This is a genomic window from Streptomyces sp. 796.1, assembly GCF_047525675.1.
Taxonomy (GTDB): Bacteria; Actinomycetota; Actinomycetes; order Streptomycetales; family Streptomycetaceae; genus Streptomyces.
Genome location: NZ_JBLIWA010000002.1, coordinates 32,720 through 73,722, shown reverse-complemented (window position 1 = coordinate 73,722; position 41,003 = coordinate 32,720). Strand labels below are relative to the sequence as shown.

The window sequence follows — 41,003 nt, the reverse complement described above, 5'->3', positions numbered from 1 at the left end:
GCCAGCCCCAGCGGCGCCAGGCGGGACGTCCCCGTGCGCACCACCCTCGCGCCCGGCAGGCCGGCAACCAGCCCCGTGGCCGGGGCAGCGGCCGGGTCAGCGGTCGGGCGAGCCGCCAGCCCGGCCCGCAGCGGCCGGGCCCCGGTGCCGTGCGGCTCCGGGGCGGTGGGCGGGCGGTTCACGGGGTGCAGCTCTGGACGAAGGACGCGGCGATCGCGGGGGAGGCCGCCCAGTGCAGGTGGAGGTACGAGGCGTGCACCCGGTCCCGTACGAAGCCCTCCACGCGTCGGGCCGGCTGCACCACGCCCCAGGCGGGCAGCGCCGGGGAGGCCGGGCCGGTGGCGGCGTCGGGCGCCGCGCCCGGTTCGCCGCCCGCCTCCGGCGTGATGACCGTGCGGTGGAACTCGTGGCCGCGCACCCGGGCGCCCACCGGCAGCAGCGCACTGGGCGCCAGGGCGACCGCCTCCCGGTACCCCAGGGTCAGCCGGCCCGACATGCGGGCGTCGGCCGGCAGCACGCCGCACATCGGCAGGGGCGCCCCGGCCGCGCCGTCCGACCCCGCGGCGGGGCCGGGGTCGAGCGAACGGGCCAGGTAGAGCAGGCCGGCGCACTCGGCGGCGATCGGCGCCCCGGAGGCCGCGAGGGCGGCGACGGCGGCGCGCAGCGGCGCGTTGGCGGACAGTTCGGCCGCGTAGACCTCGGGGAACCCGCCGCCGATGACCAACCCGCGGGTGCCCGCGGGCAGCTCCGCATCGCGCAGCGGGTCGAAGGTGACGACCTCGGCGCCGGCCGCGGTCAGCAGCTCGGCGTGTTCCGCGTACGAGAAGGTGAACGCCGAGCCGCCGGCGACGGCGACCACCGGCCGCGCCCCGGCCCCCGGCGCTTCCCGGCCCGCGTCCCTACCGGTGGGCACGCCCTGCGCCGCGCCGTGCGCTCCGTGGCGCGCGGCGGACGCCCCGTACGCCGGACCGGCCGCCCCGTCCCCGTCTCTCCGACCGGCCGCTCCGTGGTCCGCACCGGGCGCCACGGCCTCCGCGCCCGACGGCCGCCCGGCCGCCCCGGCCCCTGCCGCCACCGCGGTCCCGAGCCCCGCCCCGTACAGCGCATCCGCCGGGTCCCAGGCCCCGCCGGGCAGGGCCGGTGCCGAGCGGGCCAGTGCCAGCAGGCCGGGCAGGTCGCAGCCGGCGCGCACCCGGTCGGCCAACTCCGCCACCGCGGCCACCGCGTCCGCCCGCCGCTCGGCCACCGGCACCAGGCCCAGGTGGCGGCTCGGAGTGTGCACGGCCTCGGCCCGGCGCAGCACGCCGAAGACCGGCACGCCGACCTCGGTCAGCGCCTCGCGCAGCAACTCCTCGTGCCGGTCGGAGCCGACCTTGTTGAGGACCACGCCAGCGAGCCGCACCTCCGGGTCCCAGGCGGCGAAGCCGTGCACCAGGGCCGCCACCGAGCGCGACTGCGACGAGGCGTCCACGACCAGTACCACCGGCGCCCGCAACACCTTGGCGACCTGCGCCGTCGAGGCCAACTCGCCCTGCCCCGCGGCCCCGTCGTACAGCCCCATCACCCCTTCGACCACGGCCAGGTCGGCGTCCCGCGCGCCGTGCGCGAACAGCCCGGGCAGCAGATCCGGGCCGCACAGGTAGGCGTCCAGATTGCGGCCGGGGCGGCCGGTGGCCAGGGCGTGGTAGCCGGGGTCGATGTAGTCGGGGCCCACCTTGTGCGGCGAGACGGCCAGGCCGCTCGCGGCGAACGCGGCCATCAGGCCGGTCGCCACGGTCGTCTTGCCGCTGCCGGAGGCGGGCGCCGCGATCACCAGACGGGGCACGGCGGTCGCAAGGGTCACCACTCGATGCCCCGCTGGCCCTTCTGCCCCGTGTCCATCGGGTGCTTGACCTTGGACATGTCGGTGACCAGGTCGGCGAAGTCGATCAGCGGCTGCGGCGCGTTGCGGCCGGTGATCACCACGTGCTGGGTGCCGGGCCGGTCCCGCAGCGCGGCCACCACCTCGTCGGTGTCCACCCAGCCCCAGTGCATCGGGTACGCGAACTCGTCCAGCACGTACAGCCGGTAGGTCTCCGCCGCCAGGTCGCGCTTGACCTGCTCCCAGCCCTCGCGCGCCGCCTCCTCGCTGGAGGCCAGGTCGCGCTGGACCCACGACCAGCCCTCGCCCATCTTGTGCCAGGCGACGGAGCCGCCCTCGCCGGAGTCGCCGAGCACCCGCAGCGCCCGCTCCTCGCCGACCTTCCACTTCGCCGACTTCACGAACTGGAACACCCCGACCGGCCAGCCCTGGTTCCAGGCCCGCAGCGCGAGCCCGAAGGCGGCCGTCGACTTGCCCTTGCCGACACCGGTGTGCACGAACACCAGCGGCCGGTTGCGGCGCTGACGCGTGGTGAGCCCGTCGTCGGGCACCACCGAAGGCTTTCCCTGTGGCATTACGCAACCCTCTCCGTGCTGTCGATCCGCTGCCCCGCCCGGGCGCCCCGCTGGCGCTGCCGGTGTGCCGCGGCCGTGTGTTCCCCGCGGGCCGACCCGCCGTCCCGGGCCGCGCGGGCCCCGCGGACCAGCGCCGTCACGCTGTCGGCGCGCAATTCGTCCAGCGTCACCGCGGGGCCGCGCAACACCCGGGCGAGCTGCGCCGCGAGTCCGAGGCGCACCAGCCCCGACTCGCAGTCCACGACCACCGACGCCACCCCGTCGGCCGCGAGCAGCCCCGCCGCCCGGGCGGCCTCGGCCACCGGCTCCTTGCCGCCGGTGGCCCGGCCGTCGGTCACCACCACGAGCAGCGGCCGGCGCGAGGGGTCGCGCAGCCGCTCCACGCGCAGCGTCTCGCGGGCCGTGAGCAGCCCCGCGGCCAGCGGCGTACGGCCCCCGGTGGGCAGCTTCTCCAACCGGGCCGCCGCCGCGTCCACCGACGAGGTGGGCGGCAGCGCGAGGGTGGCGCCGCGGCCCCGGAAGGTGACCAGACCGACCTTGTCGCGCCGCTGGTAGGCGTCGAGCAGCAGCGACAGGACGGCGCCCTTGACGGCGCCCATCCGCTGCCGCGCGGCCATCGACCCGGAGGCGTCCACCACGAACAGCACCAGGTTGCCCTCACGGCCCTCGCGGACCGCCTCCCGCAGATCGTCGCGGCGCAGCAGCAGCCCGCTCCCGGTACGGCCCCGCGCGCGTTGGTGCGGCGCCGCCGCCCGTACCGTCGCGGCCAGGTGCAGCTTGGTCAGCACCCCCTGCGGGCGGCGCGAGCCCGTCGTACGGCCGTGCGCGGTGCGGGCCCGCGAGCGCCGCCCCGCCGCGCCCTCGCCGAGCCCCGGTACGTCCAACATGCGCGCGGTGAACGGCTCGCCGGCCGGCACCGCCGGCCGCTCCGGCGCGCCGCCGCGCGCGTCGGCACCCGCCCCGTCGCCGCCCTCGCCCGCGGCGGGCGCGGGTTCGGCCGACTCCTGCGGGCCGTCGCCGTCCGTGCGCTGCTCCGGCACGGGCTGCTCGGCGGGCTGGTCAGGCGCGGTGCCCCGCCCGCCGCCGTCTCCCTGCGGCGGCCCGTCCTGCGGCGGCTCGCCGCCCCCGGGGCCGTCCGGGCCCGGGTCGGGGTCCGGGTCCTCGTCCGGCTCGCCGGTGGACTGCTCGGCCGGCGCGGGCGGTTCGGGCTGGTAGGCGTCGAGCACCTCGTCCAGCTTCTCCTCGTCCAAACCCGGCGCGTCGAACGGGTTACGGCGCCGCCGGTGCGGCAGCGCGAGCAGCGCGGCCTGCCGTACGTCCGCGGTGGTCACCTCGGTCCGCCCGGCCCAGGCGGCCAGCGCCGTCGCCGTACGCGCCGTCACGATGTCCGCGCGCATCCCGTCCACCTCGAACGCCGCGCACACGGCGGCGATCTGGCGCAGCGACCCGTCGTCGAGCACCACGGCGGGCAGCAGCGCACGGGCCGCCGCGATCCGCGCGCGTAGTTCTTCCTCGCTGTCGGCCCAGCGGGCGGCGAACGCGGCCGGGTCCTCCTCGAAGGCCAGCCGGCGCCGGACCACCTCCACCCGCTCGTCCGGCTCGCGCGAGGCCGCGACCTCCACCGTCAGCCCGAACCGGTCGAGCAACTGCGGGCGCAGCTCGCCCTCTTCCGGGTTCATGGTGCCGACCAGCAGGAAACGCGCCGCGTGCCGTACGGAGACGCCCTCGCGCTCCACGTACGAGGAGCCCATCGCCGCGGCGTCCAGCAACAGGTCGATCAGGTGGTCGTGGAGCAGGTTGACCTCGTCCACGTACAGGATGCCGCGGTGGGCCGCGGCGAGCAGGCCGGGTTCGAAGGACTTCACGCCGTCCGCGAGGGCCCGCTCGATGTCCAGCGCGCCCACCAACCGGTCCTCGGACGCGCCGACCGGCAGCTCCACCAGGCGCGAGGGCCGGCCGACCCCGGCGCCCACCTCGTGCGGGCCGTCCGGGCAGCCCGGGTCGGGCGCGCCGGGATCGCAGGAGAACCGGCAGCCGGGGACGGTGTCGATGGCGGGCAGCAGCGAGGCGATGCCGCGCACCATGGTGGACTTCGCGGTGCCCTTCTCGCCGCGCACCAACACCCCGCCGATCGCCGGCGACACGGCGTTGAGCAGCAGTCCGAGCCGCATGTCGGCCATGCCGACGACGGCGGTGAACGGGTAGCTGGCCGAGGTCATCAGCTAGTGCTCCTTTCACGGGGTTCACGGGGCCCATGGAGTCCATGGGATTCACGGGGTTCGTGAGGCTTGCTGGGCTCCCCGGGCTCCCCGGGTTCGCTGGGGTCACGAGGTTCACCGGGTGCACCCGAAACGCCCAGCGCGCCCGGTACGCCGGGTTCAGCCGGGGGATGCGTGGCCTGCGGAGGACTCGCCGCGCGGTGCGGAGGGCCCGCGGCGGCCCGGTCCGGCGATACGGGCCCGTCGGGCGATGCGGCCCGGGGAGTTACCGCCCCGTCAGGCGCCACGGCCTGGGGCGGTACGGCGCCGTCAGGCGCCACGGTCTCGGGCGGCGCGCCCCCGTCGTACGCGGCGGCCTCAACGGTCCCAGCAGCCTCAGCGACTTCAGCAACCCCGTCCGGCGCATCGGGCAGCGCCGGCGCGCCCGGGGGGACGAACGGCAGTCGGGCCGGCGGGCCCTGCTCGATGAGACGCAGCAGCGCGTCGGTGTCCGCGTGTTCCTCGATCAGATCGCCCAGCCGGTCGAGCTGTTCCTCGCGCAGCGCCCCGAAGCAGGTGTCGGGCGCCGGCACGAACCGCCGGCCGGCCGCCGCCGCGACCTCGCGCAGGAAGGCCCGCCGGAAGCCGTCGCTCTCCAGCGACCCGTGCCAGTGCGTGCCCCACACGGGGCCGACCCGGCAGCCGTCGAGGAACGGCGCGCCGCCGCGCACGTCGGCCACGCCGTGGTGGATCTCGTAGCCTTCCACGCGCTCGCCGAGCGCCGTGCCGACCGGCCGGGCGAGCGTCTTCTCGCGCGCGAAGCGCACCCGTACCGGCAGCAGCCCGAGCCCCGCGACGGTGCCGGCGCGCGACTCGACCTCGTCCTCGATCGACTCGCCGAGCACCTGGAAGCCGCCGCAGATGCCGAGCACCGGCCGGCCCTCGGCGGCGCGCGCGGCCAGCGCGTCGGCGAGCCCGCGCTCGCGCAGCCAGGCGAGGGCGCGCACGGTGCCCCGGGTACCGGGCACCACGACCAGGTCGGCGTCGGCCAACTCCGCGGGCCGGTCCACGAACCTGACGACCACCCCGGGCTCGGCCGCCAGCGCGTCCACGTCCGTGAAGTTCGACATCAGCGGCACCGCGCACACCGCCACCCGCAGCACGTCGGCGCCGACCGGGGGCGCCACCGGCGCCTCGCGCACCGCCCCGCGCAGCGAGACCCGCAGCCCGTCCTCCTCGTCGATGCCGAGCCCGGGCGCGTACGGCAGCACGCCGAAGGTGCGGCGCCCGGTGAGGCCGTGCAGCATGTCCAGGCCGGGTTCGAGGAGGGACACGTCGCCGCGGAACTTGTTGACCAGGTAGCCGGCGACCAGTGCCTGGTCCTCGCGGGCGAGCAGCGCCGTGGTGCCGAAGAACTGCGCGAACACCCCGCCCCGGTCGATGTCGCCGACCACCACGACCGGCAGGTGGGCGGCGCGGGCGACGCCCATGTTGACGATGTCGGTGCGGCGCAGGTTGATCTCGGCCGGGCTGCCGGCGCCCTCGCAGATCACCGCGTCGTAGCTGCGCCGCAGCTCCGTGAGGCAGTCCAGGACCGGGGCCAGGAGTTGCTGCCGCCCGCCGGGCATCGGCCCGGGGTCGCCCGCGTCGGCCGCCGGCCCGCGGTCCCCGAAGAAGCCGCGGGCGCTGAGCTCGCCCACCGGCTTGCCGAGCAGCACGACCTGGCTTGAGCGGTCGCTGCCCGGCTTGAGCAGCACCGGGTTCATCAGCGCGGTCGGCTCGACGCGGGCGGCCTGGGCCTGCATCGCCTGGGCCCGGCCGATCTCGGCGCCCTCGCGGGTGACGAAGGAGTTGAGGGACATGTTCTGCCCCTTGAACGGTGCGACGCGTACTCCGCGGCGTACCAGCCAGCGGCAGATGCCCGCCGTGACCACGCTCTTGCCGGCGTCCGACGTCGTCCCCGCGACCAGCAGCCCGCCACCCATGTGCCCGGCCCCCCTCATCGATCCCCCCTGTGGTTGCCCGCGGTGGCGGCGCCGTACGCGAGCCTGCCTGCGACGCTCGCCGCCAGCGCCAGCGCGCTGACCCGGCGCGAGAGCCGCACCGCGCGCTCGATGTCGGCGACCTCGACGGGCCGGTGCTCGGCGCCCAGCACCGGACGGTGCTCCACGCGGCCTGCGTAGGCGAGGGTGCCGCCGAGCCGCACGCCGAGCGCGCCGGCGAACGCGGCTTCCACGGGGCCGGCGTTGGGGCTCGGATGGCTGCCCGCGTCGCGGCGTACGGTGCGCCAGGCGCGGCCGGGGGCGGGCCCGGCGAGCACCGCGAGCGCGGCGGTGAGCCGGGCACCTGGCCAGCCGACCAGGTCGTCCAGGCGTGCGGACGCCCAGCCGAACCGCAGGTAGCGCGGCGAGCGGTGGCCCACCATCGCATCCAGGGTGTTCACCGCACGGAAGCCGAGCAGCCCGGGGACGCCGCCGACCGCGCCCCACACCAGGGCGCCCACCACCGCGTCGGAGGTGTTCTCGGCGACGGACTCCACGACGGCCCGGGCGATCTGCTGGGCGTCCAGGGCCTGCGGATCGCGCCCGCACAGCCGGGGCAGCGCGGCCCTGGCCGCGTCGAGGTCCCCGGCGGTCAGCGCGGCGCCGATGGTGCGCGCCTCCCGGCCGAGCGTGGTGCCGCCGAGTACGGCCCAGGTGGCGAGCGCGGTCAGCGCGGCCTCGCGCGCGCGGGCGGGCGAGGAGATGCGGGCGAGGGGGTACGGCGCCCGCGGGGCGGCGCTGACCGGGCGGCCGGTGCTCGGGCGCGGCGCAGCAGCCTGGCGCACCGTCGTGGCCCGGCTGGCAGGGACGACGGGGGAGACCGGGGAGGCCGGTACGGGCCTGCCCGCCGGTGCGGTCGACAGGGTGTGCGGAGCCGCCGGGCGGGTGCCGGCCGGGCCGCGCGCCGCCCGGGTCAGCAGTGCGCCGACGAGCGCGGCACCGCCCGCACACACGGCGGTGTGCAGAGCACCGTGCCCGCGGTGATCGCGCCACAGCCGTCGCTCCACGGCGCCGGCGGCACGTCCGAAGGCGGCCACCGGGTGGCCCCGCTGGGGGTCGCCCAGGGCGCGGTCGCCCAGGAAGCCGATGACGGCGCCGTACGCGTACGCAAGGGGGTCGGTACGCATCGGTCAGCCCGCCGTCGTGCCTCGGCGGGGGAGCGGTGCGGGCCGGCACGCCGACCGGTGTGGGCGGCGGCGGGCCGCACGGGCGGCAGGGGGCGCTGGACGGCGGCAGGCCATGGTGGTGTGTCCTCACTCAGGGTCCGCGCCCTGGCTCGACGTGATCGGCGGCGAGAGTCTCCTGGCTCCCGGATCGACGCCGCACCCCGGCCTTCCAGCCCGCGGTGTACGAGCCGTGGCCATGCGCTGGGGGAGCGCTCCCCGGTGACAGTGGCGGGACCGCGCCGGACTCGCACCGGCTTCCTCTCCTGTCGCCGTTTGGCCCCGGAAGTCCACCACGCCCCGGGAACGGCCGTCAACTCGCGGTTGACCTGCACAGAGGCCCGCCGGGCGGGGCGCGACACGGTTCGGTCGCACCCTGCCCGGCGGGCTGGGTGTGGTGGGGCGCGGCCCGACCGCAGCCCATCCGCCGCGGCCCCTGCGGATGTGGACCGGCGGTCGATCGGGCGGAAGCGGTCAGCCGGTTGGGCCAGGTGGCCGGCTGGACAGGGGGCGGGTGGTGCGGCCGTGGCCGTTCGCCGGTGCCGGCCGCGGGAGACCGCGGGGCGGCACCGGCGCTCAGGCCACGATCAGGTGGATGCCGTACCCCACCGCCGCCGCACACAGCGCGAAGCACAGGTAGGCACCGGAGCGGGCCAGCGCGCTGGTACCCGTCGTACCCACGGTGCTCGCCGTACCCACGGTGCTCGCCGTGCCCGCGGCGCCGGTGGCGCCCGGGGCGTCTTCGGCCGGCTTGGCCGAGGTGCCGACGATGCCGAGCGTGAACACGCCCACCAGGGCGACGGTCACCACCAGGCTCACGCCGAAGACCTCGCCGAGTGCGGCCCAGTCGATGTTCATGGCGCTGATTCCTTCGATCGTCTGCGGTGTCTGCGGTGTCTGCGGTGTCTGCGGTGATCTGTGATCGTCCGTGGAGCCCGGGTCGTACGTCGCCCAAGGCGTCCGCTTGACGGGGGCGGCGCGGGCGCCGCCCCCGTCGGCTAGGCCGGAGCGGCGGGCGCAGCCGTCGCCGGTGCCGGGGCGGCTGCCGGGGTCAGGCCGGGGGCGGGTGCCAGCGCGCCGTCCTGCTCGGCGGCGAGCGCGTCGACCAGCGCTGACGCGTCCGCAGGGGCGGATGGCGCGTCGGGTGCGGGCTCGGCGGCAGCCTCGGCGTTGGACTCCGCGGCCGACTGGTCGCCGGGGGCGGGCTGCGCGAGCGCCGCGCCGGTGGGCGGCGGTGCCACGCTGCGCACCGCGGCGGTCACCACGCCGATCGGCTCGGCGTCCAGGTCGGCGGGGTGCGCGGCGGGGACCGCGGCGACCGGGGCGGGGGCGCCGGCCGTGTCCGGGCCGGAGACCTCGTTGACGTTGGTGTGGTCGACGGGCTTGCGGCGCGAGGCCAGCCAGATGGCGCCACAGGCGATGACGGCCAGGACGGCGACCGTGGCCACGCCCCAGTCGCCCTGGTCGGCCAGGAGTGCGGCGGCACCCGCGACGATCCCGGCGGCCGGCAGGGTGAGCCCCCAGGCGATGACCATGCGGCCGGCGGTGGACCAGCGCACCACACCGCCCTTGCGGCCGAGCCCCGAGCCCATCACGGAGCCGGAGCAGACCTGCGTGGTGGAGAGCGCGAAGCCCAGGTGCGAGGAGGCCAGGATGACGGTCGCGGCACCGGTCTGGGCGGCGAAGCCCTGCGGCGGCTGGATGTCGGTGAGGCCCTTGCCCATGGTGCGGATGATGCGCCAGCCACCGAGGTAGGTACCGGCCGCGATGGCGAGGCCAGCGGAGGCGATCACCCAGGTCGGCGGGTCCGAGGCGGGCGCGAGCGCGCCACCAGTGACCAGGGCCAGGGTGATGACGCCCATCGTCTTCTGCGCGTCGTTGGTGCCGTGCGCCAGCGAGACCAGGGCGGCGGACGCGATCTGCCCGGCGCGGTAGCCCTTGGCGGTGTCCTGCGGATCTCGGTTACGGGCGATGCGGTAGGTGAGCCGGGTGGCGACCAGCGCGGCGATGCCGGCCACCAGCGGGGCGGCGACCGCCGGGATGAGGACCTTCATGACGACCGCGTCGCCGTTGACCCCGTCCATGCCGACGGAGACCAAGGTGGCGCCGATGAGGCCGCCGAACAGTGCGTGCGAGGAACTGGAGGGGAGACCGGCGAGCCAGGTCAGCAGGTTCCAGACGATCGCGCCGACCAACCCGGCGAAGATCACTTCTGGCCGGATGCCGGCCCCCTCGTCGATGATCCCGCCGGAGATGGTCTTGGCCACCTCGACCGAGAGGAATGCGCCAACGAGATTCAGTACCGCGGACATGGCCACTGCGGTCTTGGGCCGCAGTGCCCCTGTCGAGATGGTGGTGGCCATGGCGTTGGCCGTGTCGTGGAACCCGTTCGTGAAGTCGAACACCAAGGCCGTGATGATCACGATCCCGATGAGAAGCGTGATGTGTTCCATTCACCCAGGCAATCGTTCAGGGGAGCAACGTCCCGCTGAAAGTAGGTACGAAGAGTGAACAAAAAGTGAACTGAGTGGGGCTTGAGGGTGACGCGACTCGACGGGTGTGGCGATGACCCTCGGAATCCCGTCCGCCGCTTCAGTAAACCTGCAGGTCAGGGGCGTCTCGATGGAGGGCGGGCGGCTCGCTATCTGGTGTACACATTACGGCCATTTAATATCCCCATGGGATTTACGTGGGCCTGTCATGGGCGAGTGCAACGGCACCACCCTCGGTGACGGTCGCCGGGTGGTGCCCGCCGCCCGGCAACCGCCCCATGCGGCGCGACGCGGGGCCGCCGCCCCGCAGCCGCATCCCGTCCGCCCCGCGCTTCCGCCGCACGGCTCCCTGCGCGTGAACGCGCGAAGAGCCCACCCGCCGGCGCCCACCGCCCCGCGCCCGCCCGCCGGTCCCCGCGGCCTGCCCCCCGATCGCGGCGCTTGGGGCATGGCTGGTTCTCGGCCCCCTACGCGCCTCGGTACCGCACGCGTGGGCGTGGTGGCGCGACGCGGGTACGCGCACGCGCGAGCGCGGGGCGGAGCGCGGCTGGGGGTGCGGCGCGCGGTCGTCGTGGCCGGGTGGCGTGTGTGTCCGCCGGGCGTACGGGCCCCGGACCTCCACCCTGGACGCGACCCGGATGCGACCCGGCGGCACCCGCCCGTCCGCGGGCCTGGTGCGGCCGGTCCGTACGCGGCTCACCGCCCCCGCCCGCAGCGTCCCCCGTACGCGGCCCCCCCCGCGGGCCGGACCGGGCCGGGGCGGCGCCGACCCGCCGCAGCCTCCCGCACCGGTGCCGCGCCCACCGGCCCCGCGCCGGCGGCGTCCTCGCGCGCACGCGGGTACGTGCAGGAGGGGTGGGCAGGCGGGGTACGCGCAGGGCAGCCGGGTCGTACGAGGGGCCTCCGGCCCGGGCGTGGACCTGACAGGATCGGGCGCGGAGGTGGTCGCATGGGGCGGCGTCGGCAATCGGAGTGGCGGGCGGACCGGCAAGGGGAGCGGGCCGAGCACGACGCGCCGGACGCGGAGGCAGCGGCTCCGGACGACGGAGCGGAACGCGCGTGCGGCGCGGGCCCCATGGCCTCCGGGACCCCCGGAACCGACCACGACGACGACCCGGACCCGCCGGAGTTGGCGACGCTGCCACCGGCCGACGCCGCGCGGCTCCGCCGGGCGTGGCGCGAGGTGGTGGAGACCGCGCGCAGGACCACCGACGAGGGCCTGGTCGTCGGCACGTCGGGCAACGTCTCGGTCCGAGTGGGCGACACGGTGCTGGTCACCCCGAGCGGCCTGCCGTACGACACGCTCGGGCCGGCGGACCTGGTCGGCGTCGACCTCGACGGGCGGCAGCGCATCGGCCACCGCAGCCCCACCAGCGAACTCCCCATGCACCTGGCGATCTACCGGGCCACCGACGCCCGCGCGGTCGTGCACACCCACGCCGTGCACGCCACGGCCGTCTCCACGCTGGTCACCGAGGTGCCGGCGATCCACTACATGGCGGGGGCGCTCGGCGGTCCGGCCCGGGTCGCCCCGTACGCCCTGTACGGCAGCGACGAACTGGCCCGCCACATGCTCACCGCCCTCCGCGACCGCACCGGCTGCCTGCTGCGCAACCACGGCACGATCACCTACGGCAGCAGCCTGCGGCAGGCGTACGACCGCACCGCGCAACTGGAGTGGATGTGCCGGGTCTGGCTGACCGCATCCGCCGTCCCCGGCCACACCCCCACCCTGCTCGACGCCGCCCAACTCGACGAAGCCGCCACCCGCCTGCGCACGTACGGCCAACCAGCGCCCGCGGACGGCTAACCCGCGCCCACGGACGGCTAACCCGCGCCCACGGACGGCTAACCCGCGCCCACGGACGGGCTCCCGGCCGGGGCGGCCCGAACCGGCCGGCCCTCCTGCACGGAGCGCTCCGCCCCACCCTCCGTCTCGTGCCCGCCCGGCCGCGGCACCTCCGGCCCCGTCGTCCGCCTGCGCACCGCCGCCCGCTCGTCACCCGCGGACCGGCCAACCCGCTGACCAGCCCCCACCGACGTGGCCCGAACCGGCCGACAACCCCAACGTGGAGCACCCGACCCCACCCTCGTGGCCGGCGCCGCCGCCGGGCCCGGCGCCCGGGCGCCCACTCCCTCACCCATCGGCCCGCGCCCGCTGGCCGGTCCCGTCTCGGCCGCCCACACTGGGGAGGATGCGTCTGCGTACAGCGGCGGCCGTGGCCGCCACCACCGCGCTGGGTGCCGGGGCGGCCGTCTGGGCCGGTCGGTGCGCGAGCGGCGTCGCCCTCACCCCGGGCCGGCCGCTGCCCGGCGAGCCCAAGCTCACCGTGCACTCCACCGCCGCCGGCCAGGTCACCCTGACCCGCACCCTTGCCTCCCAACGCCCCGGCACCTACGGGCTGACCGGCGACGGCTGCCACGCCGCCGTCGGGCCCGTCGTCGAGGGCGCCCCGCACCCCGCCGACTGCGTCGTACGCCGTCTGGAGACGGTCACCCGCGGCACCCTGGCACCCGGCACCCGCGTCTGGCTCACGCCACAGGTGTACGAGGGCGACCCGGGCCGGGCGTTCGGCCTCTCCTACGAGGACGTCGAGGTGGACGGCGAGATCGGGCCGCTCCCCGCCTGGTACGTGCCGGCCGTCCGGGACACCTGGGTCATCACCGCACACGGCATCGGCGCCACCCGCGAGCACCCGCTGGTGGTCCTGGACTTCCTGCACCGCAAGCAACTGCCGGTGCTGAACCTCTCCTACCGCGGGGACGCGGGCGCCCCGCCGTCCCCCGACGGCGTCAGCCACCTCGGCTACGCCGAATGGCGCGACCTCGACGCCGGCGTGCGCTACGCGGCGCAGCGCGGCGCCCGCCGGATCGTGCTCTTCGGCTGGTCGACCGGGGCCGCGATGGCCCTGCACACCGCAGCCCACTCGCCGCTGCGCCACCTGATCAGTGGCCTGATCCTGGACTCCCCGGTGCTCGACTGGCAGACCACGCTGCGGGCCATCGCCGCGGCCCGCGGCACCCCCGCGCCGTTGCTGCCGCTCGTGGTGCGCGCCGCGCAGGGCCGCACCTCGCTGCACGCGGGCCGCGCCGCGCAACTCGCCGACAGCGGGCGGATCGAGGTACCCACCCTGATCCTGCACGGCCCCGACGACCACCTCGCGCCCTGGGCCGCCTCCCGCGAACTCGCCGAGCGCCGCCCCGACCTCATCACCCTGCACGCCGTCCCCGGCGCCCCGCACGCCGCCATGTGGAACGCCGACCCGGCCGGCTACCAGGAGGCGCTGCGCCGCTTCCTGGTCCCGCTGGTGTGAGGAGCAACCGGTTCCGTCCGTGGGGGAGCCCTGCGGTTCCACCGCGGCGGGTACGGGCGACCGCCCCGCAACCGCGCCCGGCCCCTCCGCCGGCACCGGCCCCCGCCGCCACCCGACCTGCCGGGCACGGCGCCACGACGGCGTCACCACGGCCCGGCCCGACCCGCCGGGCGCCGCGCCACCACGGCCCCGCCCGGCCGCGCGCCCGTCACCCACCGCCGCTGGCACGACCTGCTGGACACTGCACCGGATGCCTCCGGTTCATCCGTACGTCATGCATTCTTCGCCCGTTCCTGGTCCACCGGCCGTGCCACCCCTCGGCCGCGCGTTCGTATCAGCCAACGCCCAAACGGGGCAAGGAATCGGCACGTTCGTCGCAGCAGCCACATCCGTTGCGCTCACGCGGCCGGATGACCACCGATTGGGTTTTCGGGCCTTCAGGGGCAAGACTGCTCTTGTGACGTCCCGTACCCCGCGCGACTCCCGACTCCGACTCGTCCCGCACCGGCCGATCGCCGGCGCCCGCAGGGCAGTGCCGCAGCGCGGCACGCGCCCCGCCCCACGACCACCGGAGGGCACTCCGCCACCAGCGGAGCTCGCCCGCCACGCACGGGCCTCGCTCGCCGGCGCCGCCCGCGTCGCCCGCTGGGCCGCAGCCGAGCCAGACGGCGAAGCGGCGATGCGCCCGGGGGCCTACGGAGCCCTGTCCGACGTGGCGGCCGACCGGGCGGCCGACGCCCTCGGCCTGACCCCGCTTCAGGTCCGCACCGACTGGGACCGGGCCAGGCTCTCCGGCCTGATCGAACTGCACGGCGGAACCGCGCGCGCGGGTTGGCGGCTGCGCGCCTGGGACCGAGACGACTCCGCCGTGCTCCGCGGCTGGGTCGCGCTCTTCGACGCCTGGTCCATCGCGCGCCCCTGGCAACCGGACGGCCGCGGCCCGGCGACCCGCGGCGGCGCCGACCCGGCGGCGGTGGCCGAAGTCATCGAGGCCGTGCCGCAGTTGCTCTCGGTGCTCCAGCTCTCGGCCGGCCCCATGGGCTACCCGGACCTGCTCGACCTGCTCCGCAAGCGCGTCGCCGAACTGCGCACCGAGCGCTGCGAGGTTCCCTACGGCCAGCGCGCCCCGCAGCCTGGCCCCGCCAGGACCGAGCGCTCCGCCCTGACGATCGCCGCCGTCCCCGAGCAGGCACCGCAGCCCCGCTCGGACGCTGCCGCCGGGGGCACGGAGACCCGTGCGGACCTCGCCGCGCCGCCCGCGCCGGGCGAAGGAGCGCGCCCGGCGGCCGTGGCAGCGGCGACCGAGTGCGACGTGCCCGAAGAACTGCTGGCCTGGGCGCTGGACGGGCTCGCCGAGGTCGGCGCGCTCGTCGTCCGCGAGGCCGCCGGCGCCGCCCACCGCGAGGCCGAACTCACCGCCCTCGGCAACTGGGCGGTCTGGGTCAAGCTGGAACAGATCTGCGTCGCGGCGCAGAGCCCGGCCGGCAACATCGAGCAGCACGCCGAGGACATGCTGCGCGGCTGCGCCCAGCTCACCCCGGGCCCGGCCCGTGCCGAGTACCGGGCCTGGCTCGCCGCCAGGCCGGTGGGCAGCGCCGTCACCGAACTGCTCGACGCGGCCCGCGGCGACGACGCGCTCCTGCGCGGCCTGGCCTTCGAGGCGCTGCGCGTGGTCGGCGCCCCGGCCGAACCCGCGGTCCGCGCCGCCCTGGACGAGTCGCGGCTACGGCCCTACGCCCTGCTGTGGCTCGCCGAGATCGAAGGCGCCGACCCCGAGGACACGCTGGAGGTGCTCACCCGCGAGGAGGCGACCTGGCTCTGGGTGGACACGGCCGCGGCCATCGCCGACCACGGTGAGATAAGCCTGCTCGTACGGCACCTGGAATCGGCGGTGCAGGGCACGGTCCCCGCCCTCCTCGCCGAGGTCCGCGAGGTCGGCCACCCCCGCACCGTCCAGGTACTGGTCGCACTCGCCGCGGCCCACCCGGACCCGGCCCTCGCCAAGGCGGTCCGCCGGGCGGCCTTCCAGGTCCACACGGGCGGGACCTGACCGCACGCCCCGGGCGCCGGCCCGGCCGCCCGGCCAGCGAGCCGGCCCGGCCGAGCCGGCGCCCGCCCGGGCCCGGCCGCCCGGACGGCCCCGCCACGGATCAGTCCGGCACCCCCGGTACGTACGTGCCGAAACTCCACACGTTGCCCTCCACGTCGCGCGCCATGTAGTCCCGCGAGCCGTGCTCCTGGTCGGTGGGCGGCATGAGGATCTCCGCGCCGTGCTCCACGGCCCGCGCGTGGTGGGCGTCCGCATCCTGGATCACCACGTAGACCCCGGCCGGGCCCGCACCGGCCATCGCCTCGCTGAACCGGCTCCCCGGGCGCTTGGTGCCGAGCATCACCATGCCGTTCCCGTAGGCCAGTTCGGCGTGCACCACCGTTCCGTCCTCGTCCTCGTACACCGCGTGCTCGGTGAACCCGAAGGCCGTGGTGAGCTGCGTGATCGCGGCCCGGGCGTCGGCGTAGAGCAGCGTGGGGTAGAGGGTGGGGCGGGCCGCCCGGGTGCCGGTCATGGTGCTCACCTTCCGTACCTTCCGTAGCGCAGGGTGTGGGGATGTGGCTCGCCTCACAGTCTGGCACCGGGGTACGACAACGCCCGGAGCGGCGCGTTCCCACCGCCCCAGGCAAACCACTTGCCCACCCCCGCTACAGTGGTCCGTATGGCCATTCTCCTTGCGCACTAGACGGCTCCCGCCCGGCCCCGCACGCGCCGCCGGGGTGCGCCGTCCGCCGCCGCCATCGCCCGGTGCGCTGCGTGCGGCCGTGGTTGCGCGCCTGTCCTTTCCGCCGTCCTTTTCCGCCCTGGAGTCTTTCCCGTGATCACCGCCACCGGCCTTGAGCTGCGCGCCGGCGCCCGAGTCCTCATCGAGTCCGCCTCGTTCCGCATCGCCAAGGGCGACCGCATCGGCCTCGTCGGCCGCAACGGAGCCGGCAAGACCACGCTCACCAAGTGCCTCGCGGGCGAGGGCGCACCGGCCGCCGGCGCCATCACCCGCTCCGGCGAGGTCGGTTACCTCCCGCAGGACCCGCGCACCGGCGACCTGGACGTGCTCGCCAGGGACCGCATCCTCTCCGCCCGCGACCTCGACGTCGTCCTGCGCAAGATGCGCGAGAACGAGGACCGGATGGCGAACGGCAAGGGCGCCACCCGCGAAAGGGCGATGAAGAAGTACGAGCGCCTGGAGACGGAGTTCCTCACCAAGGGCGGTTACGCGGCCGAGGCGGAGGCCGCGACCATCGCCGCCAGCCTCGGACTGCCCGACCGGGTGCTCGGCCAGCCCCTGCACACCCTCTCCGGCGGCCAACGGCGCCGCGTCGAACTCGCCCGCATCCTCTTCTCCGACGCCGACACGCTCCTCCTCGACGAGCCGACCAACCACCTCGACGCCGACTCGATCGTGTGGCTGCGGGACTACCTCAAGAGCTACCGCGGCGGCTTCATCGTCATTTCGCACGACGTCCAACTGGTCGAGACGGTCGTCAACAAGGTCTTCTACCTGGACGCCAACCGGTCCCAGATCGACATCTACAACATGGGTTGGAAGCTCTACCAGGCCCAGCGCGAGGCCGACGAGAAGCGCCGCAAGCGCGAGCGCGCCAACGCCGAGAAGAAGGCAGCAGCGCTGAACTCGCAGGCCGACAAGATGCGCGCCAAGGCGACCAAGACCGTCGCCGCCCAGAACATGGCCCGCCGGGCCGAGAAGCTGCTGTCCGGCCTGGAGGCGGTGCGCGTCTCGGACAAGGTCGCCAAGCTGCGCTTCCCCGACCCCGCGCCGTGCGGCAAGACCCCGCTCACCGCCGAGGGCCTGTCCAAGTCGTACGGGTCGCTGGAGATCTTCACCGACGTCGACCTGGCCATCGACCGCGGCTCGCGCGTGGTGATCCTCGGGCTCAACGGTGCCGGCAAGACCACCCTGCTGCGGCTGCTCGCCGGCGTCGAGAAGCCCGACACCGGCAGCGTCACCCCGGGCCACGGCCTCAAGTTGGGGTACTACGCGCAGGAGCACGAGACGCTCGACCCGGACCGCACGGTGCTGGAGAACATGCGCTCCTCCGCTCCCGACCTGGACCTGGTCGACATCCGCAAGACGCTCGGCTCGTTCCTGTTCTCCGGCGACGACGTCGACAAGCCGGCCCGGGTGCTCTCCGGTGGCGAGAAGACCAGGCTCGCGCTCGCGACGCTGGTGGTCTCGTCCGCCAACGTGCTGCTGCTCGACGAGCCCACCAACAACCTCGACCCGGCCAGCCGCGAGGAGATCCTCGGCGCGCTGCGGACCTTCACCGGGGCCGTGGTGCTGGTCACGCACGACGAGGGCGCGGTGGACGCGCTCCAGCCCGAGCGGATCATCCTGCTCCCGGACGGCGTGGAGGACCTGTGGGGCCAGGACTACGCGGACCTGGTGGCCCTGGCCTGACGTCCGCGGTCACCGTGCGCGGTGGTGATCGGAGCGTTCTGGATCATTCGGCCGAGTCGTGATCCTTCATCTGAGTGAGAAGGGCTCGTACCCCGGCGCGTCACCACGGTATGGGCGCGCGCACGCAGCGTAGCGCCGGAGCCTTCCCGGCGGGTCCGTGGGCGTCGCGTCTGACCTGCCGCTTCGCGATGCACTCCGAATGGACGCAGCCGTACAAGCATCCGGATTTTCGTGTTCCGGCGCGCTCCTGGCCGCTTTCTGACCGGAACCCGGCGACGTCGACCTTGTCGAATGGGTGGCCAGGAGCGCGGCTAGGGGTGATCATGAGAGTCCCATAGCGCACTTCCCATGAGGAGGCACGGGTGGCCGAGACTCTGAAGAAGGGCAGCCGGGTAACCGGCGCCGCGCGTGAAAAGCTCGCGGCGGACCTCAAGAAGAAGTACGACTCCGGAGCGAGCATTCGAGCGCTGGCCGAGGAGACCGGCCGTTCCTACGGCTTCGTCCATCGAATGCTGAGCGAATCAGGAGTGACGCTGCGTGGTCGCGGCGGAGCGACACGAGGGAAGAAAGCCGCCTCGACCTGACGCCACACAACACCTCACACGCAACACCCCCGTCCCGCCCGAGCCCGGGTCACATCACCGGCGCGCGTCGCGCGCGCCGGTAGCGACACCCGGTCGGCGGTCCGGTCGGACCAGTGGTTACTGTGCAGTTAACTTACGGCTGTAGTGACCGCTGCCGACCGACCGGAGGCTTCTGTGACCCTGCTCGACACGGACGGCGTACGCCTGACCGTCGATGACGCCATCGCCACGGTGACCTTGACCAACCCGGCCAAGCGCAACGCGCAGTCGCCCGCCCTGTGGCGGGCTCTGATCAAGGCCGGTCGTTCGGTGCCCGGCAACGTGCGCGTCGTGGTGCTGCGCGGAGAGGGAAAGTCCTTCTCCGCGGGCCTCGACCGACAGGCGTTCACCCCTGAGGGCTTCCCCGGTGAGCCCTCCTTCATCGAGCTGGGCCGCAGCTCCGCGGCGGAGCTCGACGCCACCATCGCCGCCTACCAAGAGGCGTTCACCTGGTGGCGGCGCACGGACATCGTCAGCATAGCCGCCGTTCAAGGGCATGCCATCGGCGCCGGCTTCCAGCTTGCGCTCGCCTGTGACCTGCGGATCTGTGCCGACGACGCACAGTTCGCGATGCGTGAGACCAGCCTTGGCCTGGTGCCCGACCTTGCGGGTACGCACCCACTGGTCTCCCTCGTCGGGTACGCCCGCGCGCTGGAGATCTGCGCCACCGGCCGGTTCGTCCACGCGGCCGAGGCCGAGCGCACCGGCCTCGCCAACCTGGTGGTGCCGGCCGCCGAACTCGACGCCGCGACGCAGGACCTGGCCGGCGCGCTGCTGGCCGCGCCCCGTGATGCGGTGATCGAGACGAAGGCGCTGCTGCGGGGCGCGCTGGACCGCGACTTCGACGAACAGCGGGCGGCCGAGCGCGCCGCGCAGGGCCGCCGGCTGCGTGACCTGGCGGGTCTGGCGGAGTAGCCCGCAGCGCCGGCGGCCGATCCGCCGTACCGGTCCCGTCCGGGGGTCGGGCGGGGGCTCATCCGGCGGGTGCCTGGTCTGCGGCTTGGTTCGCGGCTCGTGCCGTGGGTTGGTCCGTGGTCGGGGGCGTGGGTTGTTCCGTGGGGTGGTTCGTGGCCGGGGTTGCGGGGCGGGCCGTGGGCCGGGTCGCGGTGTGCTCAACGGCCGTGACCAGCACCGCGACCGTGACGCCGGCCCGCTCGGCGGGGTCCGGGGCCAGGGCGGCCCGGGCCGCCTCGTGTACCGCGCGGGCCACCGTGACCGGCCGGTGGCCGGCCGCGACCGCCACCTGTGCCTGTACGTGCCGGCGCGCGACCGAGGCGGTCGCCGGCCCCGAGGCGGGGGACGGCGCGCCCGCTCCCGCGGGGTGGCCGCCGCTCTGCCCCCCTGGCCCGTCGTCGTCACGGCCGCTGTGGCCCGCGGCGCCGGACTGTTCGCGCGGCCCGGTCTCGATCCGTACCGGCCTGGTCAGCCCACCGAGCGCCGGCGCGAGGCCGGCGACGCCCGGGACCGCTGCCACGGCCGCCGCGACACGCTCTTCCGCAGACACCGCCGCCGCGGGGCGGCGGCCGGCGCGGGGCGGCTCCGGCTCCGATGGGTGCGGCCCCAGCGGTCCGGCCTGTTCACTCAGTCCGGTGGCTCCGGTGGCTCCGGTGGCTCCGGTGGCTCCTGTTGGCCCGATCGGTCCGCTCGGTCCGTGCGCGGTGTGGTCGCTGGCTGCACGGCCGTGCGGAGTCGTACGGGCCTCGGCCGCACTGTCCGTCGTACGGGCGCTGCCGGGGCCGCCGGCCGAGTCGCGTCCAGCCGCACCTGCTGCCCCGGCCGCCCCGTCCAGCAGAGCCGACCCGGCCACGTCGCCCCCGTCGGGGAGGTCGTCCGCGTCGCCGGCCAGGAACGCGCCGACGACCTCGGTGGTCTCGGCGGTGTCAGCCAGTTCAGCCAGCTCATCGAGTACGTCCGCCGAGCCCGGCGGCTCCGTGTCCGAGCCGTCGAGCAGACCGGTCACCCGTAGGTCCACCGTGGTCACGGCGAGGCCGAGCCGGTCGACCGCCGCGGCGTGCAGCACGGCCCGCAGCTTCTCGGCCGATGCGGGGAGCGGTTGGTCCGCCGTGGCCAGGAACTCGCCCGAGACCCGGAGCGGGCCCGGGGCCAGGGCCGTCGGCGGCGCCGGTACCGCGGGCCTGGCCGCGTCGGCGGGGTCGGCCAGGTCGATCCGCAACCCCGTGACGCGGGTGCCGGGCACGGTCGCCGCCGCCGTCCGCAAGGCCCCCGCCGCCGCGTGCTCGGTCAGCCACGCCCCGTCCTCCGCCGTGCCGAGCGGCAGGAGCCTGCCGAGCCTGAGCTGTTGCCGTACCGCCTGAGTCAACGCGTCTGCCACCACGGCTCCGCCGCCCTTCCCGCTTGCGGACGCTGCTGCGCCCGCCGCTCAGCGTGCCGTACCGAACGGCTCCCGCGGGCCCCGACCCACCCCGGAGCGCGGCCGTTCGCACGACTGCCGCGCCCCGCGGGCGAGTGTCAGTGGGCCCGCCTACGGTGGTGGAAGGAACGGTCAGACCGCTCCCTCCGCCACACAGGGAAAGGGACGATGCGCGATGACGGAAACGGCACAGAAGCAGCCGCAGAACACGGCCCCGGGAGCCTCGACGCCCAGGGGCGGTGGTGCGCCGGCGTCCCGTGGCAAGACCACGATCGCCGACGGCGTCGTCGAGAAGATCGCCGGCATCACCGCACGCGAGGTGCCCGGTGTGCACGCCATGGGCAGCGGCTTCGCGCGCACCTTCGGCGCGGTGCGCGACCGGGTGCCCGGCGGCGGCAGGTCCGTCACGCGCGGCGTCAAGGCCGAGGTCGGCGAGGTCCAGACGGCGCTCGACCTGGAGATCGTGGTCGACTACGGCGTCTCCATCGGCGACGTCACGCGCAACGTGCGCGAAGATGTCATCTCCGCGGTCGAGCGGATGACCGGCCTTGAGGTCGTCGAAGTGAATATCGTGGTCAGCGACGTGAAGCTGCCCGACGAGCAGGACGACGAGTCGGAGTCACGGCTCCAGTAGCCGGCCCGTCCTCGGGGCGCGGTGGAGCGGAGGGAGTTCACATGAGCATGGCCGTGGTCGGCTTGGCCGCCGGAATGGCCCTGGGCTTCGCCGGATATTTCGGCGGCTTCGGCGCCTTTCTACTGGTGGCGGCGTTGGGACTGATCGGGTTCGTGGCAGGCAAGTTCCTCGACGGAGACCTGGAGTTGGGCGACTTCTTCCGCCCCCGCGAGCGCGACGGTCGACGGCGGTGAGGCCGCGTGGTGCACTCCGCTGAACGGGGCTCGACGCGGATCGCCGACCGCGTCATCGCGAAGATCGCCTCGCAGGCGGCCCGCGAGGCACTACGACCGGCCAGCGACGTACGCCGCGCCGGCGGCAAACCCCCGCACGCCGCGGTCGCGGTGCGCGACCGCCCCGGCCGCGACGGCCTGCGCGGCGAGGCCAAGGTGCGGGTCGCCGTCGAACTCGGCTACCCGTCCGACATCGGTGCCCAGTGCGGCGCCGTGCGCCGTCAGGTGAGCGGCCGGGTCAGGACGCTGGCCGGGATGGACGTACGCGAGGTGGCCGTCACGGTCGAGCGGCTGTACGCGCCGGCGGGCGCGGCCCGGGGGAGGGCGCAGTGAGCGACGCGGACGCAGGGCGGGCCGAGGACGAGGACGGCGGCGGCCACCCACGTGGGGAGCCCCCGCGGGTGGGTCCGGTCGAACCTGAATCGGGCCCTGGACCTGGATCGAGCCCTGGACCTGGATCCGGATCTGGACTCGAACCTGAACCCGGCCCTGAACCCGGACCCGGACCTGGACCCGCCGAGTCATCTGGGAGCGCCACTCCCGTCACACCCGCCGCCGGTGCCGCACCCGCGACACCCAGCACCCCCACCACAGACCCCGCGGGCTTCGCGGTGCCCGCCGCCGGTCGTACTGTGCCCGCCGCCGGTGCGTCCCGGCGCCCGCCTCTGCTGGAGAAGGCCGCGGCGGGCGGCACCACCCCGTCGGACCACGGTGAGGACTCACCGCCGGACCCCGCGGCCCGCCCGTCGGAAGCCGCCGGCGCCAGTGCCGCCGACCCCACCGGCACCGTTGATGGATCGGCCGACGGCTCGGCCGGCGGGCCGGCCGACGGCGCCCCGCCGGGACCGCCCGCCGTGGCGGCCCGCTACACCCCGGCACCCGGCGCGGCCGAACGCGCCCGCCGCTTCTGGTCGCCCCGTCGCGTACCGGCCGCCGTCCTCGCACTGGTGGTGCTCGGTGCGAGCGGGCTGCTGCTGTACGACGTGGCGGCGGTGCGGGCCGACCGGACGGCGATGCGGTGGCGGCGCAGGCTCGGTGACGAGTTGGCCAGCCGGCCGCTGGACGACGTCTGGGTGGTGACCGGCGCCGCGGTCGCGGTGGCGCTCGGCCTGTGGCTGCTCGTACTGGCACTCACCCCGGGCCGGCGCGGGGTGTTGCCCATGCGCCCCGACCCACAGGTACGGGCCGGGCTCGACCGCTCGGCAGCCGCCCTCGTACTGCGCGACCGGGCGATGGGGGTGCCCGGGGTCCGCACGGTCCGCGTCGACGCCGGAAGGCGACGGGTCACCGTACGGGCCCAGGCGCACTTCAGGGAGTTGGACGAGGTGCGCTCGGACCTGGACGCCGCCCTCGACGACGGTATCCGTCACCTCGGCCTGGCCCGGCGGCCGGGGCTGCGGGTTCAGGTTCGACGGCCGACGAAGAGATGAGGCGGAAGATGGCGGCGAAGCCGGCGGTGGGGCGGGCCAGGGTGCGGGCCGTGAACCGGGTGCTGCTGGCCTTGGCCGGCGCGGTCCTGATCGCGCTGGGCGCGGCCGTGCTGATCGGCGGGCTCGATCTCCAGCGCCGGTGGGGCTTCACGCTGCCCGGCAGTTGGCCGTTCGACGGGCCCGACGACGTCCTGCTCACCCGGCACGACCGGCGCCGCTGGCGGGAGGAGGGCTGGTGGTGGCCGGCCGTCATCGCGGGCCTGGCGCTGGTCGTCCTGCTGGCCCTGTGGTGGTTGTTGGCGCAGTCCCGACGGCGACGGTTGAACGAGATCCTGGTGCCCAGCGGTGACGGGGCCGGCGCCGTGTTGCGGGGCCGCGCGCTTGAGGGCGTGCTGACCGAAGAGGCCGAGGCGATGGAGGGCGTGGAGCGCGCCCGGGTCACGCTCCGGGGCCGCCGCACCGCGCCCGAGGCCCGGGTCCGCCTGGTCCTGGCCGCCCATGCCGAACCGGCCGAGACCCTGGCCCGGTTGCAGTCCGAAGCCCTGGAACATGCCCGCACCTCCGCGGGCCTCGACCAGCTCCCGGCCGAGGTCCGACTGAGGTCGGTACGACACCGCGCGGAGCGGGTGAGCTGACGGCCACGGGCGGGTGGGGGAGCGGAGGGTACGGGGCGGCCGTGCCGTCAGCGTGCGGTCCCGCTCACAGGTCCTTCTCCCACAGCGTCACGCCGTAGGTGCCGCGCGGGCCGCCCTCCTTCACGTTCTCGCCGACGGCGCGGTAGCCGGCCCGTTCGTAGTACGTCCGCAGCCCCACGTTGTCGGACAGGCTGTCGAGTCGGCAGCGGGCGCGGCCGGCCGCGGCGATGCGGGACTCGGCGTGGGCGAGCAGGTGGCGGCCGGTGCCCGGCGGTGCGACGCGACGGTCCGTCATCAGCCGGTGCACGTACCCGGCGACCGGGGGCTGGTCGCCCCATGCGGCCGGGTCCTCCCAGCACAGCTCCCAGCCGCCGGCGATCGGACCGCGCGGGCCGAGCGTCGCGAGCCAGACCTCGCCGGTCCGGAGCCGTTCGCGGAAGTGCTCGACGCCGAGTTCGCCGGGGCGCCACTGGGCGATGCCGCGGGCGATCTGCCAGCGGGCCGCCTGGTCCCGCAGGGCGACCAGCGCGGGCAGATCGTCCTCGGTCGCCTGCCGGTGGTGCAGCGGCGCGTGCCGAAACACCACCTCGGTCCACTCGACTCCGGCACGCCCATGCAGGTCAGCGCGGTGTGAGTGGTGGATGACAGCCAGTCCGTGCCGTTGGGCGAGCTCGATCGTCTCCTGTCCCGAGACGGCGAACATGCGGCGCCCGGCGGGCACCGGGCCGTGCCGCAGCGTCAGGACGAGCTGGCCGCCGGCGTCGAGCAGCCCGACCAGGGTGGCCATCGCGGCCGTCCGCTGCTCCGCGTCCAGGTGCATCCACACCGCGGTCGACAGGATCAGGTCGAAGCGCCGCTCCTGCGCGGTGAGTCCCGGTAGGTCGGGGAGTGCGTCGTCGACCCACTGCACGGGTTGGTCGGCGTGGCGGTCCCGGCCCAGGGCGCGGAGTTCGGGCGTGGGCTCGGCGGCGACGACCGTATGCCCGCGGGCGGCCAACGCCGCCGCGTCCCGGCCGCTGCCCGCCCCGACGTCCAGCACGGTCAGCGGCCGTTGCGGGATGAGGCCGAGCACCTCCCGGTGCACGTCCTCGAACGACACGCCCTCGTACTGCTCGACCAGGGAGGCCGCAGCCGCCCCGTACCCCGCCGTGCTCGCCATGGCCCGCAGCTCTTCGCCGGCCCGCTCATCCGATAGTTCGCTGGTCACGACCGGGCACTCTAGGCGCGGAGGACCGACCCGCACCACGACGAAGATCACGGCCGCGGGGCTCAGGCGAACGGGCACGGGCGTGACGCTCGACCACGGCGTACGGCGATTCCATCCGGTTCACACGGAAACACCCCATACGGAAACAGCACGTACGGAAAGGTCCGTAGGAGTGTCCGGACGGAATCGCTCGTACAGCGTTGCCCGTACAGCGTTGCCCGTATGGAATCGCCCGTACGGAAGGTTCGTACGGGAATCCCCGGGCGGAACCGCCGTGCGCCGGGGGCGGCTGGCGAGGGCGGGCAGGAGCCGGGCCAGGCAGGAGCCGGACCCGGGGCCGGTCAGAGGCCCGGCAGCACGCCACCGTCCACCGGGAGCATCACGCCGGTCAGGTACGAAGCGGCGGGCGAGAGCAGGAACGCCGCCGCCCGGCCGAACTCCTGCGGCGTGCCGTAGCGGCGCAGCGGGATCGCGGCGCAGTGCTGGTCGCGGGCCGCGGCCGGGTCGGCGGCGAGGCCGTCCAACTCCCGCACCCGGTCGGTGTCGATGCGTGCGGGCAGCAGGCCGACGACCCGGATGCCGCGCGGCCCCACCTCGCCCGCCAGCGACTTCGCGAACCCGGCGAGTCCGGGGCGGAGCCCGTTGGAGATGACCAGGCCCGGGACGGGGGCCCGCACGGAGCCGGAGAGCACCAGGCCGATGACCCCGCCCTCGGACAGTTCGGCGGCGGCGCCACGCGCCAGTCGGACCGCGCCGAGGAAGACCGATTCGAAGGCCGCCTCCCACTGGGCGTCGGTGTTCTCGGCCGCGGTGCCGGCGGGCGGGCCGCCGACGCTGATGAGGATGCCGTCGAAGCGGCCGAAGCGCTCGCGTGCGGTGGCGATCAACCGCGCGGCCGTCTCGGGGTCGGCGTTGTCCGCGGCCACGCCGAGCGCCTCGGGGCCGAGCTCCGCGGCTGCGGCGGCGGCCTTGTCCGCGTCCCGCCCGGTGATCACGACCTTCGCGCCGTCACCGACCAACTCGCGTGCGGAGGCGTTGCCCAGGCCGCGGGTGCCGCCCGTGACGATGTACACCCGGTCTTTGAGTCCAAGATCCATGGGCTCAGTCTGCCCCGCCCTGCCCCGCCAGGGCGAGGGCGGTCCCCACCAGACCGATGTGGCTGAACGCCTGCGGGAAGTTGCCGAGCTGCCGCCCGCGCCGGGCGTCGTACTCCTCGGCCAGCAGCCCCACGTCGTTCCGCAGCGCGAGCAGCCGCTCGAAGAGCGCGGTGGCCTCCTCCGTACGTCCGGTCAACTGGAGGGCGTCGGCCAGCCAGAACGAGCACACCACGAACGGCGCCTCGCCCCCGGGCAGCCCGTCGACGGGGGCGCCGGACGTGCTGTAGCGGCGCAGCAGCCCGTCCTCGCACAGTTCGGCACGGACCGCGTCCACCGTCCCCACCACCCGCGGGTCCGTCGGCGGCAGGAACCCGACCCGGGGGATGAGCAGCGTCGCCGCGTCCAGTTCGGTCGAGCCGTAGTACTGCGTGAAGGTGCCCCGCTCGGCGTCGAACCCGCGGGTGCACACGTCGTGGTGCACCTCGTCCCGCATCGCCCGCCAGCGCTCGACGTCGCCGCGCAGCGTGGGGTCACGCTCCAGGGCGCGCACCGCGCGGTCGGCCGCCACCCAGGTCATCACCTTGGAGTGCACGAAGTGCCGGCGCGGCCCACGCACCTCCCACAGCCCCTCGTCGGGCTCGCGCCACTGCGCCGCCAGGAACTCCAGGAGGGCGCGCTGGAGACTCCAGGCGGTCGCGGTGGCCGGCAGTCCGGCCGTGCGGGCCAGCGCGAGGGAGTCGATGACCTCGCCGTAGACGTCGAGTTGGAGCTGGTTGACCGCGTCGTTGCCGATGCGCACCGGTGCGGACGCCGCGTACCCGCTGAGCCAGCCGAGTTCGGTCTCGGCCAGCCGGCGCTCGCCGCCGAGCCCGTACATGATCTGGAGGTCGGCCGGATCACCCGCCACCGCGCGCAGCAGCCAGTCCCGCCAGGCCGCGGCCTCCTCGGTGTAGCCGGTGCGGATCAGTGAGCCGAGGGCCAGCGTGGAGTCCCGCAGCCAGCAGTAGCGGTAGTCCCAGTTGCGCACGCCGCCCGGCTCCTCCGGCAGCGAGGTGGTCGGTGCCGCCACGATGCCGCCGGTCGGCGCGTACGTCAGTGCCTTCAGGGTGATCAGCGAGCGGATGACCGCATCCCGGTACGGACCCTGGTAGGTGCACTGCGCGGTCCAAGCGCACCAGTCCGCGCGACTGTGTTCCAGGGCCTCGTACGGGTCGATGAGGTTGGGCCGCGGGTCGTGCGAGGGGTGCCAGGTGAGGACGAACGCGACCCGCTCGCCCGCGGCGACGGTGAACGTAGAGCGGGTGCTGAAGTCCCGCCCGTACGTCGGCACCTGCGGAACGCTCCGCAGCCACACCGAGTCGGGGCCGGCCACCGCGACCCGGTGCCCGTCGCACCGGCGCATCCACGGCACCACGCGGCCGTAGTCGAAGCGCAGCCGCAGCACGCTGTGCATCTCGACCCGACCGCGCACGCCCTCGACGATGCGGACCAGGTCGGGGGCCTGATCGCGCTGCGGCATGAAGTCGAGCACCCGCACCGCGCCGGACTCGGTCTCCCAGACGGTCTCCAGGATCAGCGTGTCGGGGAGGTAGCCGCGGCGGGTGCAGTGGGTTGGGGCGGGGGCCGGTTCGGGGGCGGGGGAGGGGGTTGCGTCGTGCGGGGCGTGGTCGTCGGCCGGGTGTCTGTGGGGCGGGTGGCTGAGGGGTGGGTGGTTGCCGGTGGCGCTGGCCGGTGGGCCGGTCGTGCCGGCGGACCGGTCGGTGTCTTCCGTGCCGGGCGCGTGGCTGCCGCCGCTGGGCGCCGGCGCGAGGGTCCAGTGCCCGTTGTCGCGGTCGCCGAGCAGCGCGGCGAAGCAGGCGCCGGAGTCGAACCGGGGCAGACACAGCCAGTCGATCGAACCATCCCGCCCGACCAGCGCCGCCGTCTGTAGATCACCGATCAGGGCGTAGTCCTCGATGGAAGAAGCCATGCCGAGCCGTCTTCCCGCGCCACCGCCCGCTACTCGGGGGCGCGGCCGTTCGGCCGACACGGGGCACTTGGCGTGCGGGCCGCGGTAGGGGCGGGGAGGGGTCTTGGCAGTGCGGCGCGGTGCCGGTCGGCTCAGGCGCCGTCGGGGCGCGGGGCGCTCGCGGAGACGGCGGCGCGGTCGGGGTCCGGGCCGTCTTCGACACTCCGGCCAGCAGGCTCCGCACGGCCGGCAGGCTCCGCACGGGCGTCAGACTTCGTACGGCTGGCAGGCTCCGTACCCGCGTCAGGCTTCGTACGATCATCGGGCACCGCACGGTTGCCCGGCTTCGTCGTACGGTCGTCTGACCTCGTGGAGGTGTCGGATTCCGTACGGTCATCGGATTCCGTACGGGTCTGCGCCGTCGGGGGCCCGTCGTGACCGGTGCCGGCGTCGGCCTTCGCCCCGGCTTCGGATGCGGGGGCGGGGGGCCGGTCGGCGTCGGAGGTGTCAGACGTGGCGGTGGTGGCCGCGGGGGTGTCGGCGGCTTCGCCGGTGGCTTCGCGGGTGGTGGCCGCGGGGGTGCCGCCGGTCGGCCCGTCGCCCGGCCCGTCCGCGTCCTCGTTCCCGCCCTGCTCCGGCGCTGCCGCTGCCTCTTCTTCAGCCTGCGCGGCGGCCTTGGCGGCCTTGGCCGCAGCCGCTGCCTGGTCACGCAGTTCCCTGCGGAAGAGGACGATCCAACCGGCCGGCACCGCGGTCGTGAACAGCCACCACTGGATCGCGTACGCCATGTGCGGACCGATGCCGCTGGTGTCGGGCGCGGGCACCGGATCGGGCTGGCCCTCGCCCGCGGGCCGGGAACCGGTCAGCTCGATGTAGCCGCCGAGCAGCGGGCGGCCGACCGCCTCGGCCTGGCGCTCGCTGTTGATGAGCATCACCTGGCGGGGCGGCAGGCCCTTCTTGTCCTTGATGCCGCTGCGCCCGCTGGTCTCGTCGGCCTTGAGCCGCCCGCTGACGGTGACCTTGCCCGTCGGGGGCGCCGGAACGTTCGGGAACTGCGTCAGGTTTCCGGGCGCCGGAATCCAGCCCCGGTTGACCAGCACCGCCTTGCCGTCGGCGAGCAGGAGGGGGGTGACCACGAAGTAGCCGATGGACTGGTCATCCGAACCGGTGCGCTGGCGCACCACGACCTCGTGGCGCGTGTCGTACGTGCCGACGGCCGTGACCTTGCGGGAGGCGTCCTTCTTCGGCACGTCCCGGCCGACGGCGGCGAGCTCTTCGACGGCAACGGGCGGCGCGTCCAGGCTCTTGGACACCTGACGGTTGTGCTCGACCCGCTGCTCGTGCCGGCTGAGCTGCCAGAAGCCCAGCTTGATCATCACGGGGATGAGGACGAGCCCCACCAGGGTGAGGATCACCCACTGCCGGGTCAACAGGAAGCGGTACACCCCATGACGGTACAACTCGGCCGCGCCACGGAAACGAGCGGGGCGCCCGCCGGTGGCGAAACGCCCGACTGCCCCGGCGCCCGGCCGGCTCCCGGACCTGGTGTCCCCGACACTCGGCCGCCGGCTGCCCCTTCACTCGGCCGCCCCTGCCCCCGCCACGCCCGCCCACGCGGTGACCCGCCCCACCTCATGCGACGGCCCGCCCCACCTCACGCGGCAGGTCGCCTTACCCCACGCGGCGGGTCGCCGGAGCCTACGCGGTGGCTCGCCGGAGCCCAGCCGTACGACCAGACCGGACCGCCGCACCCGCCGGACCGCCGCACCCGCCGGGCAGGCGCCGTCCACCACGAAGCACCGCCCACCACGAAGCAGTGGGCGCCGTCGGCTCGGCACCGGGCGGGGCCCCGGACCAGCGGCCCGGCTCGCGGGCCCTGCCGCTCAGCGGACGTTGGTCGGCGCGGGTGCCACGTCCTGGAGCAGTTGCATGAACGCCGCCTCGTCGATCACCGGGGTGCCGAACGAGCGGGCCTTCACCACCTTGGACGTGGGCGAGTCGGGGTCGTTGGTGACCAGCACGCTGGTGAGGCGGGAAACGCTGGTCGCCACGTGCAACCCGGCGTCCACGGCACGGTCCTCAAGGAGCTCGCGGTCGACCGAGGTGTCGCCGGAGAAGGCCACCCGCATGCCCTGCACCAGCGTGCCACCGGGCGCGTACCGGCCGGGGTTCGGATACGGGCACGCGGGCCGCTTCCGGCTGGGCCGCCAACTCGTCGGCCGGTAACCAGAGCGCTGGCCCGGCGGCCGGGCGGGGGTGTCCGACCATTCGGTGAGCGGCTGGCAGGCGAGCAGCGGTAGCCGCAGCGCGGAGGCCGCGGCGAGGTGCAGGCTGGGCCGGAAGGTCTCCGCCAGTACCCGGGCGTCGTCCAGGGCGTGGTGGGCCCGCTGCTGCACGACGCCGTAGTGCGCCGCCAGGGTCTCCAGCTTGTGGTTGGACAGCGGGAGGCCCAGCTCCTTGGAGAGCGCGATGGTGCACAGCCGCTGCCGGACGGGGGCCGTGCTCTTCGCCCGGGCGTACTCGCGGGCGATCATGGACCAGTCGAAGACCGCGTTGTGCGCGACGAGCACCCGACCGTCCAGGCGGCGGGCGAACTCCTCGGCGATCTCCGGGAAGAGTGGGGCGCCGGCCAACTCCGCGCTGGTGAGCCCGTGGATCCAGACGGGGCCCGGGTCGCGCTCCGGGTTGACCAGCGTGTACCAGTGGTCCTGCACCTCGCCGCGGGCGTCTAGCTGATACACGGCGGCCGACACTATGCGGTCATCGCGCGCGAGTCCGGTGGTCTCGACGTCGACGACCGCGTACCCCTCGGGGTAGGCGGCCGGCCACGGGGACGACGGGGCGGACTGTGGGGGGATCCGCGGTGCGGCTACCGGTCGGTCTTCAAGCATGGTTCATGAGGATACGGGCCACCACTGACACTCGATCGCGGCGGGCGCGCCCCGCGCTGTCCGGCCGCCGGGACCGGAGCCGGCCGCCCGCCGCCCGGCCGCCCGTGACCTGCGGCAACTCCCGTTACGCGGAAGCGTGGTGAGGTCCGGGGCGGTACAACGGTTCGGCCGAAAAGAGCGGTTGGACCGGCGACCGGGCGCAGCGCGGGGCGCCGCACGGATCCTCTCGCGCCGGTCCTCTCGTGCCGGTACTCGACCGCGGTCGCCACTTGATCAGACTGGCCCCGCCGCCCCCCGCCGCCCCCCGCCGCCCCCGCCCTCCGCCGGCCCGGCCGTCCTTGCCTCCGGGGCCTGCGGCCGGGCCGGCCGCGTGCCGGGACCTGCCGCACAACCTGCCCCACGAGCCGTCCCACAGCCCGTACTTACCGAGTTTCGAAACCCGCGAGTAACAACATCTATCCACCGCGCTGACCGGCACCTATCGTGCGAACATGCCGCAGCTACCCGATGTCGTGCTCTGGTCCATACCGGCGTTCGTCCTGCTCGCAGCCGCCGAGATGGTGAGCTACCGGCTGCGTCCCGACGCCGATGCTGCCGGGTACGACCCGAGGGACGCCGCCACCAGCGTGACGATGGGCATTGGCAGCGTCTTCTTTGATTTCCTGTGGAAGATACCGATTGTTGCGATTTACTCCGTTATCTACGAACTCACCCCCCTTCGGGTGCCGGTGCTGTGGTGGACCCTGCCACTGATGCTGCTGGCCCAGGACTTCCTCTACTACTGGTCGCACCGCGGCCACCACGTGGTCCGCGTGCTGTGGGCGTGCCACGTGGTGCACCACTCCAGCGAGAGGTTCAACCTCACCACTGCGCTGCGTCAGCCGTGGACCTCGCTGACGGTGTGGCCGTTCTACGTCCCGCTGGTGTTGTGCGGAGTGCACCCGGCGGCGGTGGCCTTCCTCTCCGGCGTCAACCTCGTCTACCAGTTCTGGGTGCACACCGAACGCGTCCGCCGCCTCCCCGCGCCCGTCGAGTACGTGCTCAACACGGCCTCCCACCACCGCGTCCACCACGCCTCCCAGGGCGGCTACCTGGACCGCAACTTCGGCGGCATCCTCATCGTCTGGGACCGGATGTTCGGCACCTTCGTGCCCGAGACCGAACGCCCCGTCTACGGCCTCACCAAGAACATCCACACCCACAATCCACTCCGCGTGGCCACCCACGAGTACGTCGCCATCGCCCGCGACCTCACCACGGCCACCACCTGGCGAGCCCGCGCCGGCCACCTCTTCCGCGGCCCCGGCTGGCAACCGGAACAGCCAGGGCCTGCGGCGACCCCACCGGCACCTTCTGCCAAGCCTGTGCCTCACACCGGCCCCGTGCCTCCTACCAGTCCCATGCCCCCCGCTCCCGAGCCCACCGCTCCAGCGCCTGCCTGTCCCGTGCCCGCCGAGCCGGCACCTGCTGGTCTCGCGTCTTCCCTCCCCGCGCCCGCCGGTCTCGCGCCTTCCCTCCCCGCGCCCGCCGGTCCCGCGCCTTCCCTCCCCGCGCCTGCCGGTCCGGCCGAGTCGGCCCCGGCCTGCTCCGAGGCCGCCGGCCCGACCGAGCCCGCCAACCGCGCCGCATGAACGCCGGCCCGCGCACCGACACCGCAGCCCGCCGGGCCCGGGTCGCGCTCCTCGCCTTCGCCCTCCTTGCCCTCGTCCACCTCGGCGCGCTACTCGCCGACGCCGAAGCGCTGACGCACACGACCAAGCCCGCACTGATGCCGACCCTCGCGGCGTACGTGCTGTTCCGCCGCGGGCCCCGGCTGCTCGTCGTTGCCCTGCTCTTCGGCTGCGGCGGCGACACCCTGCTGCAACTCGGCGGCGAACCTGCCTTCCTCGCCGGCATGGCCTCCTTCGCCGCCGGCCACCTCTGCTACCTGGCCCTCTTCGCCCGCGCCGGGAACACCACCGTCCCGCGCCGCACCGTGCTGCTCCTCACCGCCGGCTACGCCACTGCCTGGCTCGCCACCGTCGCCGTGCTCTGGCCCGGCCTGGCGGCCGACCTCCGGCCACCGGTCGCCGTCTACAGCCTGCTGCTCACCGCGATGGCCCTGGCGGCCCTCCGCCTCGGCCCCCGTGCCGGCACCGCCGGCGCCCTCTTCCTCCTCTCCGACACCCTGATCGCCACCGGCATCGCCGACTGGCCCCAACTCCCGGTGCCCCAGTTCTGGATCATGCTCACGTACGTGGCGGCGCAGTTCGGGCTGGCCTCCGCCGTGTTGTCCCGTACGTCAGCGACGGGGCCGCTGCCGGGGCCGGATCAGGCGCTCCGGGGGTATGAGGTGGTCGTTGATGACGGGGGTGTCCTGGACCTTGACGGTGAGGTTCGGCATATCGCGTAGGGGCGCGAGGTCGATGGGGTCCGGGGCGTGGCAGCCCCAAAGGAACAGGTGCGTGCAATTCGTTAGCGCCGGCATGGCCGCCAAGCCGCGGGGGAGTGCGCAGAAGACAAGGTGCAGATTCCGCAAGTTCTCCAGCGCGGCCAACGCTTCCAGGTCGGGATCGGGGTGGCTGTCCACTGCCAACTGGGCCAGGTTCGGTAGGTGGGTCAGGTGCTGTAGTTCCTCCGCGCGGGTGACCCCGGAGACGGCGAGCACCTGGAGATCGGGCCAGCGCTCTATGCCCTGAAGATGCACTTCGTCGTAGCCGTGGAGTCGGAGAGTGGTGAGCTGGGGACCGACCGGCAGCGTCGCTAGGTCGAGCAGTTCGCCGCCTGGAGTCATGTTGAGCCGGGTGAGTTGCGGCAGATGCCGGAGTGGCTCTAGGCCCTTCACCGCGGTGTCGTAGAGCGAAAGCCCGGTCAGGCCTGTGGACGCGAGCGGAGCGAGATCGGTGACCTTGGGGCATCTGTGCAGGCCGAGATCATCGAGTTGGGCAAACCGACTCAGTGGCGAAAGATCGTCAAGGTGCGGATTGTTGATGAGCGCGAGCGCGGTCATGTCGTGTGGGAGATCACGAAAGGCGTGGAGCGAACCGTGGACGTTGATCCGCTTGAAGTGCGGCAACTGATGAAGTTGTGCGGTCTCTTCCCCTGATTGCACATTGAGGAAGCTCACTCCCCGCACGTGCGACAGCACCGAATCGACATACTCCTCAGCGTCGAAGTGCGCCCACCCACGACTGAGCTGAACCTCGATCATCGGCCTCTGGTCCCCCCGGTGCCGCCTCAAGTGCCCCAAAGCCGTCGGCCCACCGATCAAGCACAGCGTCCGCACCACCGCAGCAGCGCTCTCCTCCTCCAGATCGGTCAGGTTCCTCGGCAACAGATCCAGCACCAACTCTCCCGCCCGAGCCAACTCCTCCGCCTCCTCGAAGTCCCACGGCGGAACCAGTTCCTCCAGCCGCCCCTCAATGTCCTCCCGCACCGCCGGATCCAGCCGCGGAGCATGCTCCAGGCAGGCGGCGGCCAGCAGGTTGAGGCGGTGGCGGTGCTTCTTGACCCGGTCGGCGCGGCGGAGGATGCGGCGGAGCAGGCGGGCGCATTCGTCGGGGCGGGCGTGGCCGACGGCCATCCGTACGACGTCCTCCCACTGGTCGTCGTGCGCCTTGTCTGCCAGCAGGCCGAAGTCTCTGGCCTCGACCGCTGCCTTGGCCGCCAGGTAGTCCTGGAAGGTGCGGTGCACGAAGTCGACGGCGCCGGCTTCCGGTTCGCGGAGCAGGCCGCTGCGGATCAGGAGATGGCGGAAGACCTGGTCGGCGTCGCCCTGGTCGCGGACCTGCGGCATGGCCGCGAGCGTGTCCTCCAGTAGGGCGACGGCCTCTTCCCGGCTGGCCTGGGTCTGGCCGTTGCGGATCAGCCAGTACGCCAACTCCTGGAGCAGCAGCGTCTGTTCGTCCCGGGTGAGTTCGACGCCCTCGACGGCCTGGATCTCCCGCTCGGTGTCCCGCCGGACCAGCAGCATTTCCAGCGCCGCGTCGTACAGGTCCTTGCGGGCGCGCGGGAGGTGCATCCTGCGGTCCCGGTTCAGGGCGCACAGCAGGGCGCACATCAGCGGGTTGGTGGAGAGCCTGGCCAGTTCGCGGCGGTCGGTCACGGCCTGGAGCATGGCCTGTTCGTAGCTGTCCAGAGTTGTCTGATCCGACGGGCGTCCGCCGATCTCCTGTCGGGCGGCCCGGTGCCAGTGCCTGACGAAGCGCTGGACGTCGTCCCGGCTCATCGGCAGCAGCGAGTGCGAGCGGAAGCCGTCCGGGGCCAGCCAGCCGTCCGGCACCGCCGAGGGGCGGGTGGTGACCACGTAACGCGCGTTCGGGTAGGCGAGGACCAGGTGCTTGAGCCAGGTCTCGGCGCGCTTGCGGAGCGCCTTGGGCACCTCGTCCACGCCGTCGACCAGCACCAACGCGCGCCCCGACGTCAGCAGGCCCTCGACCCAGCCCTCCGGCGCCGCCCCGGCCAGCGGGTTGCCCATGCTCGACAGGAAGTCCTGGGGGAGCGGGAGTTCAGCGCGGCGGACGAGGGCGCGCAGCCGTAGGACGAACGGGACGCACAGGTTCCAGTCGGCCAGCTCCGGGCCGAAGCTGCGGCGGGCCGCATGGGTCGCCAGCCACTGCGTCAGGGTGCTCTTGCCCGAACCGGCCGGGCCGCGCAGTAGCAGCCGGGAGGTGTGGGCCAGCGCGTGCTCCACCCGTACCGCCTCGGCCGGCAGCTCGGGGAATTCGAAGTCGTGCCGCAGCGAGACGTCGCTGACCGTGAGGCTGATGTACGCCGCGTCCAACGCCCACTCCGCCCCCGCGTCGCTCAGCGTCACGCCGAACAACTGGAGCCGGCTGTGCGTCTGTTGGACGAAGGCGACGTACCGCTCCTCGAACTCCGCCGCCAGCCGCTCAGGCCCCGGGCCGAGCCTGCGTCGTACGTCCGCGACGGAGTCCGTGAGCTCTCCGCTGCGGCGCACCAGATCGACCTGGCTGCGGGCCGCGAACTCCGGCAGCGCCGTCACGTACTCCGTCAGGTGTAGGCAGCAGTGGTCCAGCAGCCGGTCGAAGAGCGCGGTCTCGACCTCGCCGAGCCCGGCCGCGGCCGGCGCGCCCGGTCGCCCTTCCCGCGCGGGGGACGACGGGCCCGCGCTTCCGGCCCTCGCGCCGTCCGCCCGCAGGACGTGCCCGCGTAACGCCTCCGGCTCCAGCCGGAGCTGCAACAGCAACTCCAGGTCCAACGGGCCCGCCCGGTCGAAGGCGTCCGCGACGGCCGTGGCGGCGGCGTGCCGCGCCGGCTCCGGTGCGGCACGGCACGCGTCGGCCAGCCGCCGCTCCAGCGCCGTGACCAGCCGGTCGGTCTCCCGCTCCGTCAACTCCCGCGGGCGCCGCAGCACACCGCCCGGCCGCACCGGCCTGGCCACCAGCCCCGCCCCCTTGGCCAGCAGCGACTTGGCGAGCACCGTCACCACGGTGGTCGCCAACCGCAGGACCGCGGCCTCCACTCCCTGCATCGGGTATCTCCCCCTCCACAACCGGCGGGTCGGAATTCCGATCTTCGTGACCCTTCGACTCCGCAGCGTAGCGGCAGGACGGCACACGCGTTCGGCCCTGTGGATAACTCCGTCCGGCCCCTGTCGCGGCCTCCGATCCAGCCGTCGAGAAGAAGGCAAAAGCCCAGGTCAGCGCGGTGGTTGGGGGAGGCGCCCAACGAGCGGGTCAGTCGTGGCCGCCGCACGGCCGAGGGCCGGGCCGCCCCGATCGGGCAGCCCGGCCCCCTGGACCGACGGCGCTACCGGCCCCCGCCGGGGCCCGCGCCGTACCTACTCCTGCACCGCGTCCAGCGCGTCCACGATGCCGTAGCCGTAGAAGCTGTTCACGTGCTTGGTGCCGGTGCAGGTGGCGTCCACCTTGCCGTCACCGTCCGGGTCGTACGGCGCGGTCGGGCAGCCCGGGTTGTCGGCCTGCTGCTTCAGCAGCCACTGCACCTCCTGCGGGCTCGACGACGGGTGCGCGCTGCGCAGCAGCGCCGCGACGCCCGCGACGTGCGGGCCCGCCATCGAGGTGCCCTGGAGGTAGCCGTAGTCGCCCTCCGGGAGCGTGGACAGGATGCGGCCGTCCTTGGCGGGCAGCTCGGGCACCTGGCGGCGGTCGCCGCCGGGGGCGGCCACGTCGATCTGGCCGGCGGCGTCCGACGGGTGCAGGCCGTAGTTCGAGTAGTACGACTTGAGCGAGTTGACGCCGGTCGCCGAGACGGTGACCACACCGGGCAACTGGGTCGGCACGTCAAGGCACTTGGTCGGGTCGATGTTGCGGTCGACCGCCTGCGAGTCGTTCGGGCTCGACGTGTCCTTGATGGACTTCGCGCCGAGGTCGAAGTTGGAGTTGCCGGCCGACGCGACGTTCACCGCGCCCTTGTCCTGCGCGTACTTCGCGGCCCGGCCCACCGCGTCGACGATGGCCTTCTGGTCCAGGTCGTCCTTGCAGTTGAACATCCACGGGTCGACGTAGTAGCTGTTGTTCGTGACCTCGACGCCCTTCTCGGCGGCGAAGACGAACGCACACACCACGTTCTCGGCGTAGAACAGGCCGGTCTTCGGGTCGCTGACCTTGATCGCGGAGACCTTGACGCCCGGCGCGACACCGGCGACGCCGACGCCGTTGCGCGCGGCGGCGATCGTGCCGGCCACGTGCGTGCCGTGGTAGTCGTCCGCCGGCACGTACGGGCGCCACGCGCCCTTGGAGGTGTCGAGCACGCCGCCCGCGCAGTTCGCGGACGCCCTGCGGTCGAAGTTCGGCGCGAGGTCGGGGTGGGTGTCGTCCACGCCGGTGTCGATCACGGCGACGGTGACGCTCTTCTTGCCCGGGTTGACCTTCGCAGCCTGGTCCGCCTTGATGGCGGGGATGTCCCACTGGAGGGGCTCCAGCGGCTCCTGGCCCTTGGCCAGCGCCTTCGCCTCGCTCTGCGCCGTCACCCGGGGCGCCTTGATCTTCTCCGGCTTGCCGACGTCGGTGGTCGCGGCCGAGGTCAGCGGGGCGGTGCGGGTCGAGCCTGCCGACTGGACGCCCTTGACGGTACGTATCTTCTCCGCGAAGCCGGTCGCCGGCGCGTGCACCACGATGACGCCGATCTTGGGATAGCTGGCGACGATGCTGCCACCGGCCTTGGCTATCTCCTTCTTGACCTTGTTCACGGTGGCCTTGTCGGCCGTCGTGTTCACCACGTACGACAGGGACGGCCCGTCGGTGCGCGCGGCAGTGGCCGAAGTGGGCGCGTCCTGCGAGGTGGCCGACGCCGCGCCAGGCAGGAACCCGAGGGACGCGGTGAGCGCGATCCCGACGGGCACCGCGAGCAGGGCGCGCCGGCGTCTGGAACTCAGGTGGGCCATGAAGGCTCTTCCCATCTTCCGGAGGGTTGCCCGCGCGCCGAGCGCGCCGGGCCGGTTATATGACGAGTGAAACTAGCGTTGCTCAAGGCTGTCCAGCAATGGATGACGTGCAAAAACCTGAGTCCGCCAGCCGAGTGACACGCGGGGCCACAGCGCCGTAATGGATCTTCTGTTTTTCCCGCGCCCGTCCCCTGTTCGCTGGCGCTAACGGGGCCTACCATGCGTGACCTGGATCACTCATTACTCGTACGTCGCTCCGTCCCCCCACACGTCGCCACCGCACGATCCCCCTCGCCCCTTCGAGTTCGTGCCCGATCCCCGATCGCAGCGGCCACCGGCGCCCGCCGGTTGCGTCCGACGGTGATCCGTTTCCAGCCAGTCGCCACGTCAGGAGAGACCGTGGACCCCGCACCGCCCCACGACTCGGCGCACCTTGCCGAGCAGCCCGACTACATCCAGGTGCAGTCGAGCCAGGAATTCGCCGAACTGCGCCGCGCGCACCGCTCGTTCGCCTTCCCGCTCACCATCGCCTTCGTGAGCTGGTACACGCTGTACGTCTTGCTGTCCAACTACGCGGGCGACTTCATGGGCAAGCAGGTCGTCGGCAACATCAACGTGGCCCTCGTCTTCGGCCTGTTGCAGTTCCTGTCCACCTTCGTCATCGCCTGGTGGTACTCACGCCACGCGAGCGCCAAGCTCGACCCGCGCGCCCAGGCCATCAAGTCCCGCCTGGAGGGCAAGTCGTGATGCAGACGATGCACCTGGCCGTCGAAGGCGTCAGCGAGCACCGGCCGCTGATCATCTCGCTGTTCGTCAGCTTCGTCCTGGTGACCCTCGGCATCACCGTATGGGCCGGCAAGCAGACCAAGGACGCCACCGACTTCTACGCCGGCGGCCGGCAGTTCTCCGGCTTCCAGAACGGCCTGGCGGTCTCCGGCGACTACATGTCCGCCGCGTCCTTCCTCGGCATCGCCGGCGCCATCGCGCTCTCCGGGTACGACGGCTTCCTGTACTCCATCGGCTTCCTGGTGGCCTGGCTGGTGGCGCTGCTCCTGGTCGCCGAACCGCTCCGCAACTCCGGGCGGTTCACCATGGGCGACGTCCTCGCGTACCGGATGCGGCAGCGCCCGGTGCGTACCGCCGCCGGCGTCTCCACCATCGTGGTGTCGATCTTCTACCTGCTGGCCCAGATGGCCGGCGCCGGCGTGCTGGTCTCGCTGCTGCTCGGCATCACCAGCGAGGCGGGCAAGGTCCTCATCGTGGTGCTGGTCGGCGTCGTCATGATCCTCTACGTCTCGATCGGCGGCATGAAGGGCACCACCTGGGTCCAGATGGTGAAGGCGGTGCTGCTGATCGCCGGCACCCTGCTGATCACCTTCCTGGTGCTGCTGAAGTTCGACTTCAACATCTCCAGGCTGCTCGGCGAGGCCGCCGAGAACAGCGGCATGGGCGGGGCGTTCCTTGAGCCCGGACTGAAGTACGGCGTGGACGCCACGAGCAAGCTCGACTTCATCTCGCTCGGCATCGCGCTGGTGCTCGGCACCGCCGGCCTGCCGCACATCCTGATCCGCTTCTACACGGTTCCCACCGCGCAGGCCGCCCGCCGCTCGGTGAACTGGGCCATCGGCATCATCGGCGCCTTCTACCTGATGACGATCGTGCTGGGCTTCGGCGCCGCCGCCCTGCTCAAGCGCACCGACATCATCGAGTCCAACAAGGCGGGCACGACGGCCGCGCCGCTGCTGGCCCAGGACGTCGGCGGCGGGCCCGACTCGGCCGGCGGTGCGATCCTGCTGGCGGTGATCTCGGCCGTGGCGTTCGCGACCATCCTCGCCGTCGTCGCCGGTCTCACCCTCGCCTCCTCGTCCTCCTTCGCCCACGACCTGTACGCCAACGTCATCCGCAAGGGCGAGGCGACGCAGAAGGAAGAGGTCTCCGCGGCCCGCTGGGCGACCGTGGGCATCGGCACCGTGGCCGTGGTGCTCGGCGTCTTCGCCCGTGACCTCAACGTCGCGGGCTTGGTGGCGCTCGCCTTCGCGGTCGCCGCCTCGGCCAACCTGCCGACGATCCTCTACAGCCTGTTCTGGAAGCGGTTCACCACCCAGGGCGCACTGTGGTCGATCTACGGCGGCCTGGTCTCGTCGGTCTTCCTGGTGCTCTTCTCGCCGGTGGTCTCCGGCAAGGAGTCCTCGATGTTCCCGGACGTGGACTTCCACTGGTTCCCGCTGGAGAACCCGGGTCTGATCTCCATCCCGCTCGGCTTCCTGCTCGGCTGGATCGGCTCGCTGCTCTCCAAGGAGCCGGCCGACGAGAAGAAGTACGCCGAGCTCGAAGTGCGCTCGCTGACCGGGTACGGAGCGCACTGACCCGTAGCCAAGGCGCAGCTTCGACACCCGCGGGGGGGGGGGGGGGGGGGGGGGGGGGGGGGGGGGGGGG

General features: G+C 74.1%; 30 protein-coding genes, 2 pseudogenes and 1 riboswitch. Of the genes and pseudogenes, 15 read left to right on the top strand and 17 right to left on the bottom strand.

Annotation, left to right across the window (positions count from 1 at the left end; translation table 11 throughout):
* The 8 genes and pseudogenes from ACMA1D_RS01700 to ACMA1D_RS01665 form a co-directional block, all read right to left on the bottom strand.
* Nucleotides 1-182 (bottom strand): annotated as a pseudogene (locus tag ACMA1D_RS01700) (hypothetical protein); the annotation flags it as partial.
* Nucleotides 179-1,846: a cobyrinate a,c-diamide synthase gene (locus tag ACMA1D_RS01695; RefSeq protein ID WP_414722031.1), complete on the bottom strand. Its 1,668-nt coding sequence runs from the start codon at nucleotides 1,844-1,846 to the stop codon at nucleotides 179-181. The pseudogene ACMA1D_RS01700 and the gene ACMA1D_RS01695, both read right to left, overlap by 4 nt.
* Entirely contained in the window at nucleotides 1,840-2,436 is a 597-nt protein-coding gene (gene cobO / locus ACMA1D_RS01690; RefSeq protein ID WP_414722030.1) for a cob(I)yrinic acid a,c-diamide adenosyltransferase, read from the bottom strand. The genes ACMA1D_RS01695 and cobO overlap by 7 nt, the downstream gene beginning before the upstream one ends.
* Nucleotides 2,436-4,655 (bottom strand): putative cobaltochelatase, encoded by a 2,220-nt coding sequence (locus tag ACMA1D_RS01685; protein WP_414722029.1) that lies wholly within the window; start codon nucleotides 4,653-4,655, stop codon nucleotides 2,436-2,438. The genes cobO and ACMA1D_RS01685 overlap by 1 nt, the downstream gene beginning before the upstream one ends.
* Nucleotides 4,655-6,619, bottom strand: coding sequence for a cobyric acid synthase (locus ACMA1D_RS01680; RefSeq protein ID WP_414722240.1), 1,965 nt, complete (start codon nucleotides 6,617-6,619; stop codon nucleotides 4,655-4,657). The genes ACMA1D_RS01685 and ACMA1D_RS01680 overlap by 1 nt, the downstream gene beginning before the upstream one ends.
* Nucleotides 6,620-6,633: 14 nt before the next feature.
* Nucleotides 6,634-7,803 carry a cobalamin biosynthesis protein gene (locus ACMA1D_RS01675; RefSeq protein WP_414722028.1) on the bottom strand — a complete coding sequence of 390 codons (1,170 nt, stop codon included), beginning with the start codon at nucleotides 7,801-7,803 and terminating at the stop codon, nucleotides 6,634-6,636.
* A gap of 168 nt (nucleotides 7,804-7,971) precedes the next feature.
* Nucleotides 7,972-8,104: riboswitch (cobalamin riboswitch) on the bottom strand.
* 311 nt (nucleotides 8,105-8,415) lie between these two features.
* Entirely contained in the window at nucleotides 8,416-8,697 is a 282-nt protein-coding gene (locus ACMA1D_RS01670) for a hypothetical protein (RefSeq protein ID WP_414722027.1), read from the bottom strand.
* 140 nt (nucleotides 8,698-8,837) lie between these two features.
* Nucleotides 8,838-10,292 (bottom strand): anion permease, encoded by a 1,455-nt coding sequence (locus tag ACMA1D_RS01665; RefSeq protein ID WP_414722026.1) that lies wholly within the window; start codon nucleotides 10,290-10,292, stop codon nucleotides 8,838-8,840.
* A 1,114-nt stretch (nucleotides 10,293-11,406) separates the two neighbouring features.
* Here ACMA1D_RS01665 and ACMA1D_RS01660 point away from each other — a divergent pair.
* The 3 genes from ACMA1D_RS01660 to ACMA1D_RS01650 all read left to right on the top strand — a co-directional run bounded on the left by ACMA1D_RS01660 (nucleotide 11,407) and on the right by ACMA1D_RS01650 (nucleotide 15,695).
* The gene (locus tag ACMA1D_RS01660; protein WP_414722239.1) at nucleotides 11,407-12,141 is read left to right on the top strand and encodes a class II aldolase/adducin family protein; all 735 of its coding nucleotides are present in this window, start codon (nucleotides 11,407-11,409) and stop codon (nucleotides 12,139-12,141) included.
* Nucleotides 12,142-12,526: 385 nt separating this feature from the next.
* The gene (locus ACMA1D_RS01655; protein WP_414722025.1) at nucleotides 12,527-13,645 is read left to right on the top strand and encodes an alpha/beta hydrolase; all 1,119 of its coding nucleotides are present in this window, start codon (nucleotides 12,527-12,529) and stop codon (nucleotides 13,643-13,645) included.
* A gap of 457 nt (nucleotides 13,646-14,102) precedes the next feature.
* Nucleotides 14,103-15,695, top strand: coding sequence for a hypothetical protein (locus tag ACMA1D_RS01650; protein WP_414722024.1), 1,593 nt, complete (start codon nucleotides 14,103-14,105; stop codon nucleotides 15,693-15,695).
* A 100-nt stretch (nucleotides 15,696-15,795) separates the two neighbouring features.
* Here ACMA1D_RS01650 and ACMA1D_RS01645 read toward each other — a convergent pair whose 3' ends face one another.
* On the bottom strand, nucleotides 15,796-16,209 hold the full coding sequence (locus tag ACMA1D_RS01645) for a VOC family protein (RefSeq protein WP_414722238.1): 414 nt from the start codon (nucleotides 16,207-16,209) through the stop codon (nucleotides 15,796-15,798).
* A gap of 303 nt (nucleotides 16,210-16,512) precedes the next feature.
* Between ACMA1D_RS01645 and ACMA1D_RS01640 the strand changes: the two genes are divergently transcribed.
* The 3 genes from ACMA1D_RS01640 (at nucleotide 16,513) to ACMA1D_RS01630 (ending at nucleotide 19,649) form a co-directional block, all read left to right on the top strand.
* Complete coding sequence (locus ACMA1D_RS01640) at nucleotides 16,513-18,111, top strand: ABC-F family ATP-binding cassette domain-containing protein (RefSeq protein WP_414722023.1); 1,599 nt, start codon at nucleotides 16,513-16,515, stop codon at nucleotides 18,109-18,111.
* Between the two features lie 362 nt (nucleotides 18,112-18,473).
* On the top strand, nucleotides 18,474-18,695 hold the full coding sequence (locus ACMA1D_RS01635) for a helix-turn-helix domain-containing protein (RefSeq protein ID WP_176160981.1): 222 nt from the start codon (nucleotides 18,474-18,476) through the stop codon (nucleotides 18,693-18,695).
* A gap of 174 nt (nucleotides 18,696-18,869) precedes the next feature.
* Nucleotides 18,870-19,649 carry an enoyl-CoA hydratase/isomerase family protein gene (locus ACMA1D_RS01630; protein ID WP_414722022.1) on the top strand — a complete coding sequence of 260 codons (780 nt, stop codon included), beginning with the start codon at nucleotides 18,870-18,872 and terminating at the stop codon, nucleotides 19,647-19,649.
* Between the two features lie 58 nt (nucleotides 19,650-19,707).
* On the opposite strand, the gene ACMA1D_RS01625 is transcribed toward ACMA1D_RS01630, so the two are convergent.
* Nucleotides 19,708-21,066, bottom strand: a complete 1,359-nt coding sequence (locus tag ACMA1D_RS01625) for a hypothetical protein (RefSeq protein WP_414722021.1) — start codon at nucleotides 21,064-21,066, stop codon at nucleotides 19,708-19,710.
* A gap of 214 nt (nucleotides 21,067-21,280) precedes the next feature.
* On the opposite strand from ACMA1D_RS01625, the gene ACMA1D_RS01620 reads away from it, so the two are divergent.
* The 5 genes from ACMA1D_RS01620 (at nucleotide 21,281) to amaP (ending at nucleotide 24,076) form a co-directional block, all read left to right on the top strand.
* Nucleotides 21,281-21,739, top strand: coding sequence for an Asp23/Gls24 family envelope stress response protein (locus ACMA1D_RS01620; RefSeq protein WP_414722020.1), 459 nt, complete (start codon nucleotides 21,281-21,283; stop codon nucleotides 21,737-21,739).
* Nucleotides 21,740-21,780: 41 nt separating this feature from the next.
* Complete coding sequence (locus ACMA1D_RS01615) at nucleotides 21,781-21,972, top strand: hypothetical protein (RefSeq protein ID WP_187064119.1); 192 nt, start codon at nucleotides 21,781-21,783, stop codon at nucleotides 21,970-21,972.
* 9 nt (nucleotides 21,973-21,981) lie between these two features.
* Nucleotides 21,982-22,344 (top strand): Asp23/Gls24 family envelope stress response protein, encoded by a 363-nt coding sequence (locus ACMA1D_RS01610; RefSeq protein ID WP_414722237.1) that lies wholly within the window; start codon nucleotides 21,982-21,984, stop codon nucleotides 22,342-22,344.
* A gap of 299 nt (nucleotides 22,345-22,643) precedes the next feature.
* Entirely contained in the window at nucleotides 22,644-23,441 is a 798-nt protein-coding gene (locus tag ACMA1D_RS01605; RefSeq protein ID WP_414722019.1) for a DUF6286 domain-containing protein, read from the top strand.
* An 8-nt stretch (nucleotides 23,442-23,449) separates the two neighbouring features.
* Nucleotides 23,450-24,076 (top strand): alkaline shock response membrane anchor protein AmaP, encoded by a 627-nt coding sequence (gene amaP / locus ACMA1D_RS01600; protein ID WP_414722018.1) that lies wholly within the window; start codon nucleotides 23,450-23,452, stop codon nucleotides 24,074-24,076.
* Between the two features lie 64 nt (nucleotides 24,077-24,140).
* Here amaP and ACMA1D_RS01595 read toward each other — a convergent pair whose 3' ends face one another.
* The 5 genes from ACMA1D_RS01595 to ACMA1D_RS01575 all read right to left on the bottom strand — a co-directional run bounded on the left by ACMA1D_RS01595 (nucleotide 24,141) and on the right by ACMA1D_RS01575 (nucleotide 31,219).
* Nucleotides 24,141-25,283: a methyltransferase domain-containing protein gene (locus ACMA1D_RS01595; protein WP_414722017.1), complete on the bottom strand. Its 1,143-nt coding sequence runs from the start codon at nucleotides 25,281-25,283 to the stop codon at nucleotides 24,141-24,143.
* A gap of 341 nt (nucleotides 25,284-25,624) precedes the next feature.
* A complete protein-coding gene (locus ACMA1D_RS01590) occupies nucleotides 25,625-26,380 on the bottom strand; it encodes an SDR family oxidoreductase (RefSeq protein WP_414722016.1) in 756 nt (251 codons plus the stop codon).
* 4 nt (nucleotides 26,381-26,384) lie between these two features.
* Nucleotides 26,385-28,349, bottom strand: a complete 1,965-nt coding sequence (locus tag ACMA1D_RS01585) for a glycoside hydrolase family 15 protein (protein ID WP_414722015.1) — start codon at nucleotides 28,347-28,349, stop codon at nucleotides 26,385-26,387.
* Between the two features lie 131 nt (nucleotides 28,350-28,480).
* Nucleotides 28,481-29,773 carry an SURF1 family cytochrome oxidase biogenesis protein gene (locus ACMA1D_RS01580; RefSeq protein WP_414722014.1) on the bottom strand — a complete coding sequence of 431 codons (1,293 nt, stop codon included), beginning with the start codon at nucleotides 29,771-29,773 and terminating at the stop codon, nucleotides 28,481-28,483.
* A 438-nt stretch (nucleotides 29,774-30,211) separates the two neighbouring features.
* A complete protein-coding gene (locus ACMA1D_RS01575) occupies nucleotides 30,212-31,219 on the bottom strand; it encodes a DEDDh family exonuclease (protein WP_414722013.1) in 1,008 nt (335 codons plus the stop codon).
* Between the two features lie 491 nt (nucleotides 31,220-31,710).
* Between ACMA1D_RS01575 and ACMA1D_RS01570 the strand changes: the two are divergent.
* Nucleotides 31,711-32,649: pseudogene (locus ACMA1D_RS01570) on the top strand (sterol desaturase family protein); the annotation flags it as partial.
* 197 nt (nucleotides 32,650-32,846) lie between these two features.
* Nucleotides 32,847-33,611 (top strand): lysoplasmalogenase, encoded by a 765-nt coding sequence (locus ACMA1D_RS01565; RefSeq protein ID WP_414722012.1) that lies wholly within the window; start codon nucleotides 32,847-32,849, stop codon nucleotides 33,609-33,611.
* On the opposite strand, the gene ACMA1D_RS01560 is transcribed toward ACMA1D_RS01565, so the two are convergent.
* A complete protein-coding gene (locus ACMA1D_RS01560) occupies nucleotides 33,501-36,692 on the bottom strand; it encodes an NACHT domain-containing protein (RefSeq protein WP_414722011.1) in 3,192 nt (1,063 codons plus the stop codon). The two genes, ACMA1D_RS01565 and ACMA1D_RS01560, sit on opposite strands and share 111 nt — an antisense overlap.
* A gap of 309 nt (nucleotides 36,693-37,001) precedes the next feature.
* Complete coding sequence (locus tag ACMA1D_RS01555) at nucleotides 37,002-38,567, bottom strand: S8 family peptidase (RefSeq protein ID WP_414722010.1); 1,566 nt, start codon at nucleotides 38,565-38,567, stop codon at nucleotides 37,002-37,004.
* Nucleotides 38,568-39,020: 453 nt separating this feature from the next.
* On the opposite strand from ACMA1D_RS01555, the gene ACMA1D_RS01550 reads away from it, so the two are divergent.
* Both ACMA1D_RS01550 and ACMA1D_RS01545 read left to right on the top strand, forming a co-directional pair.
* Nucleotides 39,021-39,314: a DUF485 domain-containing protein gene (locus ACMA1D_RS01550; protein WP_414722236.1), complete on the top strand. Its 294-nt coding sequence runs from the start codon at nucleotides 39,021-39,023 to the stop codon at nucleotides 39,312-39,314.
* Nucleotides 39,314-40,933: a cation acetate symporter gene (locus ACMA1D_RS01545; RefSeq protein ID WP_414722235.1), complete on the top strand. Its 1,620-nt coding sequence runs from the start codon at nucleotides 39,314-39,316 to the stop codon at nucleotides 40,931-40,933. The genes ACMA1D_RS01550 and ACMA1D_RS01545 overlap by 1 nt, the downstream gene beginning before the upstream one ends.
* The last annotated feature ends 70 nt before the right edge of the window (nucleotides 40,934-41,003 follow it).

Bases quoted from the DNA above. Each gene is read 5' to 3' on its own strand.
- cobO (WP_414722030.1), bottom strand. From the start codon at position 2,436: ATGCCACAGGGAAAGCCTTCGGTGGTGCCCGACGACGGGCTCACCACG.
- ACMA1D_RS01685 (WP_414722029.1), bottom strand. From the start codon at position 4,655: ATGACCTCGGCCAGCTACCCGTTCACCGCCGTCGTCGGCATGGCCGAC.
- ACMA1D_RS01680 (WP_414722240.1), bottom strand. From the start codon at position 6,619: ATGGGTGGCGGGCTGCTGGTCGCGGGGACGACGTCGGACGCCGGCAAG.
- ACMA1D_RS01675 (WP_414722028.1), bottom strand. From the start codon at position 7,803: ATGCGTACCGACCCCCTTGCGTACGCGTACGGCGCCGTCATCGGCTTC.
- ACMA1D_RS01670 (WP_414722027.1), bottom strand. From the start codon at position 8,697: ATGAACATCGACTGGGCCGCACTCGGCGAGGTCTTCGGCGTGAGCCTG.
- ACMA1D_RS01665 (WP_414722026.1), bottom strand. From the start codon at position 10,292: ATGGAACACATCACGCTTCTCATCGGGATCGTGATCATCACGGCCTTG.
- ACMA1D_RS01660 (WP_414722239.1), top strand. From the start codon at position 11,407: ATGGCCTCCGGGACCCCCGGAACCGACCACGACGACGACCCGGACCCG.
- ACMA1D_RS01655 (WP_414722025.1), top strand. From the start codon at position 12,527: ATGCGTCTGCGTACAGCGGCGGCCGTGGCCGCCACCACCGCGCTGGGT.
- ACMA1D_RS01645 (WP_414722238.1), bottom strand. From the start codon at position 16,209: ATGACCGGCACCCGGGCGGCCCGCCCCACCCTCTACCCCACGCTGCTC.
- ACMA1D_RS01620 (WP_414722020.1), top strand. From the start codon at position 21,281: ATGACGGAAACGGCACAGAAGCAGCCGCAGAACACGGCCCCGGGAGCC.
- ACMA1D_RS01615 (WP_187064119.1), top strand. From the start codon at position 21,781: ATGAGCATGGCCGTGGTCGGCTTGGCCGCCGGAATGGCCCTGGGCTTC.
- amaP (WP_414722018.1), top strand. From the start codon at position 23,450: ATGGCGGCGAAGCCGGCGGTGGGGCGGGCCAGGGTGCGGGCCGTGAAC.
- ACMA1D_RS01590 (WP_414722016.1), bottom strand. From the start codon at position 26,380: ATGGATCTTGGACTCAAAGACCGGGTGTACATCGTCACGGGCGGCACC.
- ACMA1D_RS01585 (WP_414722015.1), bottom strand. From the start codon at position 28,349: ATGGCTTCTTCCATCGAGGACTACGCCCTGATCGGTGATCTACAGACG.
- ACMA1D_RS01575 (WP_414722013.1), bottom strand. From the start codon at position 31,219: ATGCTTGAAGACCGACCGGTAGCCGCACCGCGGATCCCCCCACAGTCC.
- ACMA1D_RS01565 (WP_414722012.1), top strand. From the start codon at position 32,847: ATGAACGCCGGCCCGCGCACCGACACCGCAGCCCGCCGGGCCCGGGTC.
- ACMA1D_RS01560 (WP_414722011.1), bottom strand. From the start codon at position 36,692: ATGCAGGGAGTGGAGGCCGCGGTCCTGCGGTTGGCGACCACCGTGGTG.
- ACMA1D_RS01555 (WP_414722010.1), bottom strand. From the start codon at position 38,567: ATGGCCCACCTGAGTTCCAGACGCCGGCGCGCCCTGCTCGCGGTGCCC.
- ACMA1D_RS01545 (WP_414722235.1), top strand. From the start codon at position 39,314: ATGCAGACGATGCACCTGGCCGTCGAAGGCGTCAGCGAGCACCGGCCG.